This window comes from Pseudoalteromonas sp. 2CM28B, assembly GCF_023161935.1.
Genome location: NZ_JALNTH010000043.1, coordinates 1 through 52,810, shown reverse-complemented (window position 1 = coordinate 52,810; position 52,810 = coordinate 1). Strand labels below are relative to the sequence as shown.

Here is a 52,810-nt window from a genome sequence, read left to right as displayed (position 1 = left end):
CCCGAACCCCGAACCCCGAACCCCGAACCCCGAACCCCGAACCCCGAACCCCGAACCCCGAACCCCGAACCCCGAACTGATCTTTTAGATCTCGACTATTGAATATAGGATCTCGGCGCGTTTTCATGCTAGAATTTGCGCAATTTTTTTGTACTCGATAAGTAGCACTGTAATGATCTTAGATGATATTCGCATCGTTTTAGTTAACACATCACACTCTGGTAACATTGGTTCAGCGGCGCGCGCCATGAAAACCATGGGATTATCAAAGTTATACCTTGTTGATCCTGCTTGTGAAATAGATAGCCATGCCAGCGCACTGGCTGCAGGTGCGACTGATGTACTAGGTAATGCTGTTATTGTTGATAGTGTTGCAGATGCGATTGCTGATTGTGCATTAACGATTGGTACTAGCGCCCGCTCGCGTACGTTGTCGTGGCCTATGGTAGAGCCGAGAGAATGTGGTGAAAAGCTTGTTGGCGAAGCCGTAAACGGCCCTGTAGCGCTTGTGTTTGGCCGTGAAAACAGTGGCTTAACTAATGAAGAATTACAACTGTGTAATTATCATGTGTGTATTCCTGCTAACCCAGAATACAGCTCACTTAATTTAGCCATGGCTGTGCAAACCTTATGTTATGAAACGCGTATGGCATTTTTAAATCAACAGCCTAAAGCGGAACAACAAGAAGACGACACCCTATATCCATCGTCTAAACAAACAGAATTGTTTTACGAACATCTTGAAGATACCTTGTTTAAAACAGGCTTCATTATTAAGCAGCACCCAGGCATGGTAATGACTAAGCTACGTCGTTTGTTTAATCGTGCTCGCCCTGAAGATGCAGAAATGAACATATTACGAGGTATTCTTACCTCAATTAATAAGTCTATAAAATAGCAATTAGTTATAAATAGCGCCCTTTATTGCTCTACTAATACTTGACTAAATTACTCAGGTAATTACAATAGACCCAATACTTGACCAAAACAGTCGGGTATTGCAAGTTTTTTTAGAACCTAGAATACTTGACTAATCTACTCTGGTAATTAAAATTTGCACTCTTTTGTGCGGGGGGCGTTATGAAGTTAACATCAAAAGGCAGATACGCCGTTACAGCTATGCTGGATGTTGCACTACATGCAAATATAGGCCCTGTAGCGCTTGCAGATATTTCGCAGCGCCAAGAAATTTCTTTGTCTTATCTTGAGCAATTATTTGCCCGTTTACGTAAAAATGGGCTAGTGAGTTCTGTTCGAGGTCCTGGTGGGGGCTATTTACTAGGACGTGAGGCTGACGTAATTTCAGTTGGCGATGTTATCAATGCGGTAGATGAATCTGTTGACGCTACACGGTGTCAGCGAAGCAATACTGGTTGTCAAAGTGGTATGCGTTGTTTAACCCATACATTGTGGTCAGACTTAAGCGCACGAATTGAAGAATTTTTAAATAATATTACCTTAGCTGAACTGGTTGAAAAGTCGGACGTTAAAGCGGTCGCTCTTCGCCAAGAAAACAGCGTTAATGATGCAATTAAGCAGTTGGAAAATATTCAAGTAAGCTGTCAACTTTAAGGTTGACCTGCAGCGGAGAGAGAAATGAAGTTACCGATTTATTTAGATTACGCAGCAACTACGCCTGTTGACGAACGAGTTGCCAAAGAAATGATGCAATGCCTGACTATGGACGGTAATTTTGGTAATCCAGCATCGCGTTCACACCGTTTTGGTTGGCAAGCTGAAGAAGTCGTTGACCAAGCACGTACTGACATTGCTGATTTAATTAATGCAGACCCACGTGAAATTGTATTCACATCGGGTGCAACAGAATCAAATAACCTTGCGATTAAAGGTGCAGCTCAGTTTTACAAGAAAAAAGGTAAGCATGTTATTACCGCTAAAACTGAACACAAAGCGGTTATCGACACATGTCGTGAACTTGAACGCCAAGGGTTTGAAGTAACCTACATGGACGTTGAAGAAAACGGCCTACTTGATCTGCAAAAATTAGCAGATACCATGCGTGACGACACCGTGCTTGTAAGTATCATGCATGTAAATAACGAGCTAGGTGTGATCCAAGATATCAACACTATTGGTGAAATGTGTCGCGAACGTAAAATTATGTTCCACGTAGATGCAGCACAAAGCGCGGGTAAAGTTTTAATTGACGTGCAACAAACCAAAGTAGATTTTATGTCATTCTCGGCGCACAAAGTATACGGCCCTAAAGGCGTAGGTGCTTTGTATGTTCGTCGTAAACCACGTGCACGTTTAGAAGCACAAATGCACGGTGGCGGCCATGAACGTGGTATGCGTTCAGGTACATTAGCAACCCATCAATTAGTGGGTATGGGCGCAGCATTTAGAATTGCAAAACAAGATTTTGAAAAAGATCACGCACACATCAGTGCGTTGCGTAAACGCCTAATCGACGGCATTTTAACGGATATGGACGAAGTGTACTTTAACGGCACGCAAGACCAATCAGTACCTGGTATTGTCAACATTAGCTTTAACTTTGTTGAAGGTGAGTCGTTATTAATGGCTGTTAAAGATATTGCGGTATCGTCAGGTTCAGCCTGTACATCTGCAAGTTTAGAGCCTTCTTACGTATTACGTGCACTAGGTCGTAACGACGAATTAGCGCATAGCTCAATTCGTTTTAGTATTGGCCGTTTTACCACCGAAGAAGAGATTGATTACACCGTTGAGCTAATAAAAAACTCGATTGGTCGTTTGCGTGAAATGTCTCCTCTTTGGGAAATGCACCAAGAAGGTGTTGATTTAGATTCAGTTGAATGGGCGCACCACTAATTAGTGGAGCCCATACCTAGCAGGTAGTGAGGATAGAATTATGGCTTACAGTGATAAAGTAATCGACCACGTAGAAAACCCACGTAACGTAGGTGCTCTAGACAAAAACGATCCGTCAGTGGCAACGGGTATGGTAGGCGCACCAGCATGTGGTGACGTAATGAAATTGCAAATTAAAGTATCGGCAGACGGCGTTATTGAAGATGCAAAATTCAAAACGTACGGCTGTGGTAGCGCAATTGCTTCATCTTCGCTGGTAACAGAGTGGGTTAAAGGCAAAACATTAGACGAAGCTGCGACTATCAAAAATACCGATATCAGCGCAGAGCTAGAATTACCACCAGTGAAAATTCACTGCTCAATTTTAGCCGAAGATGCAATTCAAGCAGCAATTGCAGATTATAAAAGCAAACATACAAACTAAGAGATATTCATGGCAGTGACATTGACAGATGCGGCAGCAAACCGCGTACAATCATTTTTAGCAAACCGTGGTAAAGGCATTGGCCTGCGAGTTGGCATTAAAACGACGGGCTGTTCAGGTCTTGCTTATGTTCTAGAGTTTGTTGATGAGCTAAACGATGACGATGAAACATTTGCGGCCAAAGGCGTTACCTTAATTGTTGACGCTAAAAGCTTAGTTTATATCGACGGCACCGAACTCGACTACACTAAAGAAGGTTTAAATGAAGGGTTTAAATTTAATAACCCTAACCAAGCGGATGAGTGTGGCTGTGGCGAAAGCTTTACTGTTTAAGCTCAAACTTGTTTTAAGATATAAATAAGCCCTGCCAGTTAATGTAGGGCTTTGTCATTTGTGAGAAGTTATGCGTTATTTTGAGTTATTTGCAATACCGGTTGACTACAATATTGACTTAGCAATGATCAACAAGCACTACTTAGAACTTCAACGTGCTGTACACCCTGATCGTCATGCTAATGCCAGCAGTCGTGATAAATTAATGGCCGTACAAAGTACCGCTGAAATTAACGACGCATTACAAACACTTAAGCATCCGGTTAAACGTGCTGAATATATGTTGAGTGAGCTGGGCGTTGATATTCGCGCTGAGCAGCAAACACTGCAAGATCCCATGTTCTTGATGCAACAAATGGAACTGCGCGAAGAGCTTGAAGAACTTCCCTCTGCAAGTGATCCAGATATCGCTATTGCTAATTTTGAGTCGCAAATAAAGCAATTAAAAGCCCAGTATAGCAACGAATTGGCTGAGCAACTTGCAAGCAACGATGAGCAACAATATCAACACGCTGCTGACAACATTCGCAAATTAAAATTTGTATATAAGTTACAAGACGAACTTGAACGCATTGAAGACAGTTTATTTGACGATTAATTACTTGCTGCAAAGCGAGCAACACGAGTTTAAAGAGCATTATGGCATTATTGCAAATTGCTGAGCCGGGGCAGAGCGCGGCACCACATGAACACAAATTAGCCATTGGAATTGATTTAGGCACTACAAATTCATTAGTGGCAACCGTACAAAGCGGCGAAGCACGCACTATTACAGATGAGTCAGGCGAAGCGATGTTACCCTCGGTGGTTCGTTATCAAGCTGGCGGCATTACCGTGGGTAATGATGCAATGCAAGCAGCTACACTCGATCCGGTTAATACGCTTATTTCAGTGAAGCGCTTTTTAGGTAAAATGCAAACCGAAATAGAACAAAGCTATGGCCAACTGCCTTATCAGTTTTGCGATGATGATGGTGCATTGGCTATCGAAACGGCTGCGGGAAAAATCAGCCCAGTTAAAGCTTCAAGTCATATTTTAAATGCTTTAAAAGTACGCGCTGAGCAAAGCTTTGGTAATCAAGATATTTTAGGGGCAGTGATTACGGTACCAGCTTATTTTGATGATGCACAGCGTCAAAGCACCAAAGATGCGGCTGAGCTTGCCGGTATTAATGTACTGCGCTTACTAAACGAGCCTACTGCCGCTGCCGTTGCTTACGGTTTAGATTCAGGGCAGGAAGGTATTATCGCCGTTTATGATTTAGGGGGCGGTACTTTTGATATCTCTATTCTGCGCCTTAATAAAGGCGTGTTTGAAGTGCTGGCTACCGGTGGCGATTCAAGCCTAGGCGGCGACGACTTTGACTCATTATTAGTTGACTACCTAAAACAAGAAACCGGCGTGACAAGCTTATCTCCTTCGGTATTACGTTTATTTATAAATAAAGCCAAAGCCTGTAAAGAAGCACTCAGCCAATACGAAAAAGTAAATGTTGGCCTTGAGTTTGACGATGAAAAATACATGGTTGAAGTAACGCGAGAAAAATTTAATGAGCTGGCTATGCCACTGGTTAAAAAAACGCTTCGTTCATGTCGTCGTGCAGTAAAAGATGCCGGTATTGAAAACCAAGAAGTATTACAAGTCGTGATGGTTGGTGGTTCAACCCGCATGCCGTTGGTTCGTACTCAAGTTGGCGAATTTTTTGATAAACAGCCACTAACTTCAATTGACCCTGATCGTGTTGTTGCACTAGGTGCTGCATTACAAGCTGACGTATTAATTGGTAACAAGCCAGATTCAGACATGTTATTACTTGATGTGTTACCGTTGTCGTTAGGCCTTGAAACAATGGGTGGCTTGGTTGAAAAAATCATTCCACGCAATACCACGATTCCGGTTGCGCGTGCGCAAGAATTTACTACGTTTAAAGATGGTCAAACGGCTATGTCGTTGCATGTATTACAAGGTGAACGTGAACTGGTTGACGATTGTCGATCGCTGGCAAAGTTCAGCTTAAAAGGTATTCCTCCTATGGCGGCGGGGGCGGCGCATATTCGCGTTACCTTTAAAGTAGACGCTGATGGTTTACTAAGCGTGTCGGCCATGGAAAAATCAACGGGTGTTCAAGCAGAAATACAAGTAAAACCGTCGTTTGGTTTGTCTGACGACCAAGTTGCTAATATGCTTAAAGAGTCGATGAGTAACGCTAAAGGCGATATGCAAGCGCGTATGCTTAAAGAGCAACAAGTTGAAGCGCTTCGTGTAATAGAAGCGATGGAAGCCTCTTTAGCTGCTGATGGTGACTTACTTGAGCCTGAGCAACTAGCTGCGCTGAAAGTGGAAATAAACGAACTTGCAAAAGTACGCGAGCGTGCGCAAGAGCCAAGCGAAATTAAAGCAGCCATTGAAAAAATGGATAATGCGAGCAGTGATTTTGCCGCGCGCAGAATGGACGCGTCAATTAAAAAAGCCTTAACGGGTCAGTCAGTAGACAATATATAAGAGAGATTAGAATGCCACAAATTGTTTTTCTTCCCCATCCGGAGTTGTGTCCTGACGGTGCAGCAATAGAAGCGCCCGCTGGCGAAACGGTACTTGATATCGCGCTTAAAAATGGCATTAGCATTCCTCATGCCTGTGAAAAATCATGTGCATGTACAACGTGTCATTTAGTGATCCGTGAAGGTTTTGACTCATTAGATGAAAGTGATGACCTAGAAGATGACATGCTAGATAAAGCATGGGGTTTAGAGCCTGAATCGCGCTTAGGTTGCCAGGCAATTATTAGAGATGAAGACTTAGTGGTTGAAATACCTAAGTACAATCTCAACATCGTTAATGAAGAACACTAGTTTTTAATTAATGACTATCATATTAAAAGCCGCTGTTTGATACAGCGGCTTTTTTGTTTGTATTTGGTAGCAGCGGGTAAATTAAAATAGCCTGTAGGCGGGGCATCTCGCGCACATGTAGCAGCGGATTTATATCGCGTCTTTTAATGTACCATGACGCGGGGTAAACCCGCTGCTACGGGAGTTGTTTTTAATTTATGTAGCAGCGATTTTATATCGCGTCTTTTTAAAGGTTAAAGGCAAAAGGTTAAAGGTAAAAGGTTAAAGGTAAAAGGTTAAAGGCAAAAGACAAAGGTTCTAGGTAGAGATTAAGCCAAGCACAGTGTTTTTATTGAACGAAGGCGGGGGGTATCCTGCGCACATGTAGCAGCGGGTTTACCCCGCGTCTTTTTAAAGGTTACAAGCGGCGAGCTGCGAGCGGCGGGTAAATTAAAATAAAAACTCTTGTAGTGTTAACCATAAGGCTGTTTAATTTATCGAAGCTCGAAGCTCGAAGCTCGAAGCTCGAAGCCCGAAGCCCGAAGACCGAAGCCCAAAACCCATTTCGGAGGTATATTTTGAGTGATCTTATTTTTTCAGACTCGTTTATAAACGGTGAATTTTATCAAACCAGCACACGCTTTAGCGTTGATGACCCCGCCACCGAACAAAGTATTGTTGATGTTAGCGATATTGACGAGCAAGGCGTAAAAAATGCCATAACAGCAGCACAAGGCGCGTTTGTAAAATTAAAAGCCACCAATGCGACCGAGCGAAGCGAAACCCTGATGCGTTGGTATGATCTAGTAATAAAGCACAAACAAACACTCGCTAAGCTCATGACTAAAGAGCAGGGAAAACCGCTTAAAGAATCGCTAGGTGAAATAGATTATGGCGCTGGCTTTATTAAATGGTTTGCAGAGGAAGCTAAACGCAGCTACGGTGATGTGATCCCCGCCACCGATAACAGTCATCGTTTAACTAGCTTCAAGCAACCTATTGGCGTGGTAGCAGGTATTACGCCATGGAATTTTCCTGTTGCTATGGTGACACGAAAAGTTGCGCCGGCTTATGCCGCAGGTTGTAGTTTTATACTCAAACCTTCTGAGCACACACCATTGTGTGCTATCGCTTTAGCTTATTTAGCTGATCAGGCTGGCTTTGTTAAAGGCGCATTTAATGTGCTTGTGTCACAAGATGCCAAAAAGGTTGGCAAAATGCTGACAGACTCAGAGGTGGTACGTAAGTTTACTTTTACTGGCTCTACTGGTGTAGGTAAGCAGTTACTCTCTCAATGTGCATCTACAATAAAGCGTACTTCAATGGAATTGGGGGGAAATGCCCCGTTTATAATATTTGATAATGCTGATATTGACGATGCGATTGATGGATTAATGGCGGCCAAATTTAGAAACTCAGGACAAGCTTGTGTTGCAGCAAATCGTATTTTTATTCAGCGTAATATATTAAATGGCGTACTTGAAAAAATTACACCCAAAGTCGCTGCGCTCAATGTTGCGAACGGTTTTGATGAAAATGCCGACATAGGGCCGCTTATTTACCCCAAAGCAAAAGAGAAAGTGCAACAACTGATTAAAGACGCTGTTGATAAAGGCGCTACGCTAATTGGAGATAACAGCAATTTAGGTGGCAGTTTTCAAAACCCATTAATAGTCACCAATGTCACTACACAAATGGATATTTATCACGAAGAAGTGTTTGGTCCTGTATTAACGGTGATCCCATTTGATGAAGAAAGCGAAGTACTTGCGCTTGCTAATGACGTCCCTTATGGGTTAGCTGCGTACTTTTATAGCCAAAATATTAAACAAATTTATCGTATAAGCGAAGGGCTAGAGTTTGGCATGGTTGGTGTAAATGAGGGCGTTATATCAAACCCCGTTGCGCCGTTTGGTGGTGTAAAGCAATCAGGTCTTGGTCGTGAAGGCGGGCATCAGGGTTTAGATGAGTACTTAGAAGAAAAATACGTATGTATTAAGGTGTAATGGTTAAGACTGTTCCGATGAGTTAATGGTTGTAAGATAAAACCCGCTTAAATGTTGCTAGATAATGGGCTAAATGTTACCTTTTCAATATATATTTTCGTAAAAAATTTCTATAAGTAGAAATACCCCCGTGTGTAAATGCCACCATCTGGTGGCATTTTTTTATCCTTATTTTTGGCGTCCTTTATCTTTAAAGTCTAAACTATTCTTAGCTCAGTCGTATTTTGTTCAAATCCTATTTTAAAATCGAGTTTTTTGTAATTATAACTCTTTATTACATATATGTAATTTTGTAACTGTATGTTTTTAAATGTATATTTTATTAAGCTGAGGTGTAATATGAAGTTTCAGACTCTTTTGAACTATTAGAATATAGTAATAATGTATAATTGTGTTTTATACATTTATAAATTAACATCCCGCAAATTAGTACAGAAGCATTATGAAGACCCCACTATGAGTAGAAAAAATCAAGCAACGGTAGACCAGGAAGTTTCGTTTGGCATTGACGAAGAATTAGTTTCTACAACAGATTTACGAGGCGTTATCACTTATGCAAATGATAGCTTTTGTAAAGTTTCAGGGTATACCATCAATGAGTTAAAAGGGAAAAACCATAATATGGTTCGTCACCCAGACATGCCATCTGCGGCATTTGGGGATATGTGGGCTCATTTAAAAAGCGATACCGCTTGGCGAGGGGCGGTAAAAAATAGATGTAAAGATGGGCGTTATTACTGGGTTGATGCATTTGTTACCCCTATTTACGAAAACGGTAAAAAAGTAGGTTATCAATCGGTTCGTCAACAACTCCTTCCAGAATATAAACACCGCGCAGAAAAGCTATACCAGCGTTTAATTAACGGTCAATCAATTACGCCTTTAAGTGAAAAATTAGCTGCATTTAAATTGCCGCTATTTATTGGTTGTGCAGCTTTAATTGCTTGGTTAACAAGCTATATGTTCTGGTTATGTTTATTATTTGTTCCTCTGCCTTTTATTATTTTTTACGAAGAATTAATTCGCTCGCCAAGCAAAATCAAAAAAACCAAGGCAGGCCCAGATAGCGTATCTCGGCATATTTATTCTGGTAGCGATAGCCTCAGCTACAGTGATTTTCAGATTAAATTACTTGAGGGTAAAGTAACGACCATTGTTGGGCGTATTATTGATGGTACTTTAAGTCTTAGCAAAGGAGCTGATTCGCTTAAAGTTTGTGCTGAAGCTGCGCAGGCTGGCGTTGAAAAAGAAGCATCAGAATTATATCAGGTATCCTCTGCGGTTGAGGAAATGGTGCATTCAATTGATGAGGTCGCTAAAAATACCTTAGTAACCAACCAACGTGTTCAACAAGCTCACCAAGACTGCGAAAATGCAACGCAAGCTATGTCAGGCACTATGCGAGAGGTGTCGTTACTTGCAACTGAAGTTGATAACTCAGCAAGCTCTGCGAGCGAGTTAGCAACAGAGGCTGAAAAAATTGGTGGTATAATGCAAGAGATACAAGGGATTGCCGATCAAACAAATTTACTTGCACTTAATGCCGCTATAGAAGCTGCGCGTGCCGGCGAGCACGGTAGAGGGTTCTCGGTTGTTGCTGATGAAGTGCGTGCGCTTTCAAGCAGAACGCATACAGCTACAGAGCAAATTCAAGTCTCTATATCTGAAATGCAATCTACGTTACTCAATTGGTCAAAAACAATGGAAGCTGGCAAGAATGCGGCAGAGACCTGCGTTAAAGAAGCGCGAAATAGCCAAGATATCGTCTCAAAAGTCTATGCGGCAATTACTGATATTTCTGATTTAGCAACGCAAATATCAACGGCAGCAGAAGAGCAAAGTATGGTATCGCAAGAAATTAGCCGTAATATTTCAAATATTAGTAGTGCGTCTTCAGATAACTTAGCCCAAGCGCATAGTGTAGGCGCAGAGTCTAATACGATAGAAAAGTATTCTAAAGCATTAGCATCACTAGGTCTTTCTTTTAAAGTAGGTTAATAACGTGAGCAAGAATAGCAAGCCGGTAGATATAGGCGCAGCCTATAAAGCACCGTATTCTCAATGCGCAAACTTAAGTGCGCAATTGAGTGCATTGCAACAAGAAATAAAAGCCGATTACTTATTTATTGCCTCTGTTGATGAGGATAAATCAGCTACTACGCAGTTAGTTCTATCCAATACAGAGGTGATTGAAAACTTTTCTTATAGCCTTGAAGGTTCGCCATGTGAGCTCCTTTTAACTCAAAGTATTTGCTTTATTACCCATAAATTACAGCAAGATTACCCTGAAAATAAGCTGTTTCAGGTAATCAATGCCAATGCCTATATTGGGGCTGCGATTTTAAATGATGATGGCTTACTAACCGGTGTGTTAGTTGGCCTTTATTTTAATGCGCATCAAGATTTAGAATCTTATAAATCGATCTTGTTAAGCTTTGCTAATTATACCAGCGCGTACTTACAAAAATGTTTCTTAGAAAATAAACCAAGTTCGCAAAAGCTGCTAACTAATGCAGTTGAAAGTATGGCAAAAGTGGGGAGTTGGCAATATACAGTTTTAACCGACGAGTTATACTTCTCACCTGAAGTTTATAAAATTTATGCGCTTGCTGCTGATAGTAAAATAAATACCGCTCAAGCCATCGCTCATTACGCAGGTGAAGAGCAAGTGCGTATTAGCCAGCTCTTTAGGCGATTACAAACATTAGGTCTTCCTTATTGTGAAGACTTTGAGTTTGTAGATGCTCATGGCAATAAAAAGTGGGTACGCACGAGTGGTCACCCTGTTTTTAATGATGATCATCAGGTTATTAAAGTGTATGGTGCTTTCGAAGATGTCACTTTAGAATATGAATTAAAGGCCAAGGTTGATGATAAAAATAATCGCCTTGAAGCTATTTTAAATAACTTAAATGATGCAGTGATCACTATTAATCAGCAAGGTGTTATTGTTCACTGTAACTCAACCGCATTAACTATGTTTGGCTATAAGCAAAATGAAATGCTTGGCTTGTCGATTAACAACTTAATGCCTGAGCCTTATGCATCTAAACATCACTCGTATATGCGAAATTATGAGCAAACAGGTGAGGCTAAAATTATTGGTGTTGGTAGGCAACTACCTGCAAGAAAAAAAGACGGCACTATTTTTCAAATAGAATTGTCACTTACCAAAGCAGTTAATGAGCAAAATGTTGAATATATTGGTGTAGTTAGAGATATTAGTGAAAAACTCAAAGCGCAAGATACCATTTATAACTTAGCCTATTCAGATCCCATAACAGGATTAAAAAATAAGCGATGGTTTGAACGCGAATGCAGAAGTTTACTTCAAAGTGCCAGCATTAATAATGGCTACATATATGCAGCATTATTAGATATGGACAAGTTAGCGCAATTTAACTTTAAGTACGGTATTGAGGCGGGCAACGAAGCACTCATTTTAACGGCTAAAAAACTATCAAATGCGGTACAGGGCGAGTACAAGCTATACAAAAGCGGAGTCGATTCTTTTTTAATTATAAGCGCCAATGTAAGTAATGACTTATCCTACCTAGAGCAACAACAACCAAGTATAGACTCTAAATTATTAGCGCTAGATAACTTCTCACATAAGATCAATGATCTTGATGTGGTACTAAGCGCCTCGTTGGGCAGTACAATTATTAATGCGAGTAGAGACTCCTATAGCTCTATGTTTGATAAGTTGGAATACGCACAAAAACAAGCAAAAAAACTAGCACCATTTGGTTATTACTTTGCAGATTTAGATGCATTAAAACGTTACGAACGTACCAATAAGATTCGCTATTTACTAATAAATGTTGATAAAAGTGATGAATTAACACTGGTACTACAGCCACAATTTAATAATGAAAATACCTTTAATTCAGCCGAAGCATTATTACGTTGGGATTCTGAGGAATTGGGCGTAATAAGCCCTAAGGAATTTATACCCCTAGCAGAAGAGAATGAAGCCATTATTAAAATTGGCGATTGGGTGGTTGATCAAGTATGTAAGTTGTTGCATGAAGTCAGCCGAGCAGGAAAAAACACCTGTATTGCCGTAAACATTAGCGCTAAACAAATTGTAGCCCCCGATTTTAAGGAAAAATTGCTCGCCAGTGTTCATAAGTGGCAAGTGTCGCCACGTAACTTAGTGATAGAGCTAACCGAAACGACTTTAGTGTCAGACATCGAACTAGTAAAAGAGACTATGCTTGAACTTAATAAAAAGGGCTTTAGGTTTTCAATTGATGACTTTGGAACAGGTTATTCAAGCCTAAGTTATTTGAAAGAGTTGCCAATTTCTGAGCTTAAAATAGATAAATACTTTGTCGATGGCATTATGGATACTGATGATAATTCAAGTAAAACTATTGTGAATATGATCATCGACATGGCCAGTGCTTTAGGCGTAAACAGTGTTGCTGAAGGCGTTGAAGAACCCGCGCAATTTAATTATTTAAAGCAACGCGGTTGCAACTTATTTCAAGGCTATTTATTTTCAAAGCCATTGCCTATTGAGCAGTGGAAAGAGCGCCTTCAATAACCAGTTAAAGACAAAGGTTCTAGGTTTTAGGTTCTAGGTTTTAGGCAGAGATTAAGCCAAGCAAGGTGTTTGTGTTGAACGAAGGCGGGGCATCTCGCGCACATGTAGCAGCGATTTTATATCGCGTTTTTTTAAAGATTAAAGGCAAAAGGTTAAAGGCAAAAGGTTAAAGGTAGAGATTAAGCCAAGCACAGTGTTTTTATTGAACGAAGGCGGGGCTTTATCCCGCGCACATGTAGCAGCGATTTTATATCGCGTCTTTTTAAAGGTTACGAGCGACGAGCTGCGAGGTGCGGGTAAATTAAAATAGCCTGTAGGCGGGGCATCTCGTGCACATGTAGCAGCGGATTTATTCCGCGTCTTTTTAAAGATTACGAACGGCGGGCTGTGAGGTGCGGGTAAATTAAAATAGCCTGTAGGCGGGGTATCCCGCGCACATGTAGCAGCGATTTTATATCGCGTCTTTTAATGCATCATGACGCGGGGTAAACCCGCTGCTACACATCGGCTGTAATATTAAACATAAACGCAATCCCAGTAAGGGTAATCTGCAACATTGGCTATTAACTTTGCCCTCAAGGGATTGGCAATAATATAACGAGCGCTAGCTATAAGATCTTCTTCATTACGAATTAAATGATCGTAATATCCTTTTTGCCACAATCTATAAACCTCAAACTGATAAAAACTCGCGGCAGTTCTACCTTTAAAAAGACGAACTACATTTGAAAGCGTATTGTTTGAAAGTATTTGAAATTGCCAATGTAAGTGGTCTGGCATAATAACAAATGCGATTGATTTTATTCGTTGTTCTCGTTCTAGCTCTCGCATATGTTTTATTAAACAACGATTCATATTAAGTTTAGTAAAAAGCTTATTACGATTATGGGATACCATAGTGACAATATAGTAATGATTAGTTAATGAGACCCTCCCTTTCCTGAGTCTATAAGCCTTCTTCATAGCGAGTCCTTGCGCATAAAGAATAAAGTGTAGCAGCGATTTCACATCGCGTCTTTTTAATGCATCATGACGCGGGGTAAACCCGCTGCTACGGGAGTTGTTTATAATTTATGTAGCAGCGATTTTATATCGCGTCTTTTAATGCACCATGACGTGGGGTAAACCCGCTGCTACGGGAGTTGTTTTTAATTTATGTAGCAGCGATTTTATATCGCGTCTTTTAATGCACCATGACGCGGGGTAAACCCGCTGCTACGGGAGTTGTTTTTAATTTATGTAGCAGCGATTTTATATCGCGTTTTTTAATGCACCATGACGCGGGGTAAACCCGCTGCTACGGGAGTTGTTTTTAATTATGTAGCAGCGATTTTATACGCGTTTTTTAATGCACCATGACGTGGGGTAAACCCGCTGCTACGGGAGTTGTTTTTTAATTATGTAACAGCGATTTTATATCGCGTCTTTTAATGCACCATGACGCGGGGTAAACCCGCTGCTACGGGAGTTGTTTTTAATTTATGTAGCAGCGATTTTATATCGCGTCTTTTTAAAGATTAAAGGCAAAAGGTTAAAGGCAGAGATTAAGCCAAGCACGGTGTTTGGTTTAAACGTAGGTGAGGTGTTATATGCGCACTTATATGTTTTGAGATAATGGCTAAAGCGTAAATACGGGAAATAGGCTGTGTAACATGGAATGAACCAGCGGCTACTGATAAGTGTGTATTATTTTTATTTTAGATTTGGTTTTATGAAGGCTAGGTATTATTAAGAAGCTAACTTTAGATATTACTGAGGGAACTTAGAAAATAGTGGGGCGATTGACGGGGCTCGAACCCGCGACAACCGGAATCACAATCCGGGGCTCTACCAACTGAGCTACAACCGCCACTACATACACCTTGTTTGGTGTGGCGCGCATAATACATAATATCCCCATGCTTGTGAAGCAAAAAAATCAAAAAAATTAAATTTATTATAAATATTCTATATTTAAGCTATTGGCAACGGGCAACGGGCAACGGGCAACGGGCAACGGGCAACGGGTGACGGGCAACGGGCAACGGGTGACGGGCAACGGGCAATGGGCAATGGGCAACGGGCAACGGGCTTAATACCTAAAACCTAATAACGACGCGGGATGAACCCGCTGCTACGGATATAAAAACCTTGCGATATTAACCTTAAGGTTTTTAAATTCCTCGAACCTCGAACCTCGAACCTCGAACCTTGAACCTTGAACCTTGAACCTTGAACCTTGAACTCGAACCTCGAACCTCGTAAAACGCTGTTGCAAACATGTATTAAAGATTTACAATACAATAAACAACACCGCTAAACTGTTTAATAACACTATCAGGAGTTAATATGGATTCAATACTCAATTGGCTGAATGAAAATTCAGGCTTAATCTTACACTACAGTATTCAAGCAGTCATAGCGCTTGTTATATTTTTACTGGGCGGACGAATTGCCAAATTTTGTGCAAAGTTGACCGAAAAAGCATTCGACAAGAAAAAAGTAGATAAAGCGGTTTCATCGTTTGTCTCTAGTATTGTATATGCCATTGTATTTGCAGCCACTATTTTAATGGCGCTGTCACAAATTGGCATCGAAACCACATCATTCATTGCTATTTTAGGTGCGGCAGGTTTAGCCGTTGGCTTAGCACTGCAAGGGTCGTTATCTAACTTTGCGTCAGGCGTATTAATTATTCTACTTCGCCCATTTAAATCAGGTGACTACGTTGAAGCTGGCGGTAAAGCCGGTACGATTAAAAAAATCGAAATATTTTCAACAGAAATGCGCACACCCGATAACAAAGTTATTGTAATGCCTAATTCAAAAATCATGTCAGATGCGATCATTAACTACTCGCGCGAATCAACACGCCGCGTTGACCTTGTGATTGGTGTTGGCTACGACGCCGACTTACGAAAAGCAAAAGAAGTACTTAAATCAGTACTAGATAACGAATCGCGTATTTTAAAAGATCCTGCATACAATGTATCAGTTTCTGAACTTGCCGATTCAAGCGTTAACTTTATCGTACGCCCTTGGGTTAACTCAGAAGATTACTGGCCAACATACTGGTCGTTAATGGAAAACATTAAAATAGCGTTAGACGACGCAGACATTACCATTCCATTCCCGCAAATGGATGTACATTTACACAAGCAAGACTAATTTTTTAAAATACTTATTTATTAAGGCAGCGCTCAAATTCGATTTATTAATATACGCGTTGCCTTTTTAATAGGTATTAATACATTTTTTATAGGGTTATTTTTTTAATGAAACTTAAGCTTTTATCAATTTTAGTAGCAGCCTCAGCTACAACCAATGCATTTGCATCAGAAGATGAGCAAAAAACCTGGGAAGTTACCAGCGAAGTAGGCGCTATTATTACCAGCGGTAATACCGAAACAACCACGTTAAAAGGCGGTATTAAAGTATTGCATAACTTAGAAAACTGGAATAACGAGTATAAGTTAGACGGCATCTACAAAGAAGATGAAGTAGAAAACGACGACGGCATAAAAGAAAAACAGCGTACTAACGAAAAGTACTCTATTTCAGCGCAGGGTAATTACAAATTAAACGAAAAGCACGCTCATTTATTTATTTACGGGTCGCATGTTTCTGATTACTTTGGTGCATACCGAAGTGAGTCGGTTATTTCAGCGGGTTATGGTTTACGTTTACTAAACGAGTCAAACATGAAACTAAATGCTGAAATTGGTCCAGGTTATAAGTACTTTAAATACCCAGATGTAAGCGAAGAGGTTGATGAAAACGGCAACTCACTAGCGGGTGAATACGAAGGCGAAGTGATTGCGCTAGGTAAAGTAGACTTTAGCTGGAAAATTTCAGACAACGCGCGCTTTACTCAGTTAGTATCAGTGGAGTACGGTGATACTAATACCAAAACTCGCTCAGAAACTGCGCTACTTACTAAAATTAATGGCTCACTGCAAATGAAAGTGGCCTATAATATAACCAATAACTCAGATGTTGCTGATGACAAAGAAAGCACCGACACAGAGACCTCGCTAACACTGGTTTACAGTTTTTAACTAATAATACCAGGTTAATGACATTTAAATGACTAAAGGGGCAAAAGTCCCTTTTTTATTTGTCCAATAATAATGTACAATACGCAGCAATTCTTGTTGTAGACCTAGGGAAATACCTACTCGTGAACGTTTTTAAACACTTATTTAGTGCTTTAGTATTAATATGTAGCTTTAGTGCATTAGCATTCACTCCGAGTGCGTCGCAAATAGAGCAATTTAAAAAATTACCAAAGTCTCAGCAGCAGGCATTGGCAAAGCAGTACGGTGTTGATCTATCGGTAATAACTGGGTCAAGCCAATCAAGTAATCAACCTCAAGTTGAAGAACTAACAATCGGTCCTCGTTTAGTACAACAAGAGCAAGCAGCAAAAGCAGAACCAGCAAAACAAAACCCTAATACAGTTAAGCCATTTGGTTATGAACTTTTTGCCGGTGAACCAACTACCTTCATGCCTAGTGAAACGTCAGCAGTGCCTGATACGTATTTAGTTGGCCGAGGCGATCAGCTATTAATAAACTTTTATGGTAAAGAAAGCGCGAGCTTTGAAGTTATTGTTGATCGCGAAGGGCGCATTAGCATCCCTGATTTGAGCCCGGTACAAGTCGCTGGCTTAACTTTTTCTGAGGTAAAGCAGTTAATTAAGTTAAAAGTAGAGCAAGAAGTTATAGGTGTAAAAGCGTTTGTTTCGCTTGGTCAACTTCGCAGTATGCGTATTATGGTATTAGGTGAAGCATACAAACCAGGAAGTTACAGTGTGTCGTCGCTTACTACAGTGTCTCATGCTTTATTTGTAAGTGGTGGGGTGTCGGATATTGCATCATTACGTAATATTCAAGTTAAGCGGGCTGGTAAAGTAGTTACTAATTTCGATTTATACGACCTACTTATTCACGGTGATAGCAGTAACGATATTATTTTAAAACCCGGCGACGTGGTATTTGTACCTTCGGTGGGCGCACAAGTTAAAGTAGAAGGATTAGTTAAACGCCCTGCTATTTTTGAGCTTAAAAAAGGCGAAACAGCAAAAGAGCTACTGGCAATGGCTGGCGGCTTAAAGCCCGGTGCCTATACTAAAAATGCACTAGTAGAGCGCTTTAATAACAACCGTAAAGAAGTACTAACCGTAGACTTTTCGGCAAATAAAATTAATTACATTCCGCAAGACGGCGACCGTATTCGTTTTAACACCATAAGCGCACAATATAAAAACTCAGTTAACTTGGTCGGTGCTGTGGTACGCCCTGGTAGTTACCAATGGCACCAAGGTAAACGCATATCTGATGTACTTAAGTCGGTACGTGGCGACTTGCTCCCACAAGCCGATTTAAGCTATGGCTTAGTGGTGCGCGAAATAAACATAAATGGTGACATAGAAGTGCATCAGTTTGATGTAGCTTTAGCTATTGTTAAAAATAGTGAAAACGACTTAATCCTTAACGCTAACGACAAAATACTTATATTTAGTGAATTTGAAGAAAAACGTGATGAAAAGTTAACGTTAGCAGCAACGGGCTCAGGCACTAAAAAAGATACCACAATTGAGCAAGCTGCTAGCCAAGCAGGAGATAGTAACCAGCTAAGTGCTGCTAGCTATACACCTTATAGCCGTAATAATTTGTTAGCACCAATAATTAAAAAGTTAAAGCGACAAGCGTCTACTCAGCAAGCTATTCAGCTAGTTGAGGTGAATGGTAGTGTTACTTACCCAGGCGTTTACCCATTAACAGTAGATGCTGAAGCAGCAGATTTAATCACAGCAGCAGGTGGTTTATTGGAGTCGGCTTATACCAAACAAGCCGAAATTACCCGTATGGTAAATGGCGATGCTTCAAATGTTGAGCACATTAATATAGACCTTGCTCAAGTATTGAGTGGCAATGCACAAGGCCTTAAATTACAAAGTAAAGACAGCTTAAATATTTTTACCATTCCTAACTGGCAAGAAAACGTAAAAGTAACCCTTAAAGGTGAGTTGCTATTCCCGGGTACGTACACCATTCGCCGCGGCGAAACACTAACCGATTTATTAAACCGTGCCGGTGGCTTTACTAACTTTGCCGAGCAAAAAGCAGCGGTGTTTATTCGCCAATCGGTTAAGCAGCAAGAGCAACAACAACTAGCCCGTTTAGCTACTGAACTACGCCGCGATGTAGCATCAAAAAGCTTTCAAAATTCAATAAGTAGTAGTGCGCTTTCGTACGGCGAAATGAACAAACTACTTAACGACTTAGCCAGTGTTGAAGCTGTAGGGCGTTTAGTTATCGACCTACCACTAATTGCTAAAAACCAGCAAACACTAGTGCTACAAGATGGTGATACGCTTTATGTACCGAGTAAGCGCGACTCTATCAGCGTAGTGGGAGAGGTTAATTATGCAACTACTCACTTATATAAAGCAGGCGTTAGCCTAGACGACTACCTAGAGCTAAGTGGTGGTTTAAAAGAGCGTGCTGATGACGATCGTATTTACATTATAAAAGCCAACGGCTCGGTTAAAATACCTAGCGCAGGTAACTGGTTTGCCGTTAATAACTCAGACCAGCTAGAGCCAGGCGACACCATAGTAGTACCTATGGACACTGGGCACATGGATAAGCTAACGCTGTGGAGCACAGCAACGCAAATACTGTATCAATTAGGTGTAGCAGTAGCCGCGATAGGTAGCCTGTAATATAGGGTTATAAGCAACGGGTATCGGGCTGTGGGCTATTAGCTAAGGGCTTAGGGCTCGAAACTCGTAGCCCGTGGCTCGCAGCTAAAATGTTTTTTAAAGCGGGGCTTTACGCCTCGCAAAGGTAGCAGCGACTTTATGTCGCGTCTGTTAGTGATTTTATTCACCACAGAGGGTAAAGAGAACATAGAGGAAAATAGCAGTTGTCAGCAGACTTTTTTCTCAGTGTAGCGCGCAGCGCCTCAATGTACTCTGTGGTTCAAATGATTTTATATGCTGGGCTTTACGCCTCGCAAACGTAGCAGCGACTTTATGTGCGTCTGTTAGTGATTTTATTCACCACAGAGGGTAAAGAGAACATAGAGGAAAATAGCAGTTGTCAGTTGTCAGCAGACTTTTTTCTCAGTGTAGCGTGCAGCGCCTCGGTGTACTCTGTGGTTCAAAATGATTTTTAAAGCGGGACTTTAACCCGCAGGTTTTTACTTAAAGGTTATGAGCATTAGCCTAGAACCTAAACTTGTTTTTTTATCAGACCGTAGGAACTGCAACCTAGGGGCGGAAGCGTGCCCGAAGGGCTAGACAAGCAAATAGTTTTGCTTTCAAGCTGGAGCGAGAGGAGCTCTGCGACGAACTGGAACGGAAGCGTGCCTGAAGGGCTAGATAAGCTTACAGCGACGAGCCTAGAGCCTAGAGCCTAGAGCTCGAAGCCCGAAGCCTGAAGCTCGAAGCCCGAAGCTCGAAGCTCGAAGCTCGAAGCTCGAAGCTCTAAAATTAACTAACTGTAAAAACGCTAAAACCTGCTACATTTTTACTTTAAAGTATTACTTTAGAGTTAAAAATGAAATACGAAAATCTAGAAGTTTGGCAAAGAGCATTTAAGTTAAGTTTATTAATTTATAAAAGCTTTCAGCAGCTCCAGGATTATGGTCTAAAAGATCAAATGTGTAGATGCTCTGTTTCTGTACCTAGCAATATTGCAGAGGGGATGGAAAGAGGTTTTGAAAAAGAAAAAACTCGCTTTTTATGGATTGCCAAAGGCTCCATAGGCGAATTAAAAACACAAGTTATGATTGCTTCAGAATTAGGATATATCAATAGCTTAAAAGCAGGTTATATTCTCGAAGAATGTGAGGTTATTGCAAAGATGCTAAGCAGATTAATAACGGTCATTAAAAATAGCTCTTAGCCAATAGCTCGCGGCCCGAAGCCACTTACTAGAACCACGAGACCCATATGAACAACCCAAGTACATTACAAAATAACGAGCCAATGCAAAATAATACACCAATGCAAAACCCCAACATCGCTGACGATGAAATAGATTTACGTGAGCTCTTTGCGGTAATATGGCAAGGTAAGTGGATAATAATTGCAATAACTACCCTGTTTGCTGTTGCATCGGTTATTTATGCTATTAACCAACCTAATATTTATAAATCAGAGGCCTTATTAGCCCCTGCAGAGCAAGAAGGTGGCGGTGGTTTAAGTGCATTGGCAGGGCAGTTTGGCGGTTTAGCGAGTTTAGCGGGTGTTAACTTAGGTGGTGGCTCAAGTAATAAAGCCCAATTAGCCATTGAGGTATTAAAGTCACGCCAGTTTACCAGCGACTTTATTCAAAAGCATAACATTCTCCCAGATTTAATGGCCGCTAAAACATGGAATATGCAAACGAACACCATTGTATACGATAATGAAATATACGATGCTGAAAACAATAAATGGGTGCGTGAAGTAAAAGCTCCTTTTGAGCCAAAGCCATCAATGCAAGAGGCATATAAAGAATTTAGTAAAATTATTAGTGCCAGCACAGATAAAGAAACCGGTATGGTTAAAATATCAATAGAGCATGTTTCTCCTTATGTTGCTCAGCAATGGGTAGATTGGTTAATTAAAGATATTAACCAAACCATGAAACAGCGCGATGTATTAGAGGCACTAAAAAGTACCGACTTTTTAACACAGCAGCTAGAGCAAACCAAAATTGCTGACATTCGTGCTGTGCTATACAAGCTAGTTGAAGAGCAAACTAAAACCATTATGTTTGCTAAAGTACGCGACGAATACGTATTTAAAACCATTGACGCCGCATTAGTGCCAGAAGAAAAATTCAAGCCAAAACGCGCACTAATTGCAATACTTGGTACAATGCTAGGTGGTATGTTAAGTGTAATGATAGTATTGATCAGACACTATGTAGGTAACTCTAAATCCTAGAACCTATTTCTAGAAGGCCTATTGGGCACTTTTTAATAAAAGTATAAAAACAAGCAATTACAATGAGATAGTCTAAATTGACTGTCTAAAAATGGAAAAAAGTGTCTCAGTGGGGTGTAATATCACTGAGATACTTAGTTGAAATAAATCATGTTTCGGGCTGTATAAAACCAGCTATCCCACAGATAATCTCCAAAATATAAAGGCATTTTTTGTGAAAATATTAGTAACTGGTGGCGCAGGGTTCATTGGTAGCGCCGTTATTCGTCACATACTTTCTGACACTCAAGATAGTGTGATCAACGTTGATGCGTTAACGTATGCGGGAAACTTAGAATCTCTTCCTAATGCAGACGAGTCTAGCCGTTACTGTTTTGAACACGTTGACATTTGTAATCGTACAGAATTAGACCGAGTTTTTAAAACGCATATGCCTGATGCTGTAATGCATTTGGCAGCAGAAAGCCATGTGGACCGCTCAATCACAGGCCCAGCAGAGTTTATACAAACTAATATCGTGGGTACTTATAATTTACTAGAAGCTGCCCGTGAGTATTGGAACACACTTAAACAACCAGCAAAACATGCCTTTAGATTCCATCATATCTCTACCGATGAAGTATATGGCGATTTGCCTCATCCTGATGAGATAGAAGAGAGTGTGCTGGATGAAGAGTTACCACTATTTACAGAGCAAACGCCTTATGCACCTAGCAGCCCATATTCAGCAAGTAAAGCGTCGAGTGATCATTTAGTTCGTGCTTGGTTACGCACTTATGGCTTACCTACTATAATTACAAATTGCTCAAATAATTATGGGCCCTATCACTTCCCTGAGAAGTTAATTCCTTTAGTTATTTTGAATGCACTTGAAGGTAAAGAATTACCAATTTATGGTAAAGGTGACCAAATACGCGATTGGCTTTATGTAGAAGATCATGCACGTGCACTTTATAAAGTAGTAACCGAAGGTGAAATTGGTGAAACTTATAATATAGGTGGTCATAATGAGAAACAAAATATTGAAGTAGTAAAAACTATTTGCAGTATTTTAGATGAGTTAGTACCTAATGAGTCTAAATATTCAGAGCAAATAACATTTGTAGCTGATCGCCCAGGCCACGACCGTCGCTATGCAATTGACTCATCTAAAATGAGTGCAGAGCTAAACTGGGCTCCTGTTGAAACATTTGAAACAGGTTTACGCAAAACAATCGAATGGTATTTAGAAAATCAAAGCTGGTGCCAGAATGTTCAAGATGGTTCTTACCAACGTGAACGTTTAGGTGAAATAAATACGCAAAATAAAGGAGGGTAACATGAAAGGAATTATCCTTGCCGGTGGTTCAGGCACTCGCCTTTACCCGATTACAATGGGCGTATCTAAGCAATTACTCCCAATTTATGATAAGCCGATGATTTATTATCCGCTATCGGTATTAATGTTGGCGGGCATTCGAGAAGTGCTTATTATTACCACCCCAGAGGATAGTGACTCATTTAAGCGTTTACTGGGTGATGGTTCACAATTTGGTATTGAGCTTAGCTATACAGTACAGCCAAACCCCGATGGATTAGCGCAGGCTTTTATACTTGGTGAAGACTTTATTGGTGATGATGATGTATGCCTAGTATTGGGTGATAACATTTTTTATGGCCAAGGTTTTACGCCTAAGTTAAAGCACGCTGTTGAAAATGCCAAAAACGGCCAAGGTGCTACTGTATTTGGTTATCAAGTAAAAGATCCTGAACGCTTTGGTGTGGTTGAGTTTGACGAAAACCTAAAAGCTATTTCTATTGAAGAAAAACCAAGTAAGCCTAAGTCACACTTTGCAGTAACAGGGCTATATTTTTACGATAACTCAGTAGTTAAAATGGCTAAGCAAGTAGAGCCATCACACCGTGGTGAACTTGAAATTACTTGCTTAAACGAAATGTATTTAGAGCAAGGTAAGCTTAATGTAGAAATGCTTGGTCGGGGTTTTGCTTGGTTAGACACAGGTACTCACGAAAGCTTACTTGAAGCCGCGCAGTTTGTTGAAACAATCGAGAAACGTCAAGGTTATAAAATAGCCTGTTTAGAAGAAATTGCATTTAACAATGGATGGCTGTCAAAGCGACAAGTTGCAAAATTAGCCCAACCTTTTATCAAAAATAGCTATGGAAAATATCTATTAGAAATTATTGAGAGCAAACTGTAAGGGCGGTAAGTTAATTGGTTCCTCTTACTATAATGAGCTAAGAAAAGCGGCTTTTTTGTTATTAATAAATATAGAATAGTCATTTTTGATGGTTAAAACAAAAAAGTAGCAAAAAAACAAAAAATATTAATTAAAATTATGAAATACATGAGTTTATTTATGATTGTGTTTTATTAGCAATTGAATATTATAATGAGTTTTAATATATAAGGGTAAATTATGAGAGCTATTATTCTAGAAAAATTTAATGAAGCATTAGAGCAAACTGATAAAGAAAAAACATATGTAGATATAAAAGATGATCAAATACTACTTGAAACAGATCTTGATTCATTAGGATTTGCTATTTTAGTAGCTTTACTTGAAGAAGAACTTGATATTGATCCTTTCCAAATAATGGAAGAGCCAGTGTACCCGACTACATTTGGTGAGTTTGTTGCAATTTATGAGCAGGCAAATGCTTAATAAGCTTTTAGATTATATAAATTTAGTACCTTTGGAACGCTGTTTTATTAAAGCTGAAAATAGGTCAGTAACCTATAAACAATTAAATGAGATTACTTTTGAGTTTATTGATAGGTATAGCTTTTTAAAAGACAAGAATTGCGCTGTTACTTCAAACGATAGACTCTCTTTAGCTTTATATTTACCTGCAATTGATAGTTTAGCTAAAACTATTTTTTTACAAGCAAGTGATTTAGATGAAGATACAACCAGTAGCTTTTATGAAAACGCTGAAATTGAATATATCATAACTTTAAAAGCTAACAATGAGATCGTTATTAAAAAGCTGAACACTGTGAGTGTAATTGAACAATCACATGGCTGGCTTTTAGCTACTTCAGGAACTACAGGTACACCTAAGTTAGTGTCGTTTAGTTTAGAACGACTAATAAGTACTGCTCAAAAAAACATTGAGTTGGGTAGTATTTATAACTGGGGGTTATGTTATGACTTGAATAGGTTTGCAGGTTTGCAAGTATATTTACAAGTTGTCGCTGCAGGCTCAGTGCTTACAATTAGCGAAAGTGAACATTCAATTAGTGACATTGTTAATATATTTAGTTTTAACCAAGTAAACTCAGTATCTGCAACGCCTTCTTTTTGGCGTAAAGTCCTAATGACAGAAAACGCTTCATCATTAGAGCTTAAAAAAATCACTTTAGGTGGAGAAATAAGCACTCAAAGTATACTTAATGCTCTTCAGCATCAGTATTCTACGGCTAAAATAACACATATATATGCTTCAACCGAAGCTGGTGTTGGTTTTGCTGTTAAGGATAACAAGGAAGGTTTTCCTGCTAATTACTTATTAGCAAATAGTGAGTTAGGTATAAGTCTCAAAATAATAAACAAAGAGCTTTGGATTAGAAGTGAACGTTCTAATAGTGCTTTATTGGCTGGGCATGTAGATATTGATGAGCAGGGCTTCATAAACACGGGTGATCTTGTCGAGTGTATTGATGAGCGTGTGATATTTTTAGGTCGAAGTAGCGGTGCCATTAACGTTGGTGGTAATAAAGTAATGCCTGAAAAAATAGAGGCGATTATAAATCAATGTAATAGTGTCAGTTATTCTCGAGTGTTTGGTAAAAGTAACTCTATGTTAGGTACGATAGTGTGTGCGGAAGTTGTATTAGAAGACTCTGCAAAAAGTTTAAGCGCTAAAGATCTAAAAACGAATATTTTAAGATTATGTAAAGATGAACTAGAAACACACGAAGTACCGGTGTTGCTGAAATTTGTTGAAACTATTGCTACTAATTCAACGGGTAAATTAATAAGGTTTTAAAGTGGAAAAAACAGTTATTGTAACAGGTACGGGTAAAGGCTTAGGTTTAGCGTTATGCCATCAACTCTTAACTAACGACTACAAAGTAATCGCAGTGAGCAGAACTTTAACTGAAGAGTTTAAAGTGTTACAGCTAAAGCACTCGGATAAATTGTTTTTTTATGAGTATGATTTCTCAGATACAACGAATATATCTAAGCTGGTAAAAAAAATCACTACAGAGCATGGGCGGCCTTACGGGCTAATAAATAACGCCGCTATAGGTAATGATGGTGTGCTTGGTACAATGCATGAGAGTGACATTGCTCAAAGCATTAAAGTTAATATTGAAGCCCCTATTTTATTCACAAAATATGTTTCGCGCGCAATGTTGCTTAACAAGGCCGGTAGAATAATTAATGTTGGCTCTATTATTGGTTCGACTGGCTTCAGTGGTTTAAGCGTCTACGGCGCAACTAAGTCAGCACTAGGAGGTTTTACCAAGTCACTAGCACGTGAGCTTGGCAAGGTAGGGATAACGGTTAATACTTTAGCACCAGGTTATATGGAAACTAGCATGACGGATGGTCTTCAAGGTGACAAGCTTGAAAAGATTAAAAGAAGAAGTTGTATAGGCCGATTAGCAAGTGTAGATGATGCTGCATCTGCAGCGTTATATTTACTATCGGCTAACGCAGCAGGTGTAACGGGGACAACGTTAACAGTGGACGCTGGTAGCACTGCTTGAGGGGATAAGTATGATTAGAGGACGTTATACCCCATGGGATGAGTCTGCACTCAAACTAAGAACATTTGAGATATTAGAGATTGATACGAAAAATATCGAGAGTACTCAAATAGAGTTGAATGATAACTCTTTTTGTAATGCAGATCTTATATATGGTAGATTTCCAGCTAATAATTTTGTAGTTAAAGAGTTATTGTTTAAAAGTGGTTATATCGCATGTGAAACTAGCTTCAGAATTGCGCTTGGTAAATTACATGAATATACACTACCGCCTCTCTACTCAAGAAGGATGCTGCCGGTTAATAAGGCAAAAAAAAGTGAATTTAAGGATATTGCAGATATAGCACGTGATATGTTTAAGTTCTCTAGATTCCATGAAGACCCGTTTATTCAGAAGCACCTCTCAGATATTAGAATGTACCAATGGGTTAATGACCTTGCCAATCAAGATGTTGCGTGTTTAGTCAATAAGTCAAATCTCGGTGATATAATTTCCTTTATGATTTACAAAGTAAATGATCGAAAACAGGTTGATTTAATCCTAGGAGGGAGTAAAAAAGGCTTTGAAATGCACTCTCCATTTTTTTGGGGTTCAGTAATTAGTTATTTTAAAAGCGAAGGATTAAGTAAGATACTTACTACTATATCCGCTGCAAATAATGGGGTTCTTACTTTGTATCAGAACCTTGGGTTTAAAATAATTGAAACGAATATAGATTACCATAAGCATGTATGATTGCACCTGCTTAGTAAGTTAGTGTTAATGTTGAAAATCACTACCTTGCATGCATAACGCTATCAGTCAGTATAAAATTGAGATAAAAATGATACCATTTAACATTCCTCCTAAAGTAGGTACAGAATTAGCGTATATCAAGCAAGCGATTGCATCAGACAAGTTATGCGGCGATGGTTACTTCTCTAAAAAATGCGAAAAATGGTTTGAAGACAGCTTCAACACAACAAAAGCATTACTAACTCCCTCATGTACAGCATCGTTAGAACTAGCCGCTATTCTGATCGATATTCAGCCTGGTGATGAAGTTATAATGCCCTCATACACATTTGTATCTACAGCGAATGCGTTTGTATTACGTGGTGCAAAAATTATATTTGTTGACGTTCGTCCGGACACAATGAATATTGATGAAACACTCATTGAAGCTGCTATTACGGCTAAAACAAAAGCAATAGTGCCAGTACATTACGCAGGTGTAGCTTGTGAAATGGATACAATACTCGCTATCGCAGAAAAACATGACTTGTGGGTAGTAGAAGATGCAGCACAAGGCGTAATGTCTACTTATAAAAATAAAGCACTAGGCGCGATAGGGCACATCGGCTGTTATAGTTTTCATGAAACCAAAAACTATTCATCGGGTGGCGAAGGCGGAGCAATATTAATTAATGACCCCAAGCTAGTTGCTAGGGCTGAGATCATCCGTGAAAAAGGCACTAATCGCAGTCAATTTTTACATGGCATAGTTGATAAATATACTTGGCAAGATATAGGTTCGAGTTTTTTACCAAGTGAATTGCAGGCTGCATATTTATATGCTCAATTAGAATCTGCTAGTGAGATAAATGACTTTCGCTTGTCACTATGGAATAACTATTACACTGAGTTTAGTAAAATATTGCAACCAGCGCAGCTCCCACACATACCTAATGATTTAAAACACAATGCACATATGTTTTATATTAAATTAGGTACTAGCGAGGAAAGAGCTAAATTTATATCCTTTATGAAAACGTGCGATATTATCACTCCTTTTCATTATATCCCACTGCATTCAAGCCCTGCAGGAAAACAGTTTGGCGAGTTTATTGGTGATGATAACTTTACTACCGTTGAAAGCTCAAAACTAGTTCGTTTGCCTCTTTATTATGGAATGCCTATAAAAATACAACAAGAAGTTATTAAACGTGTGCTGGAGTTTTTTTCTTGAATTTAAAAAAAATCCTGCAGTTTTCAATTGGGCCAATTGGTGCTGCTGCTTTAAGTTTAATTACTTTGCCTTTTGTGGCGTGGTTCTTTACGGTTGAAGATGTTGGCCGTTTAACTATGTTACAAGTTGTACTTAGTTTAGCTGTATCATTATTTAGTTTAGCTATGCATCAGGCATATGTTCGTGAATACCATGAAGAAGACGATAAACAAGCTTTATTTAAGGTTAGTGTTATCCCTGGTTTAGCAGTTTTGTTATTAGTAAGTGTGATTACAATAGCACTGCCATTTTCAATTTCGATGCTGCTGTTTGAGATTGATTCTACTCTACTTTCTTTCATGTTATTTATAGGGATTTTTGCTAGTTTTTTTATTAATTTTTTAGCACATGTAGTAAGAATGCAAGAGCGTGGCTTGGTTTTTTCTGCTACAAAAATCACACCGAAACTTTTTTTATTAATTTTTATCGGCTTAATCATGTTGTTAAATTTAAAAGCTGAATTTAAGACATTAATGATAATGAATACGCTGGCTGTTTTATCATCGTTAATGATGTTTTTATGGTTAACCAGAGATACTTGGCTACCTGCTCTCAAAAAAAATGTAAGTATTGTGTTGCTAATAAAAATGCTTAAATTTAGTCTCCCATTAGTTGCAGGTGGTATTGCATATTGGGGGTTAACAACGATGGACCGATTTTTTTTGCGCAGCTTGTCTGGTTTTGATGAGTTAGGGATTTACGCAGTAGCTGTGGCTCTAGCTGGTGCGGTATCTGTTGTATCTAGCATTTTTTCTAATATTTGGCATCCAATTTTGTACAAATGGGCTAAAGAAGGGATAGCTCAAAAAAAAGTACAATGTGTTATTGATAATATGATTATTTTTGTTGCGTTAATATGGTCTTTAGCGGGTGTGTTTTCCTTTATAGTACCTTGGTTTTTACCAAAAGAATATCAAGCTATTGAGTATTTAATTGTTGCATGCGTCGCAATGCCGTTGTTTTATTTGTTGAGTGAAACTACTGGAGTTGGTATTGGTATAACTCGTCGATCTAAATATTCAATGTTTGCATCAATTTCAGCATTTTTGGTAAATGCGTTATTGAATTATTTACTAATACCTGATTATGGCGCCACTGGTGCTGCGCTTGCAACAGTGTTAGCATTTTTTGTTTTCTTTATAGTTAAAACTGAGTTTAGCGCAAGGTTGTGGTGTGCAATACCACGGATAAAAATGTACATACTCATTCTTTCTTATGTTATTGGCACATTAGTAATGGTGTTAAGTAAAGCAAACTTAGGACACTTCTATTTAATGTGGGTTTTCTTATTTGTTTTTACTTGCTTGCTTTATAGAAGCAGGGTTTCTGAGAATGTAAATATATTAAAATTTTTTTTAGAGAAAAGGTAGCAAATGTTATTTATTTATGGAACCTTATCCGTAGGTGGTATCGAAACATTTTTTGTAAGAATGGCGAAAGAGCGATTCCATAAAAACCTACACACTTCTATTTTGTTATTATCGAAGCCTGAAAGAAGTAATGACGAGTTGCTATCTGAAATAAAAAAATATGCTAGCGTGATTTATCCCGAGGATATTTTTTATGGATTTTCATTTTTTTGTCGCCGATTTCCACTTCTGTCACCGGTTAAACCAAAAGCACTCTTAGATAAACTAATGAAAGTTGATCAAATCCACGCTTTTGATGGTATGCATGCCCTACTTGGCTACAGATTATCTCAAATATTAGATAGGAAACTTCCTGTTACAATAGGCTTTTATCATTACATCAAATATCTTTGGGGTGGGGGAAATGTCGCTTGGCACGAAAAATTAAATAGGGATTTCATATTTAATTATCTTCCCGAAAAGTCGTTACTTTTTTTCTCTGAGGGTAACCGTGAGCTATACATTAAGCATAAAAAACAAGAGTTTGGGGAGTCAAATACATTTAGGTTGGGAGTGATAGACAAGAAAGAGGTAGCACTTTCAGGTGATTTAATCACACCACTTAAAATTGTAGCTGTTGGCCGATTGGTAGAATTTAAAACCTATAATTTTTATATGATAGATGTTGTTAAAAAGCTAATAGATAAAGGAATTGATGTTGAATTTGATATATATGGTGATGGGCCATTAAAGCAGCAAATTCAAGAGAAAATAAAAAAAGCCAACTTGCAAGATAAAATCTTATTAAAAGGGACTTTAGATTATTCTAAATTCGATACAACAATAGCTAATTATGACCTTTTTATTGGTAGTGGCACTGCGATTATACAGGCTTCTGCGTTGGGCGTTCCATGTATAGTTGGTGTAGAAAATATGATTGCTCCCAAGACTTATGGGTACTTTTGTGATGTTTGGCAGCATGAATATAACTTAAAAGGGTTAGATTTATCATTATTTAAGGTTGAAGATATTATCCATGAATTTATTAGTATGGAAAAAAAACAACGGTTAGAACTAAAACAAAAGCATCTTAATTGCATTGTTATGTTTACAAATGAAAGCTGCCAGAACTCAATGGATGAGTTAAAAAAAATAGAAATGCCTCAAGCTGAATTTAAATACAACCGCTTTTTTTACATCATATCTAGAGGTATTGATGTCATTAACATTAAATTTAATAAAAAACATCCTCGTGTAACTCAATTTGAAGATTTTAAGAGGTTTGAAAAGCAATAGCTTCATAATTGCAGAGTGAAAATATTTTTACCTAACAATATACAAGAATGATTTAAAGTAATATGGGCTTGTTTAGTTATATTGCTTTAGCTACCCAGTGGTTTAAAACGAAAAAATATTATACAAAACGTTTTTGTGGCAGTTTGTTACATGGATTGTTTAGTTAATTATTTAAAAGCGTTAGCTTGTATTGAACTAAGTTGATTTATAATTTTAATTGTAGGTTGTGAATGGAAAGTGGCATACGGACTATAAAGTCTAAAATTAATGAAACGATAATATTGAAAGGGGACTTGGCAGGTCATAATCCAAAGTATGTATATTTAGCAGAGAACAAAAACTTTCTTTTAGTTAGTGATTCTATTACTGAATTGCTTGATTGTGATAAAGTCAAAAAACCTTTAAAAATAAATGAGAGCAGCCTTTCCTTTCTACTTCAAAGCGCCGTCGTGCCTCCTCCCCGTACTATATATGAAAATATATTTATACTGAGTATTGGCGACACCCTTAAAGTTGAATGTAAAAATGGAAAATTTAATTTAACATTTAGTCATCAGTTTCCATTTATGGATAAATACCGAGATGAAAATCAAACAGAACCAAAATATGACGAAATATTATCATTAATTACTTCTGCAACGCTTTCTCGATTGGATAATAAAAGGGAGTCTTTCTTATTTCATAGTGCGGGTAAAGATAGTAACACTATTGCTTTGGCATTGGCTGAGTCTGGATTACAAGATAAATTTACTTTAGTAACTCATCGTTCAGAGAAAGGTGGTGACGAAAGTGAAATTAGTAAAAAAATCGCGAAAAAATTAGGTTTTAAGCATCAGATATTAAAGGAAGAAGAAAAGATTGATTTTAATTATCAAAATCAAATAGAAGACTTTTTTAGAAACTCCCCTTTTCCATGCGTTGATAATGTTACTCTTGCATACCCTCTATATAGCCTTCAGATGCCTCAACTTTCCAAATCAAATCTTATTTTTGGAGATGGGAATGATAGTCACATGCTATCGCCTTTAGATCGCAGGCAGAGGTTGTTTCTACCTTTTTCAAGGGGCTTATCCAATTTTAGTGGCTTTCGTGACAGTCTTAATTCAGAAAGTACTCTTGTTCCATTCTTTAGAACTCCAGCTGAGTTATTTGGAATGACAGGTTTGACCTATAAAGATAGTTTAAGAGTATATCCATCTAGTTGTAGTGTTTATCAATATTGGAAAAGTGAATCGGATAAGCGTAGTAGTTATAGTGGTACAGAGTTAAAGTCTGATATATATGCTACTAGGTCTATTTCAGAAAGAATGATAAGAAAGCTCTATAATTTTGCTGATTATGTTGAAAGTAATGCGATTCTCCCATTTGCAGATAGCGAAGTAGCTAAGTACTTTGGGAAAATACCTAAGCGATATTTACTTAATGAAAAAACGTTAGAAAATAAGTTGATTTTACGTAAGTTATTAATGGATAAAATGGATTTAGATTCTAATAAAATCGGAAAAATGGGCTGGAGCTTTGATTCACGAGGTATAGTTTTAAAGAATAAGGAGATTATTTATGCAGAAGTGTGTAATTGTAAGTATTGGGATTCTGTGGAGCTTAATCTGCTATTAAATAGATTATATAAAAATATTGGCCTTAATTCGCGAAAGGGAATCGTATCTGCAAGTTTAATTTATAGGGTTTACCTTATTTCTTTGTGGCTTAATCACAGCAAATACATCAGAGCACAATAACTATGAAAGTCGTTTTTTATCTAGATAATCTCAAAGGTGGTGGTGTTCAACGTAGAACCATGCGCTTATTGAAAGGCATAGTAGAGCAGAGTGAGGGACGTTTTATAGATCTAAACTTGGTAATAAATCAAGGGGCTGGCGAAAATATCAATATGGTTCCTGCAGAAGTAAAATTACACGTGTTAGGAGGTAAGGCAGGAAGGCAGCTAAATGACTCATTGGAAAGCGCTTTAATCAGCTTAACCCCTGATATAGTTGTTTGTTGTATGGGGCAGCAGTTTATCCAAGCGATTAAACATAAGGGCAAATTACTTGATATTTGTCGCTGGTATATAATTCAAGCAGTTCCTGTCAATTTGATTGCTAATTCATGGTACAGCAATCTAATTCGTAAGCTTGCTATTCGTTATTTTTACCCTAAGGCTGATAAAGTTCTCTGCGTTTCAAAAGATGTACAGTCGACTGTCGATCGTTTAGGGTTGCAGAGAAAGACGCTTACTATTTATAACCCAGTAGTATCAGAAAACTTATTGGATTTATCAAATGAACCGGCAGAGCACGAATTCTTCTCTAAAGAACACACAGTATTAGTCGCTGCTGGACGCCTTAATGTGCAAAAGGATTATTTTACCCTAATAAAAGCTTTTTATTTGTTGAAAAAAATGAATGCTAATAATACCTCTTATAAGTTATTAATATTAGGCGGTGGTGAGCTTCTTGAAAAAATCAACTCTTTAGTCTGCGACTTAGGTTTGCAGGATGATGTAGACTTGGTTGGATTTGTCGATAACCCATACAAATACATAAAAAAATCTGATTTATTTGTAATGTCTTCGTTATGGGAGGGGTTGCCTAACGCGATGATTGAAGCATTAGCTATAGGTAAAAAGGTTGTGTCAACTGACTGTATCGCCGGGCCTCGAGAGATATTAGATAACGGTAAATATGGGACATTAGTTCCAATGCAAGACCCTGAGGCGTTGGCTAACGGTATTATATACGAGCTCGAACAAAATAGAGATACAGAGGTACTTGTTAGGCGTGGCTGGATGTTTAGTGTTAAAAACTCAGCTGAAAATTATATTAAATTATTTGAAAACGGTAAATTGTGAAGATATCAAAGTTCTTAAAAACAAAATATGTAGATGTTAAAAAGCTAGCAAATGAGAATGATTTTAAACCGGGTGCCTATATATATGTAAACCCATTTAACTATCTTTTTTTGAGGAAGCGTTCGGATATTACTGATGTTGCCTTTTATCGCTCCGATGGTTTTTATTTAATTTCAGTGTTAAAAACGTTTCTACCCAAAAGTATTAACTTTTATCGTCAATCATTCGATATGACATCATTAGCGCCAATAGTATTCGATTATTGCCAGCGTAACAATCTATCTGTTTTTATTGCTGGTGGTAAACCTGGCGATGCAAGCAAGTTTAAAGAGCGTTTATCTGAGCGTTTTCCTGGACTAGTTTGGAAAGGCGATACAGATGGTTATAAGAGCGAAGAAGAAATTATAAAATGTGTATTAGATGCCAATGCAGATGTTGTAATCCTTGGTTTAGGAAATATTAAACAGGAGTCTGTTGCAGGAAGGTTGGCAACTTTAAATAAAGGATTATATTTTACTTGTGGAGCGTTTATTTCTCAAACAGCCAACAGTAAAACTATTGATTACTATCCGGGGTGGGTAAATAAATATAATCTGCGTTGGTTATATAGGTTTTTTACTGAAAGCCACGTTATAAAAAGAGTCGTAAAATATTATCCAGTTTTTTTAGTTTATTTCTTACGAGATTTAATTAGTGATAGGTAATAAATTAAACTCAACGATTGCCTTTGTTTTATTTTCAATTATTGTATTTTTTCCTACCTATATTGGTGGTTTATCGCTGCATGCAGGTCAAAAGTTTTTATATTTACTGTTTCCTTTATTTATTATTTTATTCTTGATAGGGCGGAGAAAGGTTGAAATTCCGACTATTTCGGTTGTTTTATTTATACTGTTTGTATTTTTTCTCATTACGGTTATATCTAAAGTTGAGTTTATTAATATTCAAATAGCATTAGCACATTTTCGTTATCTGGCATATTTTTTCGTTTTTACAGTTAGCTATAATATTGCTAGACGTTTTAAGGTTACTCTGGGAGAGTTAAGGGGCGCTTTGATTTGTTTAGTTTCAATTATATTGCTGTTTGTTATTGCTCAGTTATTATTGCCTGAGCTTATTATGAAGTTTGGCATAACAAACAGGGAAGGGATTGGGCGTTTAGGGTTAAGGATAGGAGGGCCTTTTGTTTGGTCATATTCTTACGGTTTTGCTCTAATGCCAATATTTTATATGATTTACTTCAGTTTAGTTAAAGGAGATGCAAACCTTAACCTTATTTTATTACTAGGCTTGATTTTACTTACCGTTTTAGCTGGCCAATCAAAAGCAGCTTACTTAGCTTATGTTGCTGCATTTATTTTTTTTATTCCTATGTCATATAGATATGGAAATAAAAAACATGCAAGTATATTCCTACTATCTTTGCTTTTGATTGTCTTGGCTTTAGGAGTATATGTTGCTGCTAATTTAGAAGAGTTTGGTAATATACATAGGTTTATTGTAGCTTTATCAAGTGAGGGGGCAGATGCATCAACCCAAACAAGGCTGAATCAGCTGTTCTACATTAAGAAGACCCTCGATGAAAATATACTGTTAGGCTACCCTATTAATTACATTATAATCGAAAATGGTTATGGTTATTATTTGTATAATTATGGTGTCGTTGGCCTATTATGCTATTTGTCTTTGTTGTGTTTCTTATTTCTTTCTGCTTACAAAGCTGTGCACCTTGCTCATAAAAATTGTAACCTCACTAATAATGACAAAACAGTTACATTAGGTTATTTGGCTTTTGTAATTGGTGCCATAGTGTTTTCTTTAGCGAATTCACCGTTGGATGGCCACAAAGTCGCGTACTTTTTTTGGACGTTTAGCGGTTTATTTTGGGGTAGTTTTAAAAATCAAAGCCAATGAAGTAAGCTTTTTTAAAGCTTGGGGATCCAATTTTACTTTTATGGGTTGTGATACTTATTAATGTAAAATGTATGGTAAGTTATAGCGGTGGCTTTAATTTATTACTATTGAGTAGCCTGCTAAAGAGTGTGCCTATTTTGATATATAATAATTAAAAGTAAATATAAAGTAGGCGTATTTTGAAAGATCATAAAGCTTTACGGTTCATTAGGCGAAGAACTTAAGCTTTACCGTTGTAATTACATAAGATTTAGCCATTTAAACACTTTAGAGAGCAATATGTTTTTAGACCTTTTTTTCACCTTTTTTATTGCATTTGCAATACTTTTTTTAATGCGTAAAGTAGCTCGCAAGGTTGGCTTGGTGGATAAACCATCAGGGCGAAAAATGCATACCGGTAATGTGCCATTAGTGGGAGGAGTTGCCATTTGCATAACTATAGTTAATTATATTTATACACACCCTAATATGATTAATCACGCCAATTTATACATTCTCTGTATTTGCGGATTAACTACTGTTGGTGCTTTGGACGACCGCTTTGACTTAAGTGTAAAAATACGCATGCTAGTGCAGGCGTTTATTTCAGTTGCCATGATTTACTTTGCAAGCGCAGAATTACATACACTAGGTAACTTGTTGGGTTTTGGAGCTATTGAGCTTGGTATGTTTGGTGGGATCGTTACTGTTTTTGCTGTTATTGGCTGTATTAACGCATTTAATATGGTTGATGGTATTGATGGTTTATTAGGTGGCTTATCAATAGTGACTTTTGCGAGCATTGGCGTATTACTTTTATTGGCGGGTGAGCAGAGTTTGAGCTATTTATGCTTATTACTTGTTATATGCATGATACCTTATATTTTAATGAACCTAGGTTTGGTTGGCCATAAACGAAAAGTGTTTATGGGTGACGCAGGCAGCATGATGATTGGCTTTACTGTTATTTGGCTACTAATTGGTGCAAGCCAAACACCGGGTAACTCGATGATTCGACCTGTTACTGCTCTGTGGTTAATTGCCGTGCCGTTAATGGATATGGTTGCTATAATGGTACGCCGTGTTAAACAAGGTAAATCGCCATTTAAACCCGACCGCGAGCATTTGCATCATATTTGCCAGCGCTTAGGCTTTACTTCACGGCAAACCTTGGTATTAATAAGCTTCATAGGGGGGGCTTTTGCTGTTATAGGTATATTTGGTGAAATATATAACATTCCTGAATTTGTAATGTTTTATAGTTTTATTTTTCTGTTCGCTTTATATCTTTTTCTGTTAGTTAATTATTATAAGGTAACCAACATTATTAGGCGCAAACGTAATCTACCTGAACTTCCCTCAAAAAGTTAGCGGAGTTTTAGTTTACCCATCTAAAATCACTTTGTTAAAATAATTTAATAAGTAGATTTTCTATTATTTAAATTATTCGGCCAGAGAATTTCAGTTAAATATTCAGAATATAACTAGGGAACATTAATGAATATAACAGTAGTAGGCACAGGCTATGTAGGCCTTTCTAACGCTATGTTACTAGCGCAGCACAATAAAGTGGTTGCATTAGATATTGATGAGCAAAAAATAGCTCTTTTAAATAATAAAGTATCACCTATAGTAGATACTGAAATCAGCGATTTTTTAATGCGTGACGATTTAAACTTTACTGCAACGACAAATAAAGAGCTGGCTTACAAAAGCGCTGATTATGTAATTATAGCTACACCTACAGACTATGATGTAGAAAATAACTACTTTAATACTAGCTCCGTAGAGGCTGTTATTAAAGATGTTATGGCACATAACCCTAATGCTATTATGGTAATTAAGTCGACTATACCAGTTGGGTTTACAGCAGATATTAAAAAGCAATTAAATGCTGAAAACTTAATATTTTCGCCAGAGTTTTTGCGTGAAGGTAAAGCACTTTATGATAATTTGCATCCATCACGTATTGTTGTGGGTGAGCAAAGTGAGCGTGCTACTATATTTGCTAATTTACTTAAGCAGGGCGCTGTTAAACAAAATATTGACGTATTATTTACCGACTCAACAGAAGCTGAAGCGATTAAGTTATTTTCAAACACCTACTTAGCTATGCGAGTGGCTTACTTTAATGAGCTCGACAGCTACGCTGAAGCGCATGGTTTAAACAGTAAACAAATTATACAAGGTGTTAGTTTAGATCCGCGTATAGGTAACCACTATAACAATCCTTCGTTTGGTTATGGCGGCTATTGCTTACCAAAAGATACTAAACAACTGCGCGCAAATTATGCCGATGTGCCAAATAATATTATTGGTGCAATTGTTGATGCTAATACTACACGTAAAGACTTTATTGCCGATTCTATTATTAAGCGTAGCCCTAAAATTGTAGGTGTGTACCGTTTAGTAATGAAAACAGGGTCTGATAACTTTAGAGCCTCTGCTATTCAAGGCATTATGAAACGTATTAAGGCTAAAGGTATTGAGGTTGTAGTTTACGAGCCTGTACTTGAAGAGAGCGAGTTTTACCACTCACGTGTAATTAAAGACTTAAACGAGTTTAAGCAAATTTCAGATGTCGTGGTATCAAACCGTATGGTTGAAGAGCTGAACGATATTGCAGATAAAGTGTATACGCGCGATCTATTTGGCAGTGATTAAGATAAAGGCTCAAGATTCAAGGTAAAAGAAGCAGGTTAATGACTAACTGAAAATTAAATATGAGCTTTAAAGTTAGATTTTTGACCTTTGGTCTTTAAGAGATATTAAGGATAGAAATGAAATATTTAGTAACAGGTGCTGCAGGCTTCATAGGTAGTGCGGTTGTAGAAAAACTAACTGCTGCAGGGCATCAAGTAGTTGGTATTGATAACTTAAATGATTACTATGACGTTAACCTTAAACTTGCGCGCCTTGATCGTATTAAGCATGAGAAGTTTGAGTGTAAAAAGGTTGATTTAGCAGACCGCCCAGCAATGGCAAGTTTATTTGAGCAAGAGCAGTTTGACCGTGTAATTCATCTTGCGGCACAGGCTGGTGTACGTTATTCAATTGAAAACCCACATGCTTACGCTGATTCTAACTTAGTTGGCCACCTTAATATTCTTGAAGGTTGTCGCCAAACAAAAGTGAAGCACTTGATTTATGCTTCATCGAGCTCTGTTTATGGTCTAAATGCTAAAGTGCCTTTTGAGACGTCTGACTCAGTTGATCATCCAGTTTCATTGTACGCTGCCACTAAGAAAGCTAATGAGTTGATGTCGCACAGTTACTCGCATTTATACGATATTCCAACAACTGGCCTGCGGTTCTTTACCGTTTATGGCTCGTGGGGCCGCCCAGATATGGCACCGTTTATCTTTACTAAAAAGATATTAGATGGCGACACCATTGATATTAACAACAATGGTGATATGTGGCGTGATTTTACCCACGTAAATGACATTGTTGAAGGCGTCGTGCGTATCGCTGATGTTTTACCAGGGCGTGATGAGCAATGGACTGTAGAGCAAGGTACGCCTGCTTCAAGTTCAGCCCCTTACGCTGTATATAACATTGGTCATGGCTCACCCATTAGTTTGATGGATTTTGTGAAAGCGATTGAAGATGAGTTGGGTATAGAAGCCAAGAAAAACTTCCGTGAAATGCAGCCCGGCGATGTATACCAAACCTATGCCGACACCCAAGACTTATTTGCCGCAACGGGTTACAAACCACAAGTAGGCATTAAAGAGGGCGTTGCTGAGTTTATTACTTGGTATAAAGCGTTTTATAACAAATAATAAGCTTCGATTAAGATATAAAAAATTGACGTTATAACTAAACGTTAAACAAGACCGAGCCTAATTTGAACTCGGTCTTTTTCTTTTTTTGATGATGTTGTTTTACTCAAACATTACTCAAAAAAGATTAAAAATGTTCAGCTTAGATATATTATTTAGCTGGTAATTTATAAAAATATTAAAATGATTTAATTAAAGGACTACCCTTGAAAGCTGTAATTCCTGTTGCCGGTTTAGGCACCCGTATGTTGCCAATGACTAAGGCTATCCCTAAAGAAATGCTCCCCTTGGTTGATAAACCGCTTATTCAATACATAGTAAATGAATGTGTGGCGGCGGGTATTAAAGAAATTGTGCTCGTGACACATAGCTCTAAAAATGCCATTGAAAACCATTTTGATACCAGTTTTGAGTTAGAAGCCACGCTAGAAAAACGTGTAAAACGTACTTTGCTAGATGAGGTGCGCTCTATTTGCCCAGCCGATGTAACCATTATGCATGTACGCCAAGGTGAAGCTAAAGGCTTAGGACACGCTATTTTATGCGCTAAGCCAATTGTGGGTGATGACGACTTTGTAGTGGTACTGCCAGATGTAATCCTCGATGCTTATACGGCAAATCAAAAAACTGAAAATTTAGCAGCGATGATCAAGCGTTTTAACCAAACGCAAGCTAGCCAAATTATGCTTGAACCTGTAGCACAGGAAGATGTGAGCAAATACGGTATTGCTGATATTAACGGTGTAGAACTAACCCCAGGTGAAAGCGCCGCTATTAATGCTATGGTTGAAAAGCCAGATGTTGATGTTGCCCCTTCAAACCTAGCTGTTGTTGGCCGTTATGTACTAAGTAAAAATATTTGGCCGCTACTAGCTAAAACACACGTTGGCGCTGGTGGCGAAATTCAACTTACTGATGCGATTGACGCGCTAATAGCACAGGAAACGGTAGAAGCGTTTCATATGAGCGGCCGCTCACATGACTGTGGTGATAAACTCGGTTACTTAAAAGCTATTGTAGAATACAGCATGCGCCATGAAAGTTTAGGTGATGAGTTTACTGAACATATGAAAAAGTTGGTTAAAGGGTAACGGGCGACGGGCGACGGGCATCGGGTAACGAGCTACGAGCGACGAGCTACGAGCGACGAGCTACGAGCGACGAGCTTCAGGCCTCCAGCCTAGAGCTTCGAATTAACCAGTTGGGCTAATGGTTTTATGTTCTCATTTACTCCTCATTCACTTCTCTTTGTGCAAAAAGATCTTGAAGAGATTTTATTTACCACAGAGGGGGCAGAGCACACAGAGAAAATGATTAAAAACATGTTTTATTTGCTTTGTCTTCTCTGTGTAGCGCGAAGCGCCTCGGTGTACTCTGTGGTAAGAATGTTTTGTAGATACCATCTCTCTTTATAGGCTTCAAGATCGTATTTAACTTTCTTGGAGCTTAAACGCTTCTTGATTTTTTATTACACCAAAACATATATGAATGAGTTTACGCATATTGGCGCCAATGATTTGCATCGACGTTTTGCCATTATTCAGCAAGGCTATTTTTTGCTGTTGTATCTTATAATTCCACTGCCCAGCGACTACTGCTGCCATATAAAGTTTACTTCTTATTTTTGAAGGCCCTAGCTTGCTCATAGTTGTACGGCCCTTCATTTTCCCAGACTCATGCAGCCGCGGTATTAAGCCACAGTAGGCAGCAGCTTGCTTAGCTCTGCTGAAATTTTTAGCGGCGAATATATACGTCAGCTCCCGAGACATAACAGGCCCAATACCGGGGATTGTTTCTAGTAACGTTCTATTCTTCTTTAAGTCAGGAAAGCTATTTATGTGACTATCAATATCTGACTTAAGTTTTTTTATCTCATCATCTAGAAAGTTAATCGTTTCTTTTAATGATTGAGTGACTCGCTCAGATGTCGCATTAAACTCACTTGCTTCTAATCGATTCTGCTCTCGTTGTTTATTGGACTCCAATGCATCAAGTCGACGCAGTAAGGATTTAAGCTCTCTAATTTCCTTTGCTTCAGGTTGCCAGAAGTTAACGGTTGATTGCTTAGCATAACCGTAGCTTGCAAGCATTATCGCATCTGACCTATCTGTTTTATGAACAACATTTAGAGCCTCAGCATATTTTTTTGCTTTGCTAGGGTTAGCGAGAATAATATTGAATCCTTGCTGGTATAAAAAGTACATTAACGGCTCATGGTAAACACCGGTTGGCTCTACCGTGATAACGATTTCCTCAGCTATAGTTTTGGTTGTACTTAAAAGCCACTGCTTAATTTCCTTGAAAGCTAGGTGGTTATTTTTAAATACTTTTGTTTTCTTTTTATTAGTGATTGGATCTCTCAGCCAACATAAATCAACTTTATCTTTACTGATATCAAAACCAATAAACATCATCTCTACTTACTCCCCTTGTACATACAGCATCAACTTAATCTAAGAGTGCTTGGATACCATTCAGTTTGTTGAGAATTGGAAGCTAGGGCTTAATCTACGGCTCAGTATCAAGTACTGGGCGGGGCTACAAGCTCACTAACTTCCGATGTAATAAATGATAGCTAATCATCTATTACAGAGAGATACAAGGCGGGGCTTTATGCCGCGCATTTTTTTAAGGTGCGAGGTGCGAGCGACGGGGTATGGGCATCGAGCCTAGAACCTCGAATTAACCAGTTGGGCTAAACAAACAAGAGCTCAATCAAATCTAACAGTTGCATATTCTCTCCAGCTTTGAACACCCAATTGCATTAACTTTGATCGCTTATTCTCATTAAGCTTTGATCATTAAAATCACTTAGTCGCTTCAGGCGTCAACCGCATTATCATGATAATGCGGTTGCTGAATTTTTTTGCCACGATTAAAAAGCGAATAATTAAGTGTAAGAGATACCCACACGATAAGATGCGAAAGCTGGGTAGCCCAAGCCAACCTCAAAAACTAAATATTCTGTCGACGCTTGCTGTAAAAAGTATACTGATATATCCTAATCAGGCTCCAAGATGTTAAATAAAAGTTAACTGCATGTTTTTATTTAGGGGTGTTTCATTATTGATAAAAGGGAATATTTATGGAATGTAATAAAGTTACTTTCGCGTCAACTTGCTTAGCTTATAGTCTTTTAGTCACTTCGGCCAACGCACAGACCAATCAACAAGCTTATAGTGAAGAGTTTTATTCTTCTTCACCAACTATTCAAAAACAACAATTCAGTAAACAAAACCAAGTTCAGGCAGAGGCACAGGAAGGTATAATTACCTTTTCAGAGTTTGCTACAAACACTTACATAACAGACCAGTATGCTGATAAAGGAATTATTTTCTCTGGAGATACACCATTTATCACTTCAGATAGTGCTAACCCAACTACGCCGGTGTTATCGGGCTATCCAAGATTTAATGGTGCTATTGAGGGGCATTTTGTCGACCCAGCGGATCCAAGTAGAACCTTAACAGTAAATACGTTTGCCCTTGATGCAGGTTATTTTGATGACCTCAGCTCAACGGCTATTTCTTGGTATAACGAAAATGGCGAGCTTCTAGGTAAGCGTTTTGATTCCATCTATGGTATTGAGCGTTTTGAAATTAGTGGTGAGAGCATTGCTAGCTTCCGTATTGCAATAGAAACAGAAGAGCGCGCCGGTTTTGCTATTGACAATGTCTGGTTCAACCAAGCGCAATCTCTTTTTAATTTTGAGTTTGAAACCGATAAAGTTTATCAAAAACGTGGCGCCAAGGTTTCAAATACCTTTACTGTGTATTTTCGTGATCTAGTTGCTAAAAGTGGTGGTGCATTAGAGGATATTTGTTCTCAGCACAGCTTTATCGTTCAAGATAGTAACCAGCAGTTACCAGGGGAATGTTCAGTTGACGCTGCTAAGAAGGCTTTTAAAGTAGACTTCACCCTGAATAATGCACCTTATGTACTTAAAGATGCCAGCATGTCTATTTGTTTAGCTGAGCAGTGTGAAGTTATAAAGGATTTAAACAATTTGAGTGTTTATGGTACTTCATTTAATGTTGACCAACATGGCTATGCCTTTAAAAATGGTGGTTGGAGTGATGCCATGTTAGCTGACGGAGGCATTGCTTGCTGGGTGTTAGGAAACTGTTCACTCGAGCAACTTGAAGTGCATGGTACCTTACTTAATGTTGCTGATGGTATCACGCCTATTTTACCTGAACATCGTAGAGATGAAGCCTATGAAATTGTCGGTAAATATGACGGCATTGATAAAAGTGTTCGAGAAAATCGCAGTTTCGGCGGAGTGTGTTATGGATTAGCCACTTCAGCGGCGAGTAACTTTAATAACAGCGCACAAGCATCAGCTTGGGGTAGCTCAATTGTTGAGGGTAGCTCTGCGCAAACAATTACCGCACTCTATAATGACCATTGGCAATACCGTGAAACGCAAACACCAAAACCGTTACCTAAAGACGTGAGTCAATATGTTGCAACGAACAATAATGATATTGTGCAAAGTATGGCGCAAATTGCTTATTACTTTGTTACCCAAGGCGCATACTCGGGAAGCGGAGCAAATAGTGGCGCCGGTAGTGCCAGTTTCTCACGTTTTAGCAATGTTGAGCAGCTAAGTAGCTATTATGCTAAACACTTCACTAATGATAAAGCATCCCCACTGGTGTTCTACTTCACTGTAAAAGGTGGTCATGCCATCGTGGCAACCCAACTAATTAAATATAACAACACTACCGTACTTGTAACGCATGATAATAACTTTCCAAGCAGTTATAGCCAATTAGAATTTACTGGCGATGCGTTAAGCACTATCCCGCATTTTGTCGTTGACTTCAAAAAAACAGGCACAGTGCAAAGCCAATACGGTGATTTTGTGGCGTACAACCCGTATGCTAACAGTGGTTCAATGACCAGATTTGCTAGTGTTACTAATGATGAGTTACAGCTTCATAGCACTGCACAAGAAGCACAAAATGCGTTTTATTTGAATGCCAGTAAGGAAGGTGTTACTGAGCAAAATGTAAAAGGAAATAGTAATAAAGCGGCTATTACTATGAACTCTTTAGTTCATACGCAAGTCGTCGTGCAGGGTGCTCGTATTGTTTCGGTGAAAAACAAGCAAACTGACGAACCAGCTCGTTTAATGCCTTTATCTGAGCAAATGGCACAAGATGTAAGCTATGTCAGTCGCTCACTTATGTCTGAAAAGCTTTACTTGTCTCGCGCAAGTGAGTTTGAAGTAGAAATTGAACGTTATAAGCAATTCCCCAATGCTAGAGTCTTTGTAAAACGCACAACAGAAAGTGGCACACTAGAAGTCATAAACTACGAAGAAATAACTAGCGATGAGCGTTTTGTTATTAAAGTTAATAGTGATGTGCGCGCAGTTATCGACAATACCATTGTTGAGCCCACATATAGTGGTGAAACCGCTGTGGCCGTTCAGGCTATTAGCTATTTGCAAGCCAGCTCAAACGGTAGCGATGTTCAACTTACATGGACATTACCTAACTTGCCAAATATTGCTGAAGTGATCACTGTAAGAAGCACAGATGATTTCCCTGTAAGTCCAAATGATGGCCTGAAGATTTGTGGTGAAGTTGCTAACGAATGTAATGATACTTCGGCATCTAGAGATACGATTTACTACTATAGTGTTTTTGTCATAACAGACGATGATCAAATCAGCACAGCTGAAAGTGTGGTAATTAATACACACCAAGCAAGCCTTATTGGATTTGTTTCTGCTAACAGCCATGCAGTAGCTAATGTAGATTTATCACTATTCACGGCTGAAGGTATGCAGGTTGATTTAGTTAACACCACTTTAAGCGATCTTGCCGGACGATTTGCCTTTAACGGTTTGCCTTTAGGTTTATATCGTTTAGACGTTTCAGGCGAAAATGTTGAAGCTCAATCATTTGATATTACAATCGATAGTAAGCAAGTAATGTTTGATGTCGTCGTTGACATAGTACCAAGTATTTTAATCAACACTGAAAACGTTGTCTTTAATGGTGAAAACTTAAGAGTTTCTTGGGATGTTGCAGGACTAGACCAAAATGATGGGCTAAATGTCAAACTAGTTCATGCTAGTGGTCAATTAAATCTTGCAACTGAATTGGCTGCTCAAGCTGGTCAGATAATTTGGCCTGTCGATATTGCCGAGCAAACGGTAACAGTAGTGGTTGAGCTAGCTAATGACGAAACTGTTAATGCGAGTGCCCAAGTTGTTGTTATTCAAAAGAACAGGGTGCCCGTAGTCAACATAGCAATTCCAGATCAGGAAGCACAATCGGGTCTTGCGTATAGCTTTACCTTTGATGCGCAAACTTTTACTGATGCTGATGAAGGCGATGAGCTGACTTATTCTGCAACATTAGAAGATGGTACAGAGTTGCCAAGCTGGTTGAGTTTTGAAGCAGACACTAGAACTTTTTCAGGTACGCCTGGTGATGCACATATTGGTACGGTAACTATTGCCGTATCTGTTACCGATGGTGAAATTTCACAGCCTGTAACAGAACAATTTAACATTAATGTAGTGGCTGCACCTGTTGTTGAAAAACCCGTTGAAGACTCTAGTGATAGTGATAGTGATAGTGGTAGCTTAGGCTGGTTCAGTTTAATTTTAATTGTATTCGCTTTTACCCGCAGATTAGTTAATCGATGATCTAAATACGGTTATCACTGTTATATAACGATTTCTGTCACGTTCTGAAATAGGTGACAGTTTTAATGAAAGGCTTGGGGCGAAAGTTCCAAGTCTTTTTTATGCACTTGATTAGGTGTTTTGTAAACGTTTAACTGACGAAATAAAGGGGCAAATCTCTGGGAGAAAATAAAACAATGCATCAATAAATTATGCGGTAAAACCTTAAGCAAAAACTCTATTTTGAGCACAAAATTTCACGACAGATAACCAATGAAAATGATTTTAGGGTAGTGTTTGAAGATTTAACGTTAAAGGGGTCCGAATTTTAATGGCGGCATGGTTGCCGATTTAGGTGGTCATGTTTACTCAATCTCTCAAGCGATGGCTTGCCGCGCCTGCCTCATAAAGCTTCACTTACATAATATGAATATTTATCGTATTCGCCATTCCTTATTGAGTTAGGCCATTAAAAACGGTCATCATGTAAAAACATTGATATTTTACATAAGTGACATTGGGGCTTTTACGCATAAACACTACACTATACCTATCAATCGACTTCACCCGTAAAACCAGTTCATTGGTTTGTAGTGCTCATTCCTACCGCGATCACTTTTCTCTTGTGTTTCCCCTTGAAAAACTCCGATACGTTACGAGCGACGAGTTACGCGCCTAAACCCTAATACTGACGCGGGGTAAACCCGCTGCTACAGGCATAAAAAACCTTGCGATGCGGATGTTAACCGCAAGGTTTTTAAATTTCTCAAACCTAACTATCTACCTCGCATCAAGTCTGTGAGTAGTTTACAATAGCGCGTTCGGTTAGATAAATGCTGACGATTGCTCGTTAAGCTAAGGTTACAGGATATAGTATGGAAAATTGGTATTTAGTCATGTGTAAGCCACGACAAGAGGAAAGGGCAAAAGCTAATTTAACCAACCAAGGGATTGAGGCATTTTACCCCAAATTAACAACAGAAAAGCTCATTAAAGGTCGTCGCACTGTTAAGCAGTTAGCTTTGTTTCCTAATTACTTATTTGTTCGCCTTGAATTAAAAAGTGGTAACTTTTCTGCTGTAAAAAATACCCGCGGTATTGGTGGGTTTGTGTCTTATGGTGCGAGTTATCAAGTGGTACCCATAAGTTTAATTGAACAATTACAAAGTGAATGTTCACAAACTGTTGAGTCAACGATGCCAAAAGCGGGTGATGTAGTGAGCGTTAATAACGATTCTTTTAAAGGTATTCAAGCAATTTACAAAGAGCCCAATGGCGATATGCGCAGTATTTTATTAATTAACTTACTTAACAAACAAATAGAAATGAGCGTAGATAATAAAGATATTGAATCACAACAATGGTAACGGGTAACGGGCGACGGGCTGCGAGAAGCGGGTGACGGGTGACGGGCAACGGGTAACGGGTAACGGGTAACGAGCAACGGGTTACGAGTAGCGGGCCATGAATCTAATACCTAATAACGACGCGGGATGAACCCGCTGCTACGGATATAAAAACCTTGCGATGCGGATGTTAACCGCAAGGTTTTTAAATACCCCGAACCCCGAACCCCGAACCCCGAACCCCGAACCCCGAACCCCGAACCCCGAACCCCGAACCTCGAACCTCGAACCCCGAACCTCGAACCTATCCCTTCCCAATTTCAACTTTCACATCATCACCCAACACTTCCCTGTATTTTGCTGCGAGTGCATTTTTAGCGTCATCATCGCCGTGGACTATTTTTATATGGCGGGGCTTTTTGCGCATACCGGTTACAAATTTGATGAGACCTGCTTGATCGGCATGAGCACTATAACCGCTTATGGTGTGTATTTTGGCGTTTATATTAATGCGGGTATTATTAATAACTACATAGCCATTTTTTGGGCCATAGGTTTGTATATCGCGTCCTAATGTTCCGCGCCCTTGGTAACCTACAAAGAGTACGTCGGTGGTTTTGTCGGTTAAAAATCGCTCTAGGTAGTTAACTATTCGCCCGCCGGTGCACATACCGCTTGCTGCTAAAATAATGGCAGGTGTTTGACGGGTGGCTAAGTAATTTATTAACGCTAAGTGCTCACTATGGGTATTTATTGTAGTGAGGTTTTCAAAGTCGAGTGGGTGGCGGCCTTTGGCTACTTTTTGTTTTGCCTCTTCATCCCATAAATATTTAAATTTTCGGTACTGTTGAGTAAAGTTAGCCGCCATGGGGGAGTCGAGTATTACTTGTATTGTGCGCCAAGGTGAATTTTTTGTAGAGGCATGAATTAGCTGTTCAAGTTCGTATAACAGCTCTTGTGTACGGCCTATACTAAATGCGGGCACAAGTACTACGCCGTTGTCGGCAACGGCGCGTTCAATCACGGCTTTTAAGGTTTGCGTACGTTGCTTGCGGCCTTGGTGGTTTTTATCCCCATAGGTTGACTCAATAACTAAAGTATCTGCTTTATAAGGGGCTTTAGGGGCGGGTAGTAAAGGCGTATAGGGCGCGCCTAAATCACCTGAAAAAACCACTCTATGAATATTGCTCGCTTTATAAGGAGGCGTGCTTATATCTATTTCAACATAAGCAGAGCCTAAAATATGCCCAGCTCGTTGAAGTCGGGCTTTGGCTATGTGTTCACCTTTACAAGGAAGATCAAACCAGGCTTTAAAGTCTACAGCTACAACTTGTTGTTTAAGTAGCCTTAAGCAGGCATCTATTATTTTTTGATCGCGTGTGACGCCCACTTTTAATGCATCTTCAATGACTAACGGCAGTAAACTTGCTGATGCGACAGAGGTAAATATTGGTCCTTTAAATCCAGTCATTAATAAATAGGGAATGCGGCCAACATGATCAATATGGCAATGGGTAACAATAAGCGCGCGAACTATGTCTATATTAAATTCAATGCTTAGATCATCTACAGAATCTTCTCCTTGAAACAATCCGCAATCAATTAGAAAAGAGCTTTGATCGTTTATTATCAGCTGGTGGCATGAGCCTGTTACGCCATTGACTGCTCCATGGTGAAGTATTTGCATTTTATGTCCTTATGTTTTGGCTGCGGGCTGCGGGTTACGGCTTGAAGCCCGAGCCTAGCACTTAGAGCCTAACGCCTTTATTTTATAAGTAAATATAGCAGGTATTTTAATGTAGGTGGGGCTTTATGCCGTAACGGACGGGCCAAGAGCTGCGGACAGAGAGCTAGCACCTTGAGCCTAATACCTGACGCGGGGTGAACCCGCTGCTACAGGTATAAAAAAACCTTGCGATATTAACCGCAAGGTTTTTAAATTTCTCGAACCTCGAACCTCGAACCTCGAACCTCGAACCTCGAACCTCGAACCTAGCTCTTAAAAGCGTCTTGTAGTGGTGGTACTACTTGCTTTTTGCGGCTCAATACGCCGTCTAGCCATACTTTACCGTCTTCTGGCTTTTCACCATAGGCTTGCTCAACAAGGCTGGCATCGTCTGATGCAATCAGCATTTGTGAGCCTTCTTTCATAATGTCGGTTAGTAGTAAAAATACTGAATGACGACCGCCTTCTTCTTTAAGCTTGGCGATGTCGGCTTCAAGGTCGGCTTTAATCTCGTCAAATACCGCAAGGTCAATAACTTCTAACTGACCAATACCAACAAGGTTACCGTTCATGTTAAAGTCTTTAAAGTCACGCATTACTAAGTCACGTACTGGCGTATCTTCAACGGCTGATTTAACACGGAACATATCCATGCCTAGTTCTTTAAAGTCTTCAATGCCTGCAATTTCTGCAAGCGCTTCAACACATTTAATATCGGCTGTGGTACAGGTTGGCGATTTAAAAATAACCGTGTCGCTTAAAATGGCGCAAAGCATAATGCCGGCAATGTCTTTAGGGATCTCTACGTTATAAAAATCGTACATCATCTTAATAATGGTGTTTGAACAACCAACAGGGCGGATCCAACACTCAAGCGGAGTTGATGAGGTTAAATCACCTAATTTATGGTGATCAACCACGCCAACAACGCGAGCCTGATCAATATCGTCAGGCGCTTGGGTTTTCTCTGTGTGGTCGACAATATAAACGTCTTCGCCAGCGTAGCTAAGTTTTAGCTCAGGCGCTTCAAAACCGAATTTATCTAAAATAAATTGTGTTTCAGGTGACACTTCGCCTAGGCGAGTTGGGATTGCTGGCTCATCAATTTGGTTTTTTAAATACGCCAGTGCAATTGCACCACATATTGAATCTGAATCTGGGATTTTATGGCCCACTACATACATTGACATGACTAAACTCCTTAAAATTTGCCGATATTCTAGCAAAGTCTTTGGGTTTTAACATATAGACAGTGTAATTAAGTTTTGGTTACACTTTAAATCGATATTATTAATTGGAAGACCCACATGCAACTCGGCCGCAAAGGTTGGAACAATGTTATTATTTTTTCGATGTTGATTATGATCTTCTTTTTAAATGGACTGCATAAAAACATAGGGAATGATGAAACACAGGCGCAATTGCAGCCACTACTTCCTGTGCAAAGTTTTGTATTAACACTTAAATTTAGCGACCAAAAAATTGAGCGTATTGGCACTAGTTGGCGTACTACTGCTTTGCAAAAAAATGTACCGCTTAGTTGGCAAAGCTCAGAGCAGCAACTTAGTGAGCTTGTTTATTTATGGCAAAATACCGCGCTGATGACCACCACCACACCTGATGCGCTTGATATGAATAAGCCACTATCGGCAGCCACGTTTGAACTCGCGGGTGAGCCCCTACCTTGGGTGTACTTATTATATGAAGCAAATGGTCAGTATTATCTTCTCGATAAAACCAGTCAGCGACTAATGTTGCTTGATTTAAGCACTGCTAAGCAATTATTTCCTAGTTTTACCTTTTCATAAGTGAGTTTTATAAATGCCTGAATTACCAGAAGTAGAAGTTAGCCGCATGGGCATTACCCCCCATGTGCTAAACCAAGTTGTGACTAAGGTAAACATTCATAATGCCAGTATGCGCTGGCCTGTACCCGATGAGGTATACCAACTTGAGGGGTTGGTGGTTAGCAGTATTGAACGCCGCGCAAAATACTTGCTATTAGAATGTGAGCTTGGGGCGGCTATATTGCACTTAGGGATGTCAGGGAACTTGCGCGTTGTAAATAAAACCGAGCCACTTAAAAAACACGACCATGTTGAGTTTATTTTAGCGAACGACAAAGCACTGCGTTTGAATGACCCTCGTCGCTTTGGTTGTTGTTTATGGCAAGCACCCAATGAAGAGCACAAGCTACTAGCTAAATTAGGCCCCGAGCCACTCACTGATGACTTTTTTGCTAAACGTGTTTATGAGCAATCTCGCAATAAAAAAGTGCCCGTTAAACAGTTTATTATGAATAACGCCGTGGTGGTGGGGGTTGGTAATATTTATGCTAACGAATCATTATTTAAAGCAGGTATCGATCCGCGAAAAGAAGCCGGTAAGGTAAGCCTTAAGCGCTACCAAGCGTTAATCCCAATTATAAAAGACACCTTAGCCGCTGCAATTACCCAAGGCGGCACAACGTTAAAAGACTTTGCCCAAAGTGACGGTAAGCCTGGCTACTTTGCGCAGCAGCTATTAGTGTATGGCCGAAAAGGCCTGCCCTGTGTAAATTGCGAGAGCGAACTAACCGAAATTCGCCTAGGTCAACGCGGCACCGTTTTTTGTGAGGTGTGTCAGAAATAATAAAGGTTAAAGGTTAAAGGTTAAAGGTTAAAGTTCACGGGCAAAGGGCAAAGGGCAAAGGGCAAAGGGCAAAGGGCAAAGGGCAACGGGCAACGGGCAATGGGCAACGGGCAAAGGGCAAAGGGCAGCGGGTAACGGGTAACGGGTAGCGGGCAACGGGCAACGGGTAACAGGTAACGGGTAACGAGCAACGGGTGACGTGCTTAATACCTAAAACCTAGAACCTAATACCTAATAACGACGCGGGGTAAACCCGCTGCTACGGATATAAAAACCTTGCGATGTTAACCGCAAGGTTTTTAAATACCCCGAACCCCGAACCCCGAACCCCGAACCCCGAACCCCGAACCCCGAACCCCGAACCCCGAACCTCGAACCCCGAACCCCGAACCCCGAACCCCGAACCCCGAACCTAATACCTAATAACGACGCGGGATGAACCCGCTGCTACGGATATAAAAACCTTGCGATATTAACCTTAAGGTTTTTAAATACCTAAAACCTAAAACCTAAAACCTAAAACCTAAAACCTAAAACCTAAAACCTAGAACCTAGAACCTAGAACCTAATACCTAATACCTAATAACGACGCGGGGTGAACCCGCTGCTACAGGTATAAAAAAACCTTGCGATGTTAACCGCAAGGTTTTTAAATACCCCGAACCCCGAACCCCGAACCCCGAACCCCGAACCCCG

41 protein-coding genes and 1 tRNA gene are annotated in these 52,810 nt (G+C 39.1%); 37 read left to right on the top strand and 5 right to left on the bottom strand.

All coding sequences use genetic code 11. The features are described 5' to 3' along the window. Window positions 1–172: 172 nt before the first annotated feature. From trmJ to MTN96_RS31640, 11 genes are all read left to right on the top strand, one after another. Window positions 173–898, top strand: coding sequence for a tRNA (cytosine(32)/uridine(32)-2'-O)-methyltransferase TrmJ (gene trmJ / locus MTN96_RS31690; RefSeq protein ID WP_138627298.1), 726 nt, complete (start codon window positions 173–175; stop codon window positions 896–898). 182 nt (window positions 899–1,080) lie between these two features. Continuing rightward, window positions 1,081–1,572 carry a Fe-S cluster assembly transcriptional regulator IscR gene (gene iscR / locus MTN96_RS31685; RefSeq protein ID WP_008113921.1) on the top strand — a complete coding sequence of 164 codons (492 nt, stop codon included), beginning with the start codon at window positions 1,081–1,083 and terminating at the stop codon, window positions 1,570–1,572. A gap of 24 nt (window positions 1,573–1,596) precedes the next feature. Further along, complete coding sequence (locus MTN96_RS31680; protein WP_036981250.1) at window positions 1,597–2,814, top strand: IscS subfamily cysteine desulfurase; 1,218 nt, start codon at window positions 1,597–1,599, stop codon at window positions 2,812–2,814. Window positions 2,815–2,854: 40 nt separating this feature from the next. Then, entirely contained in the window at window positions 2,855–3,238 is a 384-nt protein-coding gene (gene iscU, locus MTN96_RS31675; protein ID WP_008467675.1) for a Fe-S cluster assembly scaffold IscU, read from the top strand. A gap of 9 nt (window positions 3,239–3,247) precedes the next feature. Further along, window positions 3,248–3,571, top strand: coding sequence for an iron-sulfur cluster assembly protein IscA (gene iscA / locus MTN96_RS31670; protein WP_008113924.1), 324 nt, complete (start codon window positions 3,248–3,250; stop codon window positions 3,569–3,571). Between the two features lie 70 nt (window positions 3,572–3,641). Continuing rightward, entirely contained in the window at window positions 3,642–4,169 is a 528-nt protein-coding gene (gene hscB, locus MTN96_RS31665) for a co-chaperone HscB (RefSeq protein ID WP_008113925.1), read from the top strand. Window positions 4,170–4,210: 41 nt separating this feature from the next. Then, window positions 4,211–6,073, top strand: a complete 1,863-nt coding sequence (gene hscA, locus MTN96_RS31660) for a Fe-S protein assembly chaperone HscA (RefSeq protein WP_248534095.1) — start codon at window positions 4,211–4,213, stop codon at window positions 6,071–6,073. 11 nt (window positions 6,074–6,084) lie between these two features. After that, window positions 6,085–6,423 (top strand): ISC system 2Fe-2S type ferredoxin, encoded by a 339-nt coding sequence (gene fdx, locus MTN96_RS31655; RefSeq protein ID WP_008113929.1) that lies wholly within the window; start codon window positions 6,085–6,087, stop codon window positions 6,421–6,423. Between the two features lie 557 nt (window positions 6,424–6,980). Then, window positions 6,981–8,408 (top strand): NAD-dependent succinate-semialdehyde dehydrogenase, encoded by a 1,428-nt coding sequence (locus MTN96_RS31650; RefSeq protein WP_248474705.1) that lies wholly within the window; start codon window positions 6,981–6,983, stop codon window positions 8,406–8,408. A 456-nt stretch (window positions 8,409–8,864) separates the two neighbouring features. Further along, window positions 8,865–10,406, top strand: a complete 1,542-nt coding sequence (locus tag MTN96_RS31645) for a PAS domain-containing methyl-accepting chemotaxis protein (protein WP_069439931.1) — start codon at window positions 8,865–8,867, stop codon at window positions 10,404–10,406. Between the two features lie 4 nt (window positions 10,407–10,410). Continuing rightward, entirely contained in the window at window positions 10,411–12,960 is a 2,550-nt protein-coding gene (locus MTN96_RS31640; protein WP_248534093.1) for an EAL domain-containing protein, read from the top strand. A 516-nt stretch (window positions 12,961–13,476) separates the two neighbouring features. On the opposite strand, the gene MTN96_RS31635 is transcribed toward MTN96_RS31640, so the two are convergent. Then, entirely contained in the window at window positions 13,477–13,923 is a 447-nt protein-coding gene (locus MTN96_RS31635; RefSeq protein WP_069439933.1) for a transposase, read from the bottom strand. Between the two features lie 810 nt (window positions 13,924–14,733). Further along, a tRNA-His gene (locus MTN96_RS31630) sits at window positions 14,734–14,809 on the bottom strand. Between the two features lie 479 nt (window positions 14,810–15,288). On the opposite strand from MTN96_RS31630, the gene MTN96_RS31625 reads away from it, so the two are divergent. The 22 genes from MTN96_RS31625 to galU all read left to right on the top strand — a co-directional run bounded on the left by MTN96_RS31625 (window position 15,289) and on the right by galU (window position 40,856). Beyond that, window positions 15,289–16,107 carry a mechanosensitive ion channel family protein gene (locus tag MTN96_RS31625; RefSeq protein ID WP_248534091.1) on the top strand — a complete coding sequence of 273 codons (819 nt, stop codon included), beginning with the start codon at window positions 15,289–15,291 and terminating at the stop codon, window positions 16,105–16,107. A 107-nt stretch (window positions 16,108–16,214) separates the two neighbouring features. Then, window positions 16,215–16,997: a YdiY family protein gene (locus tag MTN96_RS31620; RefSeq protein WP_248534089.1), complete on the top strand. Its 783-nt coding sequence runs from the start codon at window positions 16,215–16,217 to the stop codon at window positions 16,995–16,997. Between the two features lie 122 nt (window positions 16,998–17,119). Continuing rightward, a complete protein-coding gene (locus MTN96_RS31615; protein WP_248534087.1) occupies window positions 17,120–19,669 on the top strand; it encodes an SLBB domain-containing protein in 2,550 nt (849 codons plus the stop codon). Between the two features lie 838 nt (window positions 19,670–20,507). After that, the gene (locus MTN96_RS31610; RefSeq protein ID WP_008131632.1) at window positions 20,508–20,855 is read left to right on the top strand and encodes a four helix bundle protein; all 348 of its coding nucleotides are present in this window, start codon (window positions 20,508–20,510) and stop codon (window positions 20,853–20,855) included. 47 nt (window positions 20,856–20,902) lie between these two features. Further along, a complete protein-coding gene (locus tag MTN96_RS31605) occupies window positions 20,903–21,883 on the top strand; it encodes a Wzz/FepE/Etk N-terminal domain-containing protein (protein WP_248534085.1) in 981 nt (326 codons plus the stop codon). A 214-nt stretch (window positions 21,884–22,097) separates the two neighbouring features. After that, entirely contained in the window at window positions 22,098–23,201 is a 1,104-nt protein-coding gene (gene rfbB, locus MTN96_RS31600) for a dTDP-glucose 4,6-dehydratase (protein ID WP_248534083.1), read from the top strand. Between the two features lies 1 nt (window position 23,202). Beyond that, window positions 23,203–24,084 carry a glucose-1-phosphate thymidylyltransferase RfbA gene (gene rfbA, locus MTN96_RS31595; RefSeq protein WP_248534081.1) on the top strand — a complete coding sequence of 294 codons (882 nt, stop codon included), beginning with the start codon at window positions 23,203–23,205 and terminating at the stop codon, window positions 24,082–24,084. A gap of 219 nt (window positions 24,085–24,303) precedes the next feature. After that, window positions 24,304–24,549 carry an acyl carrier protein gene (locus tag MTN96_RS31590; protein ID WP_138595476.1) on the top strand — a complete coding sequence of 82 codons (246 nt, stop codon included), beginning with the start codon at window positions 24,304–24,306 and terminating at the stop codon, window positions 24,547–24,549. Continuing rightward, entirely contained in the window at window positions 24,542–25,876 is a 1,335-nt protein-coding gene (locus MTN96_RS31585) for an AMP-binding protein (RefSeq protein WP_248534079.1), read from the top strand. The genes MTN96_RS31590 and MTN96_RS31585 overlap by 8 nt, the downstream gene beginning before the upstream one ends. Window position 25,877: 1 nt before the next feature. Beyond that, window positions 25,878–26,603 (top strand): SDR family NAD(P)-dependent oxidoreductase, encoded by a 726-nt coding sequence (locus MTN96_RS31580; RefSeq protein ID WP_138595480.1) that lies wholly within the window; start codon window positions 25,878–25,880, stop codon window positions 26,601–26,603. A gap of 10 nt (window positions 26,604–26,613) precedes the next feature. Next, the gene (locus tag MTN96_RS31575; RefSeq protein WP_248534077.1) at window positions 26,614–27,339 is read left to right on the top strand and encodes a hypothetical protein; all 726 of its coding nucleotides are present in this window, start codon (window positions 26,614–26,616) and stop codon (window positions 27,337–27,339) included. A gap of 88 nt (window positions 27,340–27,427) precedes the next feature. Further along, window positions 27,428–28,552, top strand: coding sequence for a dTDP-4-amino-4,6-dideoxygalactose transaminase (gene rffA / locus MTN96_RS31570; protein WP_248534075.1), 1,125 nt, complete (start codon window positions 27,428–27,430; stop codon window positions 28,550–28,552). Next, window positions 28,549–29,961: a lipopolysaccharide biosynthesis protein gene (locus tag MTN96_RS31565; RefSeq protein ID WP_248534074.1), complete on the top strand. Its 1,413-nt coding sequence runs from the start codon at window positions 28,549–28,551 to the stop codon at window positions 29,959–29,961. Before rffA ends, MTN96_RS31565 begins: the two co-directional genes overlap by 4 nt. Window positions 29,962–29,964: 3 nt before the next feature. After that, on the top strand, window positions 29,965–31,236 hold the full coding sequence (locus MTN96_RS31560) for a glycosyltransferase (protein ID WP_248534072.1): 1,272 nt from the start codon (window positions 29,965–29,967) through the stop codon (window positions 31,234–31,236). A gap of 230 nt (window positions 31,237–31,466) precedes the next feature. Beyond that, complete coding sequence (locus MTN96_RS31555) at window positions 31,467–32,975, top strand: hypothetical protein (RefSeq protein WP_248534070.1); 1,509 nt, start codon at window positions 31,467–31,469, stop codon at window positions 32,973–32,975. Between the two features lie 2 nt (window positions 32,976–32,977). Beyond that, complete coding sequence (locus tag MTN96_RS31550; protein WP_248534068.1) at window positions 32,978–34,087, top strand: glycosyltransferase; 1,110 nt, start codon at window positions 32,978–32,980, stop codon at window positions 34,085–34,087. Next, complete coding sequence (locus MTN96_RS31545) at window positions 34,084–34,791, top strand: WecB/TagA/CpsF family glycosyltransferase (protein ID WP_248534066.1); 708 nt, start codon at window positions 34,084–34,086, stop codon at window positions 34,789–34,791. Before MTN96_RS31550 ends, MTN96_RS31545 begins: the two co-directional genes overlap by 4 nt. Continuing rightward, window positions 34,781–36,001: an O-antigen ligase family protein gene (locus MTN96_RS37210; RefSeq protein WP_248534064.1), complete on the top strand. Its 1,221-nt coding sequence runs from the start codon at window positions 34,781–34,783 to the stop codon at window positions 35,999–36,001. Before MTN96_RS31545 ends, MTN96_RS37210 begins: the two co-directional genes overlap by 11 nt. Before the next feature lie 279 nt (window positions 36,002–36,280). Beyond that, on the top strand, window positions 36,281–37,351 hold the full coding sequence (gene wecA / locus MTN96_RS31535) for a UDP-N-acetylglucosamine--undecaprenyl-phosphate N-acetylglucosaminephosphotransferase (RefSeq protein ID WP_248534062.1): 1,071 nt from the start codon (window positions 36,281–36,283) through the stop codon (window positions 37,349–37,351). A 126-nt stretch (window positions 37,352–37,477) separates the two neighbouring features. Continuing rightward, window positions 37,478–38,644 (top strand): nucleotide sugar dehydrogenase, encoded by a 1,167-nt coding sequence (locus MTN96_RS31530; protein ID WP_248534060.1) that lies wholly within the window; start codon window positions 37,478–37,480, stop codon window positions 38,642–38,644. A 116-nt stretch (window positions 38,645–38,760) separates the two neighbouring features. Then, on the top strand, window positions 38,761–39,765 hold the full coding sequence (locus MTN96_RS31525) for an NAD-dependent epimerase (protein WP_248534058.1): 1,005 nt from the start codon (window positions 38,761–38,763) through the stop codon (window positions 39,763–39,765). Window positions 39,766–39,971: 206 nt separating this feature from the next. Next, window positions 39,972–40,856 carry a UTP--glucose-1-phosphate uridylyltransferase GalU gene (gene galU / locus MTN96_RS31520; RefSeq protein ID WP_248534056.1) on the top strand — a complete coding sequence of 295 codons (885 nt, stop codon included), beginning with the start codon at window positions 39,972–39,974 and terminating at the stop codon, window positions 40,854–40,856. Between the two features lie 339 nt (window positions 40,857–41,195). Here the strand turns inward: galU and MTN96_RS31515 are convergent, their stop codons facing one another. Next, the gene (locus MTN96_RS31515) at window positions 41,196–42,179 is read right to left on the bottom strand and encodes an IS110 family transposase (protein ID WP_036981290.1); all 984 of its coding nucleotides are present in this window, start codon (window positions 42,177–42,179) and stop codon (window positions 41,196–41,198) included. 671 nt (window positions 42,180–42,850) lie between these two features. Between MTN96_RS31515 and MTN96_RS31510 the strand changes: the two genes are divergently transcribed. Both MTN96_RS31510 and rfaH read left to right on the top strand, forming a co-directional pair. Further along, window positions 42,851–46,432 (top strand): putative Ig domain-containing protein, encoded by a 3,582-nt coding sequence (locus tag MTN96_RS31510; protein ID WP_248534054.1) that lies wholly within the window; start codon window positions 42,851–42,853, stop codon window positions 46,430–46,432. A gap of 854 nt (window positions 46,433–47,286) precedes the next feature. Next, the gene (gene rfaH / locus MTN96_RS31505) at window positions 47,287–47,778 is read left to right on the top strand and encodes a transcription/translation regulatory transformer protein RfaH (RefSeq protein WP_036981287.1); all 492 of its coding nucleotides are present in this window, start codon (window positions 47,287–47,289) and stop codon (window positions 47,776–47,778) included. A gap of 283 nt (window positions 47,779–48,061) precedes the next feature. Here the strand turns inward: rfaH and MTN96_RS31500 are convergent, their stop codons facing one another. Together MTN96_RS31500 and MTN96_RS31495 are read right to left on the bottom strand one after the other, a co-directional pair. Continuing rightward, complete coding sequence (locus MTN96_RS31500) at window positions 48,062–49,444, bottom strand: MBL fold metallo-hydrolase RNA specificity domain-containing protein (RefSeq protein WP_248534052.1); 1,383 nt, start codon at window positions 49,442–49,444, stop codon at window positions 48,062–48,064. Between the two features lie 305 nt (window positions 49,445–49,749). Beyond that, window positions 49,750–50,673 carry a manganese-dependent inorganic pyrophosphatase gene (locus MTN96_RS31495; protein ID WP_013464036.1) on the bottom strand — a complete coding sequence of 308 codons (924 nt, stop codon included), beginning with the start codon at window positions 50,671–50,673 and terminating at the stop codon, window positions 49,750–49,752. A gap of 117 nt (window positions 50,674–50,790) precedes the next feature. Here MTN96_RS31495 and MTN96_RS31490 point away from each other — a divergent pair, with 117 nt between their 5' ends. Together MTN96_RS31490 and mutM are read left to right on the top strand one after the other, a co-directional pair. After that, entirely contained in the window at window positions 50,791–51,291 is a 501-nt protein-coding gene (locus MTN96_RS31490) for a hypothetical protein (RefSeq protein ID WP_248534050.1), read from the top strand. Between the two features lie 13 nt (window positions 51,292–51,304). Then, on the top strand, window positions 51,305–52,114 hold the full coding sequence (gene mutM / locus MTN96_RS31485) for a bifunctional DNA-formamidopyrimidine glycosylase/DNA-(apurinic or apyrimidinic site) lyase (RefSeq protein WP_248534048.1): 810 nt from the start codon (window positions 51,305–51,307) through the stop codon (window positions 52,112–52,114). Window positions 52,115–52,810 lie beyond the last annotated feature (696 nt).

Excerpts from the sequence above, each read along its gene's own strand:
- MTN96_RS31555 (WP_248534070.1), top strand. The coding sequence starts at position 31,467 with ATGGAAAGTGGCATACGGACTATAAAGTCTAAAATTAATGAAACGATA.
- MTN96_RS31610 (WP_008131632.1), top strand. The coding sequence starts at position 20,508 with ATGAAATACGAAAATCTAGAAGTTTGGCAAAGAGCATTTAAGTTAAGT.
- hscB (WP_008113925.1), top strand. The coding sequence starts at position 3,642 with ATGCGTTATTTTGAGTTATTTGCAATACCGGTTGACTACAATATTGAC.
- trmJ (WP_138627298.1), top strand. The coding sequence starts at position 173 with ATGATCTTAGATGATATTCGCATCGTTTTAGTTAACACATCACACTCT.
- MTN96_RS31550 (WP_248534068.1), top strand. The coding sequence starts at position 32,978 with ATGAAAGTCGTTTTTTATCTAGATAATCTCAAAGGTGGTGGTGTTCAA.
- MTN96_RS31605 (WP_248534085.1), top strand. The coding sequence starts at position 20,903 with ATGAACAACCCAAGTACATTACAAAATAACGAGCCAATGCAAAATAAT.
- MTN96_RS31510 (WP_248534054.1), top strand. The coding sequence starts at position 42,851 with ATGGAATGTAATAAAGTTACTTTCGCGTCAACTTGCTTAGCTTATAGT.
- iscR (WP_008113921.1), top strand. The coding sequence starts at position 1,081 with ATGAAGTTAACATCAAAAGGCAGATACGCCGTTACAGCTATGCTGGAT.
- MTN96_RS31495 (WP_013464036.1), bottom strand. The coding sequence starts at position 50,673 with ATGTCAATGTATGTAGTGGGCCATAAAATCCCAGATTCAGATTCAATA.
- rfbA (WP_248534081.1), top strand. The coding sequence starts at position 23,203 with ATGAAAGGAATTATCCTTGCCGGTGGTTCAGGCACTCGCCTTTACCCG.
- iscA (WP_008113924.1), top strand. The coding sequence starts at position 3,248 with ATGGCAGTGACATTGACAGATGCGGCAGCAAACCGCGTACAATCATTT.
- MTN96_RS31525 (WP_248534058.1), top strand. The coding sequence starts at position 38,761 with ATGAAATATTTAGTAACAGGTGCTGCAGGCTTCATAGGTAGTGCGGTT.
- mutM (WP_248534048.1), top strand. The coding sequence starts at position 51,305 with ATGCCTGAATTACCAGAAGTAGAAGTTAGCCGCATGGGCATTACCCCC.
- MTN96_RS31500 (WP_248534052.1), bottom strand. The coding sequence starts at position 49,444 with ATGCAAATACTTCACCATGGAGCAGTCAATGGCGTAACAGGCTCATGC.
- rffA (WP_248534075.1), top strand. The coding sequence starts at position 27,428 with ATGATACCATTTAACATTCCTCCTAAAGTAGGTACAGAATTAGCGTAT.
- MTN96_RS31490 (WP_248534050.1), top strand. The coding sequence starts at position 50,791 with ATGCAACTCGGCCGCAAAGGTTGGAACAATGTTATTATTTTTTCGATG.
- MTN96_RS31530 (WP_248534060.1), top strand. The coding sequence starts at position 37,478 with ATGAATATAACAGTAGTAGGCACAGGCTATGTAGGCCTTTCTAACGCT.
- MTN96_RS31585 (WP_248534079.1), top strand. The coding sequence starts at position 24,542 with ATGCTTAATAAGCTTTTAGATTATATAAATTTAGTACCTTTGGAACGC.
- rfaH (WP_036981287.1), top strand. The coding sequence starts at position 47,287 with ATGGAAAATTGGTATTTAGTCATGTGTAAGCCACGACAAGAGGAAAGG.
- hscA (WP_248534095.1), top strand. The coding sequence starts at position 4,211 with ATGGCATTATTGCAAATTGCTGAGCCGGGGCAGAGCGCGGCACCACAT.
- wecA (WP_248534062.1), top strand. The coding sequence starts at position 36,281 with ATGTTTTTAGACCTTTTTTTCACCTTTTTTATTGCATTTGCAATACTT.
- MTN96_RS31625 (WP_248534091.1), top strand. The coding sequence starts at position 15,289 with ATGGATTCAATACTCAATTGGCTGAATGAAAATTCAGGCTTAATCTTA.
- iscU (WP_008467675.1), top strand. The coding sequence starts at position 2,855 with ATGGCTTACAGTGATAAAGTAATCGACCACGTAGAAAACCCACGTAAC.
- MTN96_RS31635 (WP_069439933.1), bottom strand. The coding sequence starts at position 13,923 with ATGAAGAAGGCTTATAGACTCAGGAAAGGGAGGGTCTCATTAACTAAT.
- MTN96_RS31575 (WP_248534077.1), top strand. The coding sequence starts at position 26,614 with ATGATTAGAGGACGTTATACCCCATGGGATGAGTCTGCACTCAAACTA.
- MTN96_RS31590 (WP_138595476.1), top strand. The coding sequence starts at position 24,304 with ATGAGAGCTATTATTCTAGAAAAATTTAATGAAGCATTAGAGCAAACT.
- MTN96_RS31515 (WP_036981290.1), bottom strand. The coding sequence starts at position 42,179 with ATGATGTTTATTGGTTTTGATATCAGTAAAGATAAAGTTGATTTATGT.
- MTN96_RS31645 (WP_069439931.1), top strand. The coding sequence starts at position 8,865 with ATGAGTAGAAAAAATCAAGCAACGGTAGACCAGGAAGTTTCGTTTGGC.
- MTN96_RS31680 (WP_036981250.1), top strand. The coding sequence starts at position 1,597 with ATGAAGTTACCGATTTATTTAGATTACGCAGCAACTACGCCTGTTGAC.
- fdx (WP_008113929.1), top strand. The coding sequence starts at position 6,085 with ATGCCACAAATTGTTTTTCTTCCCCATCCGGAGTTGTGTCCTGACGGT.
- MTN96_RS31620 (WP_248534089.1), top strand. The coding sequence starts at position 16,215 with ATGAAACTTAAGCTTTTATCAATTTTAGTAGCAGCCTCAGCTACAACC.
- MTN96_RS31560 (WP_248534072.1), top strand. The coding sequence starts at position 29,965 with ATGTTATTTATTTATGGAACCTTATCCGTAGGTGGTATCGAAACATTT.